The organism is Sinomonas halotolerans (assembly GCF_039615075.1).
GTDB lineage: Bacteria > Actinomycetota > Actinomycetes > Actinomycetales > Micrococcaceae > Sinomonas > Sinomonas halotolerans.
Genome location: NZ_JBDFRB010000021.1, coordinates 1 through 40,411, shown reverse-complemented (window position 1 = coordinate 40,411; position 40,411 = coordinate 1). Strand labels below are relative to the sequence as shown.

Annotated in this window: 28 protein-coding genes and 3 rRNA genes; 21 read left to right on the top strand and 10 right to left on the bottom strand. The window is 71.7% G+C overall.

Features of this window, described 5'->3' with window-relative positions; all coding sequences use genetic code 11:
* The 3 genes from ABCQ75_RS15610 to ABCQ75_RS15600 all read right to left on the bottom strand — a co-directional run.
* Window positions 1–815 (bottom strand): Rv2578c family radical SAM protein (locus tag ABCQ75_RS15610; protein ID WP_345886557.1); only part of this gene is annotated, 815 nt, incomplete at its 3' end.
* A 55-nt stretch (window positions 816–870) separates the two neighbouring features.
* Complete coding sequence (locus ABCQ75_RS15605) at window positions 871–1,536, bottom strand: SIMPL domain-containing protein (RefSeq protein ID WP_345882672.1); 666 nt, start codon at window positions 1,534–1,536, stop codon at window positions 871–873.
* Window positions 1,533–2,048, bottom strand: coding sequence for a hypothetical protein (locus ABCQ75_RS15600; protein WP_427916017.1), 516 nt, complete (start codon window positions 2,046–2,048; stop codon window positions 1,533–1,535). The genes ABCQ75_RS15605 and ABCQ75_RS15600 overlap by 4 nt, the downstream gene beginning before the upstream one ends.
* A 33-nt stretch (window positions 2,049–2,081) precedes the next feature.
* Between ABCQ75_RS15600 and pheS the strand changes: the two genes are divergently transcribed.
* From pheS to ABCQ75_RS15585, 3 genes are read left to right on the top strand one after another with little or no spacing between them, the layout of a single operon-like run.
* Window positions 2,082–3,173, top strand: coding sequence for a phenylalanine--tRNA ligase subunit alpha (pheS, locus tag ABCQ75_RS15595; protein ID WP_345882675.1), 1,092 nt, complete (start codon window positions 2,082–2,084; stop codon window positions 3,171–3,173).
* Between the two features lie 4 nt (window positions 3,174–3,177).
* Entirely contained in the window at window positions 3,178–5,724 is a 2,547-nt protein-coding gene (gene pheT, locus ABCQ75_RS15590; protein ID WP_345882677.1) for a phenylalanine--tRNA ligase subunit beta, read from the top strand.
* A 24-nt stretch (window positions 5,725–5,748) separates the two neighbouring features.
* Window positions 5,749–6,474: a 4'-phosphopantetheinyl transferase family protein gene (locus ABCQ75_RS15585; protein WP_345882679.1), complete on the top strand. Its 726-nt coding sequence runs from the start codon at window positions 5,749–5,751 to the stop codon at window positions 6,472–6,474.
* Here the strand turns inward: ABCQ75_RS15585 and ABCQ75_RS15580 are convergent.
* From ABCQ75_RS15580 to ABCQ75_RS15570, 3 genes are all read right to left on the bottom strand, one after another.
* On the bottom strand, window positions 6,471–7,871 hold the full coding sequence (locus ABCQ75_RS15580) for a M1 family metallopeptidase (protein WP_345882681.1): 1,401 nt from the start codon (window positions 7,869–7,871) through the stop codon (window positions 6,471–6,473). The genes ABCQ75_RS15585 and ABCQ75_RS15580 overlap by 4 nt on opposite strands.
* Window positions 7,868–11,770 (bottom strand): Pls/PosA family non-ribosomal peptide synthetase, encoded by a 3,903-nt coding sequence (locus tag ABCQ75_RS15575; protein WP_345882682.1) that lies wholly within the window; start codon window positions 11,768–11,770, stop codon window positions 7,868–7,870. Before ABCQ75_RS15575 ends, ABCQ75_RS15580 begins: the two co-directional genes overlap by 4 nt.
* Before the next feature lie 93 nt (window positions 11,771–11,863).
* Window positions 11,864–12,829 carry a quinone oxidoreductase family protein gene (locus ABCQ75_RS15570; protein ID WP_345882684.1) on the bottom strand — a complete coding sequence of 322 codons (966 nt, stop codon included), beginning with the start codon at window positions 12,827–12,829 and terminating at the stop codon, window positions 11,864–11,866.
* Between the two features lie 141 nt (window positions 12,830–12,970).
* On the opposite strand from ABCQ75_RS15570, the gene argC reads away from it, so the two are divergent.
* From argC to ABCQ75_RS15535, 7 genes are read left to right on the top strand one after another with little or no spacing between them, the layout of a single operon-like run.
* A complete protein-coding gene (gene argC, locus ABCQ75_RS15565) occupies window positions 12,971–14,017 on the top strand; it encodes an N-acetyl-gamma-glutamyl-phosphate reductase (protein WP_345882686.1) in 1,047 nt (348 codons plus the stop codon).
* Window positions 14,014–15,180 (top strand): bifunctional glutamate N-acetyltransferase/amino-acid acetyltransferase ArgJ, encoded by a 1,167-nt coding sequence (argJ, locus tag ABCQ75_RS15560; RefSeq protein WP_345882687.1) that lies wholly within the window; start codon window positions 14,014–14,016, stop codon window positions 15,178–15,180. Before argC ends, argJ begins: the two co-directional genes overlap by 4 nt.
* An 8-nt stretch (window positions 15,181–15,188) precedes the next feature.
* Window positions 15,189–16,151 carry an acetylglutamate kinase gene (argB, locus tag ABCQ75_RS15555; protein ID WP_345882688.1) on the top strand — a complete coding sequence of 321 codons (963 nt, stop codon included), beginning with the start codon at window positions 15,189–15,191 and terminating at the stop codon, window positions 16,149–16,151.
* Window positions 16,148–17,518: an acetylornithine transaminase gene (locus ABCQ75_RS15550; RefSeq protein WP_345882689.1), complete on the top strand. Its 1,371-nt coding sequence runs from the start codon at window positions 16,148–16,150 to the stop codon at window positions 17,516–17,518. The genes argB and ABCQ75_RS15550 overlap by 4 nt, the downstream gene beginning before the upstream one ends.
* A complete protein-coding gene (gene argF / locus ABCQ75_RS15545; protein ID WP_345882691.1) occupies window positions 17,515–18,495 on the top strand; it encodes an ornithine carbamoyltransferase in 981 nt (326 codons plus the stop codon). The genes ABCQ75_RS15550 and argF overlap by 4 nt, the downstream gene beginning before the upstream one ends.
* Before the next feature lie 9 nt (window positions 18,496–18,504).
* Window positions 18,505–19,023, top strand: a complete 519-nt coding sequence (locus ABCQ75_RS15540) for an arginine repressor (RefSeq protein WP_345882693.1) — start codon at window positions 18,505–18,507, stop codon at window positions 19,021–19,023.
* 42 nt (window positions 19,024–19,065) lie between these two features.
* Window positions 19,066–20,139 (top strand): DNA polymerase IV, encoded by a 1,074-nt coding sequence (locus ABCQ75_RS15535; protein ID WP_345882695.1) that lies wholly within the window; start codon window positions 19,066–19,068, stop codon window positions 20,137–20,139.
* 28 nt (window positions 20,140–20,167) lie between these two features.
* Here the strand turns inward: ABCQ75_RS15535 and ABCQ75_RS15530 are convergent, their stop codons facing one another.
* On the bottom strand, window positions 20,168–20,731 hold the full coding sequence (locus ABCQ75_RS15530) for a dihydrofolate reductase family protein (RefSeq protein ID WP_345882696.1): 564 nt from the start codon (window positions 20,729–20,731) through the stop codon (window positions 20,168–20,170).
* A 96-nt stretch (window positions 20,732–20,827) separates the two neighbouring features.
* Entirely contained in the window at window positions 20,828–21,397 is a 570-nt protein-coding gene (locus ABCQ75_RS15525) for a GNAT family N-acetyltransferase (RefSeq protein WP_345882698.1), read from the bottom strand.
* Between the two features lie 120 nt (window positions 21,398–21,517).
* Between ABCQ75_RS15525 and ABCQ75_RS15520 the strand changes: the two genes are divergently transcribed.
* The 3 genes from ABCQ75_RS15520 (at window position 21,518) to ABCQ75_RS15510 (ending at window position 25,061) form a co-directional block, all read left to right on the top strand.
* Entirely contained in the window at window positions 21,518–22,723 is a 1,206-nt protein-coding gene (locus ABCQ75_RS15520) for an argininosuccinate synthase (protein ID WP_345882699.1), read from the top strand.
* A gap of 21 nt (window positions 22,724–22,744) precedes the next feature.
* Entirely contained in the window at window positions 22,745–24,208 is a 1,464-nt protein-coding gene (gene argH / locus ABCQ75_RS15515) for an argininosuccinate lyase (RefSeq protein ID WP_345882934.1), read from the top strand.
* Window positions 24,209–24,272: 64 nt separating this feature from the next.
* Window positions 24,273–25,061 carry a PIG-L deacetylase family protein gene (locus ABCQ75_RS15510; protein WP_345886556.1) on the top strand — a complete coding sequence of 263 codons (789 nt, stop codon included), beginning with the start codon at window positions 24,273–24,275 and terminating at the stop codon, window positions 25,059–25,061.
* Here the strand turns inward: ABCQ75_RS15510 and ABCQ75_RS15505 are convergent.
* Window positions 25,058–27,874 carry a PEP/pyruvate-binding domain-containing protein gene (locus tag ABCQ75_RS15505; protein ID WP_345886555.1) on the bottom strand — a complete coding sequence of 939 codons (2,817 nt, stop codon included), beginning with the start codon at window positions 27,872–27,874 and terminating at the stop codon, window positions 25,058–25,060. The two genes, ABCQ75_RS15510 and ABCQ75_RS15505, sit on opposite strands and share 4 nt — an antisense overlap.
* Before the next feature lie 57 nt (window positions 27,875–27,931).
* On the opposite strand from ABCQ75_RS15505, the gene ABCQ75_RS15500 reads away from it, so the two are divergent.
* A complete protein-coding gene (locus ABCQ75_RS15500; protein WP_345886553.1) occupies window positions 27,932–28,672 on the top strand; it encodes a maleylpyruvate isomerase family mycothiol-dependent enzyme in 741 nt (246 codons plus the stop codon).
* A 4-nt stretch (window positions 28,673–28,676) separates the two neighbouring features.
* Window positions 28,677–29,309 (top strand): DNA-3-methyladenine glycosylase, encoded by a 633-nt coding sequence (locus tag ABCQ75_RS15495; RefSeq protein ID WP_345886552.1) that lies wholly within the window; start codon window positions 28,677–28,679, stop codon window positions 29,307–29,309.
* A 74-nt stretch (window positions 29,310–29,383) separates the two neighbouring features.
* Here ABCQ75_RS15495 and ABCQ75_RS15490 read toward each other — a convergent pair whose 3' ends face one another.
* Window positions 29,384–29,992, bottom strand: coding sequence for a GNAT family N-acetyltransferase (locus tag ABCQ75_RS15490; protein ID WP_345886550.1), 609 nt, complete (start codon window positions 29,990–29,992; stop codon window positions 29,384–29,386).
* A 179-nt stretch (window positions 29,993–30,171) separates the two neighbouring features.
* Here ABCQ75_RS15490 and ABCQ75_RS15485 point away from each other — a divergent pair, with 179 nt between their 5' ends.
* The 6 genes from ABCQ75_RS15485 (at window position 30,172) to rrf (ending at window position 40,358) form a co-directional block, all read left to right on the top strand.
* Window positions 30,172–30,684 (top strand): adenine phosphoribosyltransferase, encoded by a 513-nt coding sequence (locus ABCQ75_RS15485; RefSeq protein ID WP_345886558.1) that lies wholly within the window; start codon window positions 30,172–30,174, stop codon window positions 30,682–30,684.
* 154 nt (window positions 30,685–30,838) lie between these two features.
* Window positions 30,839–33,100: a HelD family protein gene (locus tag ABCQ75_RS15480; protein ID WP_345886548.1), complete on the top strand. Its 2,262-nt coding sequence runs from the start codon at window positions 30,839–30,841 to the stop codon at window positions 33,098–33,100.
* Between the two features lie 26 nt (window positions 33,101–33,126).
* The gene (gene tyrS / locus ABCQ75_RS15475; RefSeq protein WP_345886547.1) at window positions 33,127–34,434 is read left to right on the top strand and encodes a tyrosine--tRNA ligase; all 1,308 of its coding nucleotides are present in this window, start codon (window positions 33,127–33,129) and stop codon (window positions 34,432–34,434) included.
* A gap of 477 nt (window positions 34,435–34,911) precedes the next feature.
* Window positions 34,912–36,433: ribosomal RNA gene (locus ABCQ75_RS15470) — 16S ribosomal RNA — on the top strand.
* A gap of 496 nt (window positions 36,434–36,929) precedes the next feature.
* Window positions 36,930–40,074: ribosomal RNA gene (locus ABCQ75_RS15465) — 23S ribosomal RNA — on the top strand.
* 167 nt (window positions 40,075–40,241) lie between these two features.
* Window positions 40,242–40,358 (top strand): 5S ribosomal RNA (gene rrf, locus ABCQ75_RS15460).
* The 16S, 23S and 5S rRNA genes sit together here, the layout of an rRNA operon.
* Window positions 40,359–40,411: the final 53 nt, after the last annotated feature.

Sequence of the window (40,411 nt, the reverse complement as noted above, 5' to 3'; positions counted from 1 at the left end):
TCCCTCGTGCCGGGGCGCAGGTGCAGCGCCCCCGCCGTCACGCCGGTGGCACCGGCAGAGGCGAGGGACCCCATGAGCGCGTCGAGGTGCTCCTCGGAGTCGGTGAGCCAGGGGAGGATCGGCATCGCCATGACGCCGCACGTCAGCCCGGCCTCCCGCAGGCGCGAGATGAGCCGCAGCCTGGCGGCGGGGGACGGCGTGCCCGGTTCGAGGGCGCCCTGGAGCTCGGGATCGAGGACCGCGAGGGAGATGCTCGTCCCGATGGGCACTTCTGCGCCGGCCGCCTTGAGCAGGGGGACGTCCCGTGCGAGGAGCGTCCCTTTCGTGAGGATCGAGAACGGCGTGCCGGACCCCGCGAGCGCCTTGATGATCCCCGGCATGAGCGCGTAGCGGCCCTCGGCACGCTGGTACGGGTCTGTGTTCGTGCCCAGGGCCACGTGCTCGCGCTTCCACGACGGCCGCGAGACCTCGGCACTGAGGACCTCGCCGACGTTGACCTTCACCACGAGCTGCTGGTCGAAGTCCAGCCCGGCGTCCATGTCCAGGTACGTATGGGTATTGCGCGCGAAGCAGTACACGCACGCGTGGCTGCACCCGCGGTACGGGTTGACGGTCCACCGGAACGGCATGGAGGACGCCGGCGGCACCTTGTTGAGCGCCGATTTCGCGGCGACCTCGTGGAAGGTGATCCCGTGGAACTCCGGCGTCCTCACGGTCCGCAGTGCCCCCGCCAGGGGGAGGAGGGGCATCTGGGCCGGCGCGGCCAGGGCGTCATCATTCGGCGACTCCCGGACCGACTGCGTGTTCCATCGCATGCCAGCTATTCGAAGACATCTTCGAAGATGTGTCAACCCCCGCCCCGCCGCGGGCTCAGCCTTCGAGCTCCCACACTGCCGTGAGGGTTGCGGCGACCTCCGCCGTCCCGGCCTCCACGGGCATCGCCTCTCCCACCGCCGCGAAGGCCACGCGCCGGAGCGGGACTGGTTCGCCGGGCCCGCCCTGTGCGGTGCCGGCGTCGATGCTGACCACGCGTCCGAGGCGGCGCCCCGCGAGCCGGGCGAGCCGTTCGGCCGCCGCGAGCGCGTCCTTCCAGGCCGCCTCCTGCGCAGCGGCCTCCGCCGCCGCCGCGTCCGATGCCTCGAGGGCCAGCCCGTGGATCCGGAGCGCGTCGCCGCCTGCAGCGACGACCGCCTCGAGGAGCGCGCCGACGCGGTCGAGGTCCCGCACCGCGAGCGTGAGCGACGTGGTCGTGGCGTAGCCGGTCACATGCGGCCCGTGGCCCTCGCTCCAGGCCGTCTCGCTCGTCACGCCGAGGCCGCTCGTGGCGAGGTCCACTCGGTCGACGCCGGCCCCCGTCGCCGCGTCGACGACGGCCCGCGCGGCGCTCGCTGCGCGGGCGTACGCCTCGGAGAGGTGCACGGACCTGGTCTCGATCCCGAGCCGGACGAGTGCGCGGTCCGGGACGAGCCGGGCAGAGCCGGTGCCGACGACGGTGACGGTGTGTGCGCCGCGGGGCGCGGCTTCCTCGGGTGTCATGGCTTCCTCACTCCGTGTCTGTGGGACCCAGCGGGCGTGCTGGCCGGCGGGGGCAGGGGGCGCGTGCGACGGCGGGGGTAGCCTCCCGCTTCGAGCCCAGCGATCTGCTCGAACGGGTTGAGCGAGCCGGGGTTGCCCGTGCGCGCCGCCGAGTAGGCGGCGGCGACGGCGTAGAGGGGGAGGAATGGCAGCCCGAGGCATGCCGCGTACTGGGTTGCATGGCGCGCCTCGTGGCCGAACAGCGCAGGCCGCGCCAGCAGGTCCTCCGCGCGCCCGCGGGTGAAGACGACGTTGCCGACCACGAACGCGGCGGCAGCGGGCAGGCGGGGGCGGTAGTGCTCGGCGATGAACAGCCCGCCGGGCCCACGGCGCAGGGGCGTGCGCGCGGCCGCCGCGAGCGCCAGGCCCAGCGGCGTCGAGAGGTTCGCGGTGTTGAGCGCGGCGCGTGCTGCGCTGCCGATGCCCCGGATGTCCCGCATAGCGCGGATGCCCCGGATGTCCTCGAGTCGCACAGGGGCATCGTAGCCGTGGAATAGACTTGGCGGGTGCCCGAGACAACGCCACCTTCCGCCGAGACTGAGGTTCCCGTGACCGCCCCGAGTGTCCCCGATCCCGTCGACGAGGCCGCCGTCAGCGCGGCTGTCGAGGACGCACTGGCCGCCATCGCCGCCGCCGGCGACCTCGAGCAGCTCAAGAGCGCCCGCATCGCGCACACCGGGGAGAAGTCCCCGCTCGCGCTCGCGAACCGTGAGATCGGCTCGCTGCCCAAGGAGTCCAAGGCTGCGGCCGGCAAGATCGTCGGAGGCGCCCGCGGCCGGGTCAACAAGGCCGTCGCCGAGCGCCAGGCCGTCCTCGAGGCCGAGGACGACGCCCGCATCCTCATCGAGGAGACCGTGGACGTCACGGCTGCCCCCCGCCGTCGACGCGCGGGCGCACGCCACCCGCTCTCGACCCTGCAGGACCGCGTGAGCGACATCTTCGTCGGCATGGGCTGGGAGATCGCCGAGGGCCCTGAGCTCGAGTCGGAGTGGTTCAACTTCGACGCGCTCAACTTCAAGCCGGACCACCCCGCGCGCGAGATGCAGGACACGTTCTTCGTCGAGCCGCCCGAGGCGCACCTCCTCCTGCGCACGCACACGTCCCCGGTCCAGGTCCGCTCGATGCTCGAGCGCGAACTGCCGGTCTACGTCCTGTGCCCCGGGCGCGTGTTCCGCACGGACGAGCTGGATGCGACGCACACGCCCGTCTTCCACCAGTTCGAGGGCCTCGCGATCGACAAGGGCCTCTCGATGGCGGACCTGCGCGGAACCCTCGAGCACTTCGCGCGGCAGATGTTCGGCGAGGAGGCCCAGATCCGCCTGCGCCCCAACTACTTCCCGTTCACGGAGCCGAGCGCCGAGCTGGACATCTGGCACCCCGGCGCCAAGGGCGGCCCGCGCTGGATCGAGTGGGGCGGCTGCGGCATGGTCAACCCCAACGTGCTGCGCGCCGCGGGCATCGACCCCGAGGAGTACTCGGGCTTCGCGTTCGGCATGGGAATCGAGCGCACGCTCATGTTCCGCAACGAGGTCGCCGACATGCACGACATGATCGAGGGCGACGTCCGCTTCAGCGAGCACTTCGGGATGGAGATCTAGTCCAATGCGAATCCCCCTTTCGTGGCTGCGCGAGTACACGCAGCTCCCCGCCGGCGCGACCGCCGAGGACCTCATGGCCGACCTGGTGAAGGTCGGCCTCGAGGAGGAGGCCGTCCACCGCCCCTCGGACTCGATCCGCGGGCCGATCGTCGTCGGCCAGGTGCTCAGCGCCGAGAAGGAGCCGCAGAGCAACGGCAAGACCATCAACTGGTGCCAGGTCCGCGTGGTGCCCGAGGGCCAGGAGCAGACGCTCGTCGGCAAGGGCATCGACCCCTCCGGCGTCCAGGGGATCGTGTGCGGTGCCCACAACTTCGCCCCCGGCGACAAGGTCGTCGTGACGCTGCCGGGCGCAACGCTCCCCGGCGACTTCCACATCGCCGCGCGCAAGACCTATGGCCACGTCTCCGCGGGCATGATCGCCTCGGTCCGAGAACTCGGCATCGGCGACGACCATGACGGCATCCTCGTGCTGTCCCGCATCGGCCTCGACCCCGAAGTCGGCACGGACGCGCTCGAGCTCCTCGGCCTGACCGACGAGGCCGCCGAGATCAACGTGACCCCGGACCGCAGCTACTGCTTCTCGATCCGCGGCATCGCCCGCGAGTACTCGCACGCGACCGGCACCGAGTCCACCGACCCGGCCAGCCTCGTGGCCGCGCCCGAGGCGCTCGAGGGGGGCTACGGCGTCGTGCTCAGCGACGAGGCGCCCATCTACGGCGTGCCCGGCTGCGACCGGTTCGTGGCGCGCACGGTGCGCGGCATCGACCCCACGCGCGCCACCCCGCAGTGGATGGTCTCGCGCCTGCGCCTTGCCGGCGTGCGCTCCATCTCGCTGCCTGTGGACATCTCGAACTACGTCATGTTCGAGCTCGGCCAGCCCACCCACTGCTACGACCTCGGGAAGCTCAGCGGGGACATCGTGGTGCGCCGCGCGGCCGCCGGCGAGACCCTCGAGACCCTTGACGGCAAGGTGCGCACCCTCGACCCCGAGGACCTGCTCATCACCGACGGCTCGGGCCCGATCGGCATCGCGGGCGTCATGGGCGGCGCCTCGACCGAGTGCTCCGACACGACCGTGGACGTCCTCGTCGAGGCCGCGCACTTCGACCCGGTGAGCATCGCGCGCTCGCGCCGCCGCCACAGGCTGCCCTCCGAGGCGTCCAAGCGCTTCGAGCGCGGCGTGGACTGGCACGTGGCCCACGTGGCCGCGCAGCGCGTCGTGGACCTCCTCGTCGAGCTCGGCGGGGGAACGGCCGACGATGCCGGCACCGACGTGGGCACCGCGCCGGAGCCGGTGCGCATCAGCCTGCCCGAGGGCTTCGTCTCCTCCCGGATCGGGATGGAGTTCAGCGACGAGCTCATCACGCGCGCGCTGGGCGAGCTCGGGGCGACGGTCGAGCGCGACGGCAGCGGCTTCGCCGTCGTGCCCCCGAGCTGGCGCAATGACCTCGAGACCAAGGAGGACCTCTCCGAGGAGGTCGCCCGTCTTGTCGGCTACGACAAGATCCCCTCTCGCCTGCCTGTTGCACCGCCGGGACGCGGCTACTCCCGCACCCAGCAGCAGCGCCGCCGGCTCGTCCAGGCGCTCGCGGACGCGGGCCTGACCGAGGTGCTCGCATACCCGTTCGTCTCCAAGGGGCACAACGAGACGTTCGGCACGGCGAAGGAGGGCGCCCCGCTGCCCGCCGTCAAGCTCGCCAACCCGCTGAGCGAGGAGCACGGCTGGCTGCGGGCCTCGCTCCTGCCGGGGCTCGTCGAGATCGCCCGCCGCAACCACGGCCGCGGCTTCCGCGACCTCGCGCTCTTCGAGGCGGGCCTCGTCTTCCTGCCGGACGAGGGGCCGCTCGGCACCGAGTCCATCCCCCCGCTCGGGGCGAAGCCGTCCGAGGAGGTCCTCGACGCGCTCTACGACGGCCTCCCGGACCAGCCGCTGCACGTGGCCGGCCTGTTCACGGGCAAGGACTCGCCCGAGGCGCCCGGCCACACGCCGCGCGCCTGGGACTGGGCCGACGCCCTCGACTTCGCGCGCCTCGCCGCCGATGTCCTCGGGGTGGAGCTCGTGGTCGCCCAGGGCCAGCACCAGGCGTACCACCCCGGACGCGCCGCCGCGCTGAGCCTGCGCACCGGCGAGACGGTCGGGTACGCCGGCGAGCTGCACCCCAAGCTCCTTGCCGCGCTGGACCTCCCGGCCCGCACGGTCGCGTTCGAGCTCGATGCCGACGCGCTCTTCGAGGCGGCAGCCGACGTGGTGGTGGCCAAGCACCTCTCGACGTTCCCGGTCGCGACGCAGGACGTCGCTCTCATCGTGGACGCCGCGGTGCCGGCGGCCGAGGTGCTCGCCGTGCTCCGCGAGGGCGCCGGCACGCTCCTCGAGGAGGTGAGCCTGTTCGACGTGTACACGGGCAAGGGGATCGAGCCGGGCAGGAAGTCGCTCGCGTTCGGCCTGCGCTTCCGCGCCGACGACCGCACCCTCACCGCCGACGAGGCCTCGGAGGCGCGCGCCGCCGCCGTGGCGCTCGCGGCCGAGCGCTTCGGCGCCGTCCAGCGCTGACGCACCGGGCTCTCGGAGGCAGCCGTGCTCCTGCGGGCAGTGCCGCTCGGTTCCCCCGGGTCGGCGCTGCCCGCTGGCGTCCCCACGGCCGGTGAAGCCGAGCGCGCCCGCGCATTCGGCGATCCGGCCCGCGGGCACCGCTTCCTGTCGGGCCGCCTCGCCCTGCGCGCGCTCGTCGCCGAAGCGGCCGACGCCGACCCCGGGCTCGTGCGCCCGGCCTACCTGTGCCCGGACTGCGGCGTGGGGGAGCACGGGGCGCCCGGGTTCGTCCTCGGGCACGACGGCGGGGTGCTCCGCCCGCTGCCCGTTGCGGCGAGCATGTCGCGGGCAGGCGGCTGGGCCCTCCTCTCCGCCGAAATGGGGGTCTTGACCGCCGAAATGGGGGTCTTGACCGCCGAGGTGGGGGTCCTGACCGCCGAGGTGGGGGTGCGCGTCGGCGTCGACCTCGTGGCCGTCGCAGACCTGCGCCGTGCCATCCCGGATGAGGCCCTCTCGGCTGCCGAACGGCGTCGTGCGCACACCGCCGCGGATCCTGCCGAGGAGGCCGCCCGGCTCTGGGCGCGCAAGGAGGCCCTCGCAAAGGCACTCGGGACGGGGCTGCGCGACGATCCGGCCGAGCTGGAAACGCTCGACGACGGCCGCGTCGCCGACCTCGACACCGCGGCGCTCGGCCTTCCCCCAGGCTTCGCAGCGGCCCTCGCCCGAGTGCCCGGATGCGGGCGCTGCGCACCCGCAACGCCGGGCGCCTAGGACGGGAACGCCGGCAGCCGCTCCTCCCACAGCCACGGCCGCAGCACGCGAGCGGCACTGAACCCGCGCGCGCCCGCGCCGACGCGGTCGAAGAGCTCCACCACCTCGCCGGTCGAGGCGTTCGCATGCCGCTTCTCGGAGCACAGGGCGCGGAGGGCGCGGAAGAACCGGTCGTCGCCGACCGCCTCCCGCAGGGCGTGGAGGGCGAGGGCGCCGCGCTTGTAGACGCGGTCGTCGAACATGAGATCCGGGCCGGGGGCGCCGATCACGAGGTCCTGCCTGCGCGAGGCGAGGAGCTTCCACGCGGCTCCTGCCCGGGAACGGGTGGAACCCTGCCCGGCCTTCTCGCTCCAGAGCCACTCGGCGTAGCACGCGAAGCCCTCGTGGAGCCAGATGTCCTCCCATTGTCCGACCGTGACCGAGTTCCCGAACCACTGGTGTGCGAGCTCATGGGCGAGGAGCCGCTGGGACTCCCACGAGCGCGTGATGTGGTTGCGGCCCATGATGGAGAGCGTCTGCGCCTCGAGAGGGATCTCGAGCGCGTCCTCGGTGACCACCACGGTGTAGTCGCGGAACGGGTACGGGCCGAAGAGCCCGGAGAAGTGCGCGACCATGTCCCGCTGGTCCGCCAGGCCGGCCTCGGCGGCGGTGCGCAGCAGGGGCGGGACGGCGGCGTACACGCGCACCGGGGGAGCGCCGCCGGCGCGGACCCGGCCGAGGTCCAGCATGTGCCACCGGCCGATCAGCACGGTGGCGAGGTACGGGGCCATGGGCTCGTGCTGCTCGTACACCCACGTCTCCCGGCTGGCCTTGCGGCGGTGGCCCACGAGCAGCCCGTTGGCCACGACCCGGTAGCCTGCGTCCGCGGTGACGGTGGTGCGGAAGGCCGCCTTCTGCGACGGGTGGTCGTTGCACGGGAACCAGGTGGGCGCTCCGGTGGGCTGGCCCGCGACGAGGACGCCGTCGGCGAGTTCCTCCCAGCCCACCTCGCCCCAAGTGCCGGACGACGGCGAGGGGTTGCCTTCGTAGCGCACCTCGACGTGGAAGTCCCTTCCGGCTGCGAGGGGCGAGGACGGGACGATCCGGAGCTGGTCGCCGCGCTGTACCACCTTGGCGGGCTTCGCGCCGTCGACCTGGACCCTCACCGCGCGCAGGCCGACGAGGCTGAGAACGATGTCACCAAGGGTCTCCTCGGCCCTCGCCTGCAGGCGTGCGCGGCCGGCAAGCCGGTTGCTCGCCAGGCGCACGTCCAGATCGAGCGCGTAGTGGCGCACCGTGAAGGACGGGCTGCCGTGCCCTGGCGTGTAAGGGTCGGGGAGGAGGGGGCGCGCGAGAAGCCGGGCCCTCTGGTCTGAGGGGCGGCTGTCCGTCTGGGCGGCGGGGTTCGTGGGGCTCACCGGGTGGGGACCTCCGGCTCCTTCCATGGCACGACGGGGTTGCCGCGCCAGTAGGTGTTCGCGGGGACGTGCTCGCCGCCCATGACGAGGGAGGCGGGGCCGACAGTCCCGCCGGCTCCAATGGCTGCCCCGGGGAGGATCACGCCGTGGGGCCCGAGAGTGGCGCCGGCGCCGAGGGCCACGGGCCCGATCCGCATGATCCTGTCGTGGAAGAGATGGGTCTGGACGACGCAGCCGCGGTTCACGGTGGAGTTGGCGCCGAGCTGGACGAGATCGGCCTCCGGGAGCCAGTAGCTCTCGCACCAGGCGCCAGGGCCGATCCTCGCCCCGAGCGCCCTGAGCCACACGACGAGCGCGGGCGTTCCCGCGGCCGAGCGGGCGAACCAGGGCGCCGCGACCATCTCGATGAAGGCGTCCACGACCTCGTTGCGCCAGATGAACGGGCTCCACAGTGGGTGCTCCCCGGCCCGGATCCGGCCCACGAGGAGCCACTTGGCCGCCACCGCCGAGGCCGCGGCCACGCCGCCGGCCGCGAGGAGGACGGCGCCCCCGAGCAGGGCGGCAGCGGCGTACCCCCACTGCGCGGCGATCCAGTCCAGCGCGACGACCACGCCGACGGCGATCGCCACCGTGAGCACGACCGGCACCGCCCGGCACAGCTCCCACGCGGCGCGGGCCGCCTTGAGGCGGGCTGGGGGATGGAAGGTCCGCTCGAGGTCGGCCGCCGCCGGCGTGCGCCGCAGGCGCACGGGCGGGCTCCCGAGCCACGAGGACCCGGACTTGGCCTTCTTCGGGGTCGCGGAGAGCACGGCGACGAGCCCGTCCTTGGGCACCGCGCGTCCGGCCCCGGTCATGCCCGAGTTGCCGAGGAACGCCCGCTTGCCGACCTTGGCCGGGGCGACCTTCATCCAGCCGCCGCCCAGCTCGTACGAGGCCACCATGGTGTCGTCGGCGAGGAACGCACCGTCCCCGATGGTCGTCATCGAGGGCACGAGCAGTACGGTCGACGCCTCGACGCCGCGCCCCACCGTCGCGCCGAGCAGCCTCAGCCACGCCGGCGTGGCGAGGCTCGCGTAGAGCGGGAAGAGCAGGTCCCGGGCCATGTCCAGCACGCGCTCGGTGGCCCAGACCTGCCAGCCCTGCCGGCTCCGGATGCGCCAGTGGCCCTCCCGGAGGCCGAGCCCGAGGAGGCGTGTGGTCCCGGCGACGAGGAGGGCGTTGATACCGAACCACACGGCGGCCGCGAGCGGGGCCGCCGCCAGGAGGGGCCCGGCCGCGGCGTGCAGGGAGGCGTGGCCCGCCGCGGCCCAGGCGAGCACGAGGGCGGCGGCGGCCCCCGAGGCGTAGGGGATGAGGGCGATGAGCGAGGAGCCCGCGCCGAACGCGGCGAGCCACAGGAGCTCGGTGAGGCGCGTGCGCCGCGCGTGGTGCTCGGGCCAGTCCGGCTTGGCCTTGCCGACGCGCTCGGCCGGAGAGCCCGCGACGCGGACTCCGGACTTGACCTTCCCGGACACGCACGAGCCGGGCTCGACGATCGCGTCCGCGCCCACCCGCGCGCCCGGCAGGAGCGTGCTGCGCGCCCCTACCGTGGCGCCCGCGCCCACGGTGATGCCGCCGAGGTAGAGCCAGTCGCCGTCGATCCACCACCCGGACAGGTCCACCTCCGGTTCCACCGAGGCGCCCGGGCCCAGCGAGAGCATGCCCGTCACCGGCGGAACCGAGTGGAGGACGGCGTCGCGCCCTATCCTCGCCCCGAGGGCGCGCGCGTAGTACGGGACCCAGGGGGCACTCGCGAGGCTCACGGCCTGGGCCAGGTCCGCGATGTGCTCGGCGAGCCACAGGCGCAGGTGCACACTCCCCGAGCGCGGATACCGCCCGGGGCGGATCCCGCGCAGGAGCACCCGCGCGGCGCCCACCGAGACCGCCATCCGGCCCACGGGGCTCACGAACACGAGCCACGACGCGGCGACCCACCACCAGGAGACGGTGGGCGCAGCGGCGAACCCGGCCACGGCGGCGAGCACGTTGTCCGCGGCCATGAGGACGGTGAGCCAGCGCATGCCGACGAGGATGAACAGGGGCACGCCCATGAGCGTCTGGACGGCCTGCGTCCGCGCGGCGGTGGGCCGCACGGTCCGCTCCGGGGCGGCCTCGCCGCCGGGTGCGCGCCCGCTGAGCGCCTCGACGAGCGCGCCGAGCCGCGGATGCGCGTAGAGCTCGGCAACGGTCACGGTGGGGTAGCGGCGGCGCAGCGCGGTGACGAGCTGCGCGGCCGCAAGCGACCCTCCGCCCGCGGCGAAGAAGTCGGCGTCCAGGCCCGAGGGGCGGGTGCCCAGGACCGCCTCCCACTGCTCCGCGATCCAGCCGGCCTCGCCCTCGAGCGCAGGCGCGGCCTGCCCGGCCCCGGGGCCCTCCTCTGCGCCCGGGAGCGGCCACGGCAGCGCGGCGCGGTCCACCTTGCCGCTCGTCTTCGTGGGGAGGGAGGGGACGACGGCGAGCACGGGCACGAGCGCGGCCGGCAGCTCGCGCGTGAGGTGCTCGCGGGACGCCGCGAGGTCCGGCACCGCGCCGTCCGCCGCCGCGAGGTACCCGACGAGGATCTGGTTCCCCGCCGCCGTCGTGCGCACGGCAGCCGCGGCGCCGGCGACCCCGGGCAGGGACTGGAGTGCGGCGTCGACTTCGCCGAGCTCGATCCGGCGGCCGCCGAGCTTCACCTGCTCGTCGGCGCGCCCCACGAAAAGCAGGCCCGCCGGGTCCCATGTGACGAGGTCCCCCGAACGGTAGGCGCGCTCCCACCCGAGCGTGGGCAGCGGGGCGTACTTCTCCGCGTCCTTCTCCGGGTCGAGGTAGCGGGCCAGGCCGACGCCGCCGATGATGAGCTCGCCCGTGGCGCCCTCGGCCACCGGGACTCCCTCGGAGTCCACGACCGCGAGGTCCCAGCCGTCCAGCGGCAGGCCGATCCGGACCGGGCCCGTGCCGTCCAGAGGAGCTGCGCACGCGACCACGGTGGCCTCGGTGGGACCGTAGGTGTTCCACACTTCGCGGCCGTCCACGGCGAGGCGCGCAGCGAGCTCGGGAGGGCAGGCCTCTCCGCCGAAGATGAGCAGGCGGACGTTCTCGAGCGCCTCGGCGGGCCACAGGGCGGCCAGCGTCGGGACGGTGGAGACGACGGTGATGCCCCGCTGCACGAGCCACGGGCCCAGGTCCATCCCCGTGCGCACGAGCGCCCGCGGGGCCGGCACGAGGCAGGCACCGTACCGCCATGCGAGCCACATCTCCTCGCACGAGGCGTCGAACGCGACCGAGAGGCCGGCCAGTACCCGGTCGTCGGGCCCGAGCGGCTCGGCCTGCAGGAAGAGCCGAGCCTCGGCGTCGACGAACGCCGCCGCCGAGCGGTGCGAGACCGCGACACCCTTCGGGGTCCCCGTGGAGCCGGACGTGAAGATGACCCAGCAGTCGTCCTCCGGCCCGGGCGGCCGGGGAGCGGGGAAGGGCGTGGGGCGGCCGCGGTCCACGACGAGGGAGCCGCCGCCCCGGATGATCCCGGCGACGCGGGCCTCGCCGAAGACGAGCTTGGCCCGCTCGTCGGGATCGTCCGCGTCCACGGGCACGTATGCGGCCCCGATGAGCAGGACGGCGAGGATGGCGGTGTACAGCTCGGCAGTGCCGGAGGGGATGCGGATCCCGATCCGGTCCCCGGCGCCGAGGCCAGCCGCGTGGAGCGTGCGGCCCATGGCGCGCACCTCGTCGAGCAGCTCGGAGTACGTGAGCGACCGGGAGCCGTCATCGAGGGCAGGCGCCTCGGGGAACGCCGCCGCGCTCGCGGTGAGGATGTCGATGAGCGTGCGCGGCGCAGGGGTCCGGGCCGAGCCGGGCAGCTGCGGGGCGTGCTGCCGCACGGCTGCCCCTGGGGGTCCTGGGTTCTCGCTATCGGTCAATGCCGTGCCCTCGGCTCACTCGTGGCTGTCGTCCCGGTCATTGTCGCAGGGAGGTCAGGGAACCAGGAGGACCTTGCCCGTGGTCCCCCGGCCCTCGAGCGCGGCGTGCGCGGCGGCCGCGTCCCTCAGCGGGAACTGGGCACCGATCCGGACGCTGAGTGAGCCGTCCTCCACCGCGCCGAACACCTCGGCCGCCCGCCAGCGCCGCTCGTTGGCGTTGAGGAGGTGGTGCCGGAGTGTGGGGCGGGTGATGGACAGCGAGCCGCCCGTGTTCAGGCGCTGCAGGTCGAACGGGGGAACCGGGCCGGAGGCGGCGCCGAAGAGCACGAGGGTCCCGCGGATCCGCAGGCTCGCGAGCGAGCCGTCGAACGTGTCCTTCCCCACGCCGTCGTACACGACGTCGACCCCGGCGCCCCCGGTCAGCTCGCGGACGCGCTCGGGGAAGCCCTCGTAGCGGAGCACGTGGTCCGCCCCGGCACCCTCGGCGAGCTCGGCCTTCGCCCCGGTCGAGACCGTGGTGATGACCCTCGCCCCGCGAGACTTGAGCATCTGGATGAGCAGGAGCCCCACGCCGCCGGCGCCCGCGTGCACGAGCGCCGTCTGGCCAGACTCGATCCGGAAGCTCGAGGTCACGAGGAAATGCGCCGTCATGCCCTGGAGCGGCAGCGCGGCGGCGGTGAGGAGGTCCACCCCCTCCGGGATCGGCAGGGCCCTCTCGGCGTCCACGAGCGCGTACTCCGCGTAGGTGCGGATCCCCTCCGCCGTGGCGATCCGGTCCCCGTGGGCGAAGCCCTCCACGCCTTCGCCCACCGAGGCGACCACGCCCGAGGCCTCGGCGCCCGGCGTGAAGGGGAACGGCACGCCGTAGACGCCCTGGCGCTGGTACGTCTCGACGAAGTTCACGCCCGCGGCGGCGACCCGGATGAGGAGCTGGCCCGGACCGGGCACCGGCATCTCGGCCTCGGCCTGTGCTAGCACCTCCGGCCCTCCGGGGGCAGTGGCGACGATGGCGTGGATCATGGCTCTCCTCACGGTGCGGAAGTCGGCAGGCCGGGCAGCTGCTCGGGCGGCTGCCGGCCCGCCACCATCCTAGGAGGTGACGCCGTCGGAGCAATGTATAAATATTGACTAGGATGCATAAACTTTCCTAGAGTGGGCCGCGTGACTATTACCGCAGCAGTGTCCGGGGCCAGCGGCTACGCCGGGGGAGAGGTCCTCCGCCTGCTGGCCAACCACCCCGAGGTCGAGATCGGGGCCATCACGGCCCATTCGAGCGCGGGACGCCGCCTCGGCGAGCTCCAGCCCCACCTGCTCTCCCTCGCCGGCCGCGGGATCGTCGAGACGACCGCCGAGAACCTCGCGGGCCACGACGTCGTCTTCCTCGCCCTCCCGCACGGCGCCTCCGCCGAGGTCGCCGCGGCCCTGCCGGAAGGCACCCTCGTGATCGACGCCGGCGCCGACCACCGCCTCGAGGACCCCGAGGCCTGGTTCCGGTTCTACCAGTCCGAGCACGCCGGCACGTGGCCGTACGGCCTGCCCGAGCTGCCCCTCGCCGACGGCTCGAAGCAGCGCGGGCGGCTCGTCGGTGCCCGCCGCATCGCCGTCCCCGGCTGCTACCCGACCTCGGCGCTGCTCGCCCTCACCCCGGGCTTCACCGCCGGGCTGCTGGAGGCCGACGACGTCGTGATCGTCTCCGCGTCCGGCACCTCGGGCGCGGGCAAGGCCGCCAAGCCGCACCTGCTGGGCTCCGAGGTCATGGGCTCGATGAGCCCCTACGGGGTGGGCGGCGGGCACCGCCACACGCCCGAGATCGAGCAGGGCCTCTCCAACGCGGCCGGCGAGCGGGTCACGGTCTCGTTCACGCCCACGCTCGCGCCCATGAGCCGCGGGATCCTCACCACCGCCACGGCGCGGGTCCGCGAAGGCGTCACCGCGGCGCAGCTGCGCGAGGCCTGGGAGTCCGCGTACGCGGGGGAGGCGTTCGTGCACGTCCTGCCCACCGGCCAGTGGCCGGCCACCCAGATGGTGGTCGGCTCCAACAGCGCCGCGCTCCAGCTCGCGTTCGACCCGCACGCGGGCCGGGTGATCGTGAGCTCCGTGATCGACAACCTCACCAAGGGCACCGCAGGCGGAGCGGTGCAGTCCATGAACATCGCGCTGGGCCTGCCCGAGGGCACCGGCCTGAACCAGCTGGGAGTCGCACCGTGACCGTCACCGCACCCAAGGGCTTCCGGGCCGCCGGCATCACCGCAGGCATCAAGGCCTCCGGGAACCCGGACATGGCCCTCGTCGTCAACGACGGCCCGGACCACCACGCTGCCGCCGTCTTCACCTCCAACCGCGTCGCGGCCGCCCCCGTGCGCTGGTCGAAGCAGGTCGTGACCGACGGTCGCGTCGACGCCGTCGTGCTCAACTCCGGCGGCGCCAACGCCTGCACTGGGCCGGAGGGCTTCCAGAACACCCACACCACCGCCGAGAAGACGGCGGACGTGCTCGGCATCTCCGCCGCGGACGTCGTGGTGTGCTCCACGGGCCTCATCGGCGAGCAGCTGCCCATGGACAGGATCGTCCCGGGCGTCGATGCGCTCGCCGCGGCGCTCTCCGCAGACGGCGGGCACGCGGCCGCAGAGGCGATCATGACCACGGACACCGTGCCCAAGGAGGCCGTGTTCGCAGGGACCGACTCCACGGGGCGGCCGTACACGATCGGCGGGATCGCGAAGGGCGCGGGCATGCTCGCGCCGGGGCTGGCCACGATGCTCGTGGTCCTCACGACCGACGCCGAGGTTCAGCCCGAGATGCTCGACGCCGCGCTGCGGGACGCCACGCGCGTGACGTTCGACCGCGCCGACTCCGACGGCTGCATGTCCACCAACGACACGGTGGTGCTGCTCGCCTCCGGCGCGGCGGGCGCGTCCCCGGACCCGGGGTCGTTCACCGCAGGCCTGACGCAGGCGTGCGCCGAGCTCGCGCGCAAGCTCATCGGCGACGCCGAGGGCGCCTCGCACGACATCGCCATCCGCACGTACAACGCGGCGAGCGAGCGCGACGCCGAGGTGGTCTCCCGCGCTGTTGCCCGGTCCAACCTCTTCAAGACCGCGATCTTCGGCAAGGACCCGAACTGGGGCCGCGTGCTCTCCGCCGTCGGCACCACCGACGCGGTGTTCGACCCGGACGCCGTCAACGTCTCGATCAACGGCGTGCAGATCTGCCAGAACGGCGGGATCGGCCAGGACCGTTCGCTCGTCGACCTCGAGCCCCGCGATGTCCTCGTGGAGATCGACCTCGCCGCGGGCTCCGCCGAGGCCACGATCCTGACCAACGACCTCACGCACGCCTACGTGCACGAGAACTCCGCCTACTCGAGCTGAGGACTGCCATGACCGAGACCAGCACGGGCGCGCAGAGCCAGAACATCCGCCTCGCCATGGACAAGGCCGAGACGCTCGTCGAGGCCCTCCCCTGGATCCAGAAGTTCGCCGGCACCACCATGGTGGTCAAGTACGGCGGGAACGCGATGGTGAACGAGGAGCTGCGCCGGGCGTTCGCCGAGGACATCGTGTTCCTCCACCACGTGGGCATCCGCCCCGTGGTCGTGCACGGCGGGGGGCCGCAGATCAACGCGATGCTCGCCCGACTCGGGATCGAGAGCGAGTTCAAGGGCGGGCTCCGCGTCACGACCCCCGAGGCCATGGACGTGGTCCGCATGGTCCTCACCGGCCAGGTGGGCCGCGAGCTCGTGGGCCTCATCAACTCCCACGGCCCGTACGCCGTGGGCCTCTCGGGCGAGGACGGCGGGCTCCTGCGCGCGGTCCGCACGGGCGCCGTGGTCGACGGCGAGGAGGTGGACCTCGGCCTCGTCGGAGAGGTGGTCGGCGTCGACCCCGCTGCCGTCCACGACCTCCTCGAGGCCGGCCGCATCCCCGTGATCTCGACCGTCGCCCCGGAGGTTGAGACCGAGAGCGGGCCCGACGGCGTCGAACGCCACCAGCCCACCGGGCAGGTCCTCAACGTCAATGCGGACACCGCCGCGGCCGCCGTCGCGGTCGCGCTCCAGGCATCCCGCCTCGTCGTCCTGACCGACGTCGAGGGGCTGTACCGCAACTGGCCGGACAGGGATTCACTCGTCTCCCAGATCTCCGCGGGGGAGCTCGCCGAGATGTTGCCGAGCCTCGAGTCCGGCATGATCCCCAAGATGGGCGCATGCCTCAAGGCCGTCACCGAGGGCGTGGACCGCGCCGCGATCGTGGACGGCCGCAGCCCGCACACGATGCTCCTCGAAGTCTTCACGAACGCCGGTGTCGGCACGCAGGTCGTGCCGGACGGGGAAGGAACCGCATGAGCGACAGCAACGCTTCCACTTCGCCTTCGCTCGGCGAGGGGGCGGGCCTCCCGCCCAAGGATGCCAACCGAACCCCGGAGGCCCGCCCCCTCACCGAGCTTGTGGGAGGCTCGCCGTCCGGCGCTGCCTGGCTCTCGCGCTACTCGGATTCCCTCATGGGCGTCTTCGGCACGCCGCAGCGCGTGCTCGTGCGCGGCCAGGGCTGCTACGTGTGGGATGCCGACGGCAAGCAGTACCTCGACCTGCTCGGCGGGATCGCCGTGAACGCGCTCGGCCACGCGCACCCGTTCGTGACGAGCGTGATCTCGAGCCAGCTCTCCACCCTCGGCCATGTCTCGAACTTCTTCACGAGCCCCACGCAGGTGGCCCTCGCCGAGAAGCTCCTGGAGATCACTGGGGCGCCCGCGGGCTCCAAGGTGTTCTTCTCGAACTCCGGGACCGAGGCGAACGAGGCGGCGTTCAAGCTCGCCCGCCGCAACGCTGCCAACCCCTCCGGCGGCAGGCGCACCAAGGTCGTGGCGCTCGAGGGCGCGTTCCACGGCCGCACGATGGGCGCCCTCGCCCTCACTGCGAAGAAGGCGTACCGCGAGCCGTTCGAGCCGCTGCCCTCCGGCGTCGTGCACGTCCCCTTCGGGGACATCGAGGCCCTGCGCGCCGAGGTCGACGACACGACGCAGGCGGTGTTCCTCGAGCCGATCCAGGGAGAGGCCGGCGTCCTCCCGCTCCCCGAGGGGTACCTCGCCGAGGCGCGGAGGATCACGCACGACGCCGGCGCCCTCCTCATCGTGGACGAGGTCCAGACCGGGATCGGCCGCACGGGCTCGTGGCTCGCCATCGAGGGCACCGGTGTGGTGCCCGACGCGGTGACGCTCGCCAAGGGCCTCGGCGGGGGCTTCCCCATCGGCGCGCTCGTGACGTTCGGCCCCCAGACCAGCGCGCTGCTGTCCGCCGGCCAGCACGGCACCACCTTCGGCGGCAACCCGGTGGCCACTGCGGCGGCCCTCGCCACGGTCCACGCGATCGAGAGCCAGAAGGTGCTCGAGAACGTGCGAGCCGTCGGCGCCCACACGCGGGAGGCGCTCGCGGCGCTGCCGGAGGTCGGCGAGGTCCGCGGGCGGGGGCTGCTGATCGGCATGGACCTGACGGGCCCGGGAGGGGACCCAGCACAGGTGCCCGAAGACGCCAATCTGGCCGCCGCCGTCGTCAGTGCCGCGCTCGAGGCGGGCTTCATCGTCAACGCGCCGGGGCCGCGGACCATCCGCCTCGCCCCGCCGCTCATCCTCACGGCCGAGCAGGCCGACTCGTTCGTCGCGGCGCTGCCGGCGCTCATCGCAGCGGCCGCGGACACCCTCAAGGAGACCGCATGACAAGCCCGGGAACCGTCCGCCACTTCCTCAAGGACACCGACCTCACACCGTCCGAGCAGGCCGAGGTCCTGGACCTCGCCGTCCGCATGAAGGCCGCGCCCTACTCGGTGCAGCCCCTCGCGGCGGAGGGTTCCGCCCGGAAGACCGTGGCCGTGATCTTCGACAAGACCTCGACCCGCACGCGCGTCTCCTTCTCCGCAGGCGTGTCCGACATGGGCGGCACGCCGCTCATCATCAACCCGGGCGAGGCGCAGATCGGGCACAAGGAGTCGGTCGAGGACACCGCGAAGGTGCTCGAGCGCATGGTCGCCGCGATCGTGTGGCGCACGGGCGCGCACGAGGGCCTCGTGGACATGGCCCTGAACTCCCGCGTGCCCGTGGTCAATGCCCTGTGCGACGACTACCACCCGTGCCAGCTCCTCGCCGACCTCCTGACGGTCAGGGAGCACAAGGGCCGGCTCGCGGGACTGACCATGGCCTACCTCGGCGACGCGGCCAACAACATGGCCAACTCCTACCTCCTCGCCGGCGTCACCGCGGGCATGCACGTGCGCATCGCCGGTCCGGAGGGCTACCTGCCCGCGGCCGGGATCGTCGCGGAGGCCGAGGACGTCGCCGCGAGGACCGGCGGCTCGGTGCTCATCACAGTGGACCCCGTCGCGGCCCTCGAGGGCGCGGACGTCGTCGCGACGGACACGTGGGTGTCCATGGGCCAGGAGGACGAGAAGGCCGCGCGGATGCAGCTCTTCCGGGACTACTCCGTGGACGCCGCGGCGATGGCCAAGGCCGCGGCCGACGCCGTGTTCCTCCACTGCCTTCCGGCCTACCGCGGGTACGAGGTCGCCGCCGAGGTCATCGACGGCCCGCAGTCCATCGTGTGGGACGAGGCCGAGAACCGCCTCCACGCCCAGAAGGCCCTGCTCGCCTGGCTCCTGCACCGCTCGGGCCAGGCGGTAGTCGACGGCCTCCCGGTCTGAGGCCCCGCCGTGTCCTCCGCCCCGGGGTCCGTCCCGCAGACCAAGGCCGCGCGCCAGGCGCGCATCCGCGCGCTCCTCGCGGAGCAGTCGGTGCGCTCCCAGGCCGAGCTAGCGGCGCTCCTCGCGGACGACGGCGTGCAGGTCACCCAGGCGACCCTCTCGCGTGATCTCGTGGAGATCGGGGCGGTGCGGGTGCGCGGTGCCGCCGGCGGGCTCGTGTACGCGGTTCGGGGCGAGGGCGGAGACCGGAGCCCCCGGACCGGGCTGGACCAGGAGGTGCTCGACGCGCGGCTCGCGAAGCTGTGCGCCGAGCTCCTCGTCACCGCCGAGGCGAGCGCGAACATCGTGGTGCTGCGCACGCCGCCGGGTGCGGCGAACTTCCTCGCGCTCGCGATCGACCACTCCGTGATCCCCTCGATCCTCGGGACGATCGCCGGAGACGACACGGTCATGATCATCACGCGCGACCCGGCCGGGGGAGACGCCGTCGCTGCCCGCTTCCTCGAGCTGGCCTCGCAGGGGGCGTAGGGGCCCTCCCCGGAGCGCGCCGGTGTGGAGCACACTGGTGGCGTGGGCGGAATCCCGTGGGTCCTGCACGTCGACCTCGACCAGTTCATCGCCGCGGTCGAGGTGCTCCGGCGCCCGGAGCTCGCGGGCAGGCCGGTCATCGTCGGGGGCCGGGGCGACCCCACCGAACGGGCCGTGGTCTCGACGGCGTCGTACGAGGCCAGGGCCTTCGGCGTGGGCTCCGGGATGCCCCTGCGCATCGCGGCCCGCAAGGTCCCCCACGCTGTGATCCTCCCTGTCGACCATGAGGCCTACCTCGCGGCCTCGGAGACGGTGATGGCCACGCTGCGCGCGCAGCCCGGCGCCGTCGTGCAGGTGCTCGGCTGGGACGAGGCCTTCGTCGGCATCGGGACGGACGACCCGGAGGCCTACGCCCGGCAGATCCAGGCGGCCGTCCTCGAGCGGACGCGGCTGCACTGCAGCGTGGGCATCGGCGACACCCTGGTCCGGGCGAAGGTCGCCACCGGGTTCGGCAAGCCGGCCGGCGTCTTCCGCCTCACCTCGGAGAACTGGCTCGACGTCATGGGCGGCCACCCCACCCGAGACCTCTGGGGCGTCGGGGCGAGAGTCTCGGGCCGGCTGGCCAGGCTCGGCATCACCACCGTCGCCGAGCTCGCCGCGGCCGACCCCCAGGACCTGGTCCCGGAGTTCGGCCCCACGATGGGCCCCTGGTACGCCCAGCTCGGGCGCGGGGACGGATCCCGCGTGGTGGACGACACCCCTTGGGTCGCCCGCGGGCACAGCCGCGAGACGACCTTCCAGCGCGACCTGACGGAGCCCGCGCAGATGGACGACGCCGTGCGGGAGATCGCAGCGCGCGTCCTCGAGGACGTCGCGGCGGAGGGACGGCCAGTGGTCGGGCTGACCCTCAAGATCCGCTACGCGCCGTTCGACACCACGACGCACGCGAGGAAGATCCCGGCGACCTCCGATCGGGACGAAGTCCTCGCGGTGGCCCTGGACCTTGCCGCCGGCATCGAACCGGGCCGCCCAGTCCGGCTCCTGGGGCTGCGGGCCGAGATGGCCATGCCCCAGGACGCCCGGACGGGGCACACGCCAACGCGCGGGGGCTGGTGACGGCGCCGCCGCGCCGGTCCGGACCGGCCTAGCGCGCCACGCGGTAGCGCAGGAAGACGACCTTGGAGGGGAAGACGCGGGTCTCGACGAGGTCGAGGTCCACCTTCTGCCCGTGGCGTGGGAAGAAGGGGATGCCGCCGCCCACGAGCACGGGGTACACCATGGGGCGGTACTCGTCGATGAGGCCCAGCGCTGCGGCCTCGGCGGCGAGGGTCGCCCCGCCGATGGCGATCTCGCCGTCACCCGGCTCGGCCCGCAGCCGCTGGATCTCCTCGGCCACGCCGCCGGTGGCCAGACGGGCGCTGCCCTGCACGCCCGAGAGCGTGCGCGAGAAGACGATCTTGGGGAGCGGATTCCACAGTGCGATCCATTCCCGGTCCGCGTCGCTGACGGCCGGGTCCTCGCCGGCGGTCTCCCAGTAGAGCATCGTCTCGTAGAGCCGGCGCCCCAGCAGGTGCACGTCCACGCGGCGGATCCCGTCGATCCAGAAGCGGAAGACCTCCTCGTCCGGCGCGGTCCAGTCGAAGCTGCCGTCCGGCCCGACGATGTAGCCGTCGAGCGAGACGCCCATGGAATAGGTCACGGTGCGCATCTCAGGTCCTCCTCGCCTCCGACGCTACCGATACGCGGTTCCTGCTTCGTGGTCAAGGGCGAGTGCTGACGGGCTTCGTCCAGCGCGGCCGGCCGCCTACCCGAACCGCGCGAAGGGCGCGGCGTAGCGGAAGGTGCCCGCCGCGCCGTCGTGCGCTGTCCCATGTGCTGCGAGCAGCCGCACCTGGAAGAAGCCGCCCCATGCCGGATCCGGCGACGCGATTCCGTGCCGCGCCGCGGGCTCCCAGCCGTGGCGCCCGTAGAACGCGGGGTCCCCCACGAGCGCGATGAGGCGCTCGCCGCGCGCCTGGGCCGCGGAGACGGTCGCCTCCAGGAGGGCGGCCCCGATGCCGCGGCCCTGACGGTCGGGCCGCACCGAGATCGGTCCGAGCCCCAGCGCCGGCAGGGGATCCACGCCGGCGGCATCGATCCAGCCGCGCGTCGTGATGGCATGGCCCACGACGGCGCCGCCCTCCTCCGCGACCAGGGCCAGGTCCGGGAGGTACCCGGCATCGGCGCGGAGCCACTCCACGAGTGCTGCCTCGCCCGGGTCTCCCGTGCCGTCGAGGGGCGGCGCGGAGACGGCCGCCTGCCTGAAGGCCGCGGCAGTCACGGCGCGGACGGCGGGGTAGTCCTCGGCGCGCTCGGGGCGGATGATGGCAGGCATGGCGCCACGGTGCCACGGGCCGCCGAGCCCGGGCAACCGCGCGGCTTCGCGGATTGCCAGCACTGTATATCTATGTAGACTGATGCATAACAATTCGTTCTGACCCCCAAGGAGCACACCGTGAAGGATCGCATCGTCCTCGCCTATTCGGGCGGCCTGGACACGTCCGTGGCCATCGGCTGGATCGCCGACGCAACCGGCGCAGAGGTCGTCGCCGTCGCCGTCGACGTCGGGCAGGGCGGCGAGGACATGGAGACCATCCGTCAGCGCGCGCTCGGCTGCGGGGCCGTCGAGGCCTACGTGGCGGACGCCCGCGACGAGTTCGCGAACGAGTACTGCATGCCCACCCTCAAGGCCAACGGGCTCTACCAGGGCCACTACCCGCTCGTCTCGGCCATCTCGCGCCCGGTGATCGTCAAGCACCTCGTCAAGGCCGCGCGCGAGTTCGGCGCCACGACCGTGGCCCACGGCTGCACGGGCAAGGGCAACGACCAGGTCCGCTTCGAGGTCGGCATCCAGACCCTCGGCCCGGACCTGAAGTGCATCGCCCCGGTCCGCGACCTCGCCCTCACGCGTGACAAGGCCATCGCGTACGCCGAGGAGAAGCAGCTCCCGATCGTCACGACGAAGAAGAACCCCTACTCGATCGACCAGAACGTGTGGGGCCGCGCCGTCGAGACCGGCTACCTCGAGGACATCTGGAACGCCCCGACCAAGGACATCTACGACTACACCCAGACCCCGGAGTTCCCGCCGGCCCCGGACGAGGTCACCATCACGTTCGTCCAGGGCGTGCCGACGGCGCTCGACGGCGTCGAGCTCACCCCGCTCCAGGTCATCCAGGAGCTGAACCGCCGCGCCGGGGCCCAGGGCGTGGGCCGCATCGACGTCGTCGAGGACCGCCTCGTGGGCATCAAGTCCCGCGAGATCTACGAGGCCCCGGGCGCGATGGCGCTCATCACGGCGCACAAGCACCTCGAGGACATCACGATCGAGCGCGAGCACGCCCGCTTCAAGGCCACGGTCGGCCAGCGCTGGAGCGAGCTCGTGTACGACGGCCAGTGGTTCTCCCCGCTCAAGCGCGCCCTGGACACGTTCATCGAGGACTCGCAGCAGTATGTCTCCGGCGACATCCGCATGGTCCTCCACGGCGGCACTGCCGTGGTCAACGGCCGCCGCTCGGACACGTCGCTGTACGACTTCAGCCTCGCGACCTACGACACGGGCGACACGTTCGACCAGTCCAGCGCGAAGGGATTCATCGACCTCTGGGGCATGTCCTCCAAGGTCGCCTCGAGCCGCGACCAGCGCGTCGCGGGGGAGTGAACCCGGGTGGCTGAGCAGAACATGGGCCCACGGGCGCAGGGGTCCCCGGCCGAGCGCAGCGAGGCCGGAGGGCGCTCGGGGACCAACGAGGGCGCACTCTGGGGCGGGCGCTTCGCCGGGGGACCGGCGGACGCGCTCGCCGCGCTGAGCAAGTCCACGCACTTCGACTGGCGCCTGGCCCGGTACGACATCGCCGGCTCCAAGGCCCACGCGCGCGTCCTGCACCGCGCGGGCCTGCTCGACGACGGCGAGCTCGCCGGCATGCTCGACGCGCTGGACCGCCTCGACGCAGACGTCGCCTCGGGCGCGTACACCGCGGCGGAGTCCGACGAGGACGTGCACGGCTCGCTCGAGCGCGGCCTCATCGAGCGCGCGGGGACGCACCTGGGCGGCAAGCTGCGCGCCGGCCGTTCTCGCAACGACCAGGTCGCGACCCTCGGGCGCATGTTCCTGCGCGACCACGCGCGGGTCATCGCCCGCGGCGTCCTCGACACGGTCGACGCGCTCGTGGCCCAGGCCGAGGCGCACCCGGACGCGGCGATGCCGGGCCGGACACACCTCCAGCACGCCCAGCCCGTCCTGCTCAGCCACCACCTGCTCGCCCACGCGTGGGCCCTGCTGCGGGACGTCCAGCGCCTCGCGGACTGGGACAGGCGTGCGGCCGTGTCGCCCTACGGCTCGGGGGCGCTCGCGGGCTCGTCCCTCGGACTCGACCCCGAGGCCGTCGCGGCGGACCTGGGCTTCGACTCGGCCGTGCACAACTCGATCGACGGCACCGCCTCGCGGGACGTCTTCGCCGAGTTCGCGTGGGTCGCGGCGATGATCGGCGTGGACCTCTCGCGCATCTCGGAGGAGGTCATCCTCTGGGCCACGAAGGAGTTCTCCTTCGTCACCCTCGACGACGCGTACTCCACCGGGTCCTCGATCATGCCGCAGAAGAAGAACCCGGACGTCGCGGAGCTCGCGCGCGGCAAGGCGGGGCGCCTCATCGGCGACCTCACGGGCCTCCTCGCGACCCTCAAAGGCCTGCCGCTCGCGTACAACCGCGATCTGCAGGAGGACAAGGAGCCCGTCTTCGACGCGGCCGACACCCTCGAGCTCCTGCTCCCCGCGGTCTCGGGCATGATCGCGACCCTCGCGTTCAACACCGAGCGCATGGCCGCCCTCGCCCCGCAGGGCTTCGCCCTCGCGACCGACATCGCCGAGTGGCTCGTCCGCCAGGGCGTGCCGTTCCGCGAGGCCCACGAGCTCTCCGGCGCCGCGGTGAAGCAGGCCGAATCGCGCGGCGTCGAGCTCTGGGACCTGGACGACGAGGAGTACGCGGCGATCAGCCCAGCGCTCACGCCCGAGGTCCGCTCCGTGCTGAGCACCGAGGGCTCGCTCGCGAGCCGCAGCGCGCAGGGCGGCACCGCTCCGGAGGCGGTCGCGCGCCAGCTCGCCGCGCTCCAGGAGCAGCTCGCCCAGGCCCGCGGGTTCGCGGGCTGACCCGGGCTCGCTCCTCGGCGGCCGTCCCCTTCCGGGGACGGCCGCCGCGGCGCATCATGGGTGCGTGCATCCGCGCACGCTCATGCTCGTCGTCGCGCACCCCGACGACGACGCGTACGGGATCGCCGGCTCCGTGGCGCTCCACGCGCACGAGCCGGCGTTCCGCTTCGTGCTGGTCCACGCGACGGACGGCGCCGCCGGCCTCATCGCGCCGGAGGTCGACGCGACGCCAGCGACGCTCGGGCAGGTGCGGCGCGGCGAGGACGACCTGGCGTGGCGCGCCCACGGGCGCGGACCGGACCGGCACGAGTGGCTCGGGTACGACGACGGCTTCCTCGCCGAGGCGGACCCGGCCGCGCTCGCCGGGTGCGTGCGGGAGATCATGGACGAGGAGAGGCCCGACGTCGTGTGCACGTTCGGGCCGGACGGCGTCACGGGCCACCCTGACCACCTCGCGATCGGCCGCGCGACGGACGCGGCGTTCGCCTCCCTGACTGAGGACGGCGGCCCGGGCCTGAGACGGCTGCTGCACTGGGCCCTGACCCAGTCGACCTGGCTCCAGATCAACCGGGCGCGCCAGGCGGCGGGCATGCCGCCGTGGGACCCCACGCGGCTCTACCACTTCCGGGGGATCCCGGACGAGGACATCCACGTCCAGGTGGACACCAGCGCGGTGGCCGAACGGGTCGTCGCGGGCCTCGCGGAGCACCGCAGCCAGCGGCTGTCCCTCTTCGACCACCCCGCGAGCCGGGAGGCGTGGATCAAGGCCGCGGCGCACGAGCACTTCGTCCAGGCCTGGCCGCCGCGGGCGCGCGGGCTGCCCCTCCTGACGGACGTCTTCGAGGGCCTCTAGCTGCTTCCCTCCGTGCCGCCGGCGGGGGCGACGATCCGCACCGTCCCCGCGGCGCCGTCGACCTCGATGCGGTCGCCGCTGCGGATCCGCTCGGTGGCCCGCGGAACGCCCACGACCGCGGGGATCCCGTACTCGCGCGCCACGACGGCACCGTGCGAGTTGGCCCCGCCCATCTCCATGACGAGGGCGCCCGCCGTGACGAACAGGGGTGTCCAGCCCGGATCGGTCGAGGGCGCGACGAGCACCTCGCCGGGGGCGAGCGAGGCCGCGCTCGGGTCCAGGACGACGCGCGCCGCTGCCGTCACGGTGCCGGCCGAGGCCGGGACGCCGGCAAGGGCGGTGCCAGCGGGCACGCCAGCCTCCCCGGGGGTCGTCGCGGAGGCCACGGCCTCCGGCTCGCTGCCGTCGGAGAGCAGGACGCGCGGGACGTGGCGCCGGCGCAGCTCGCGCGCGTAGTCCGCCCGCCGGGCGGCGACGGTGCCGCGCAGCCGCGCGCCGCCGTCGTCCTCCGCCCTTCCCGGACCGTGACCCGCCGAGGCCGCCGCGAGTGCCGCGCGTGCCTCGGCGAAGTCCAGGAAGAAGACGTCTCCGGCGTCGTCGAGGACGCCTGCCTCGGCGAGGTGCCGGCCGACGGCGTGCAGCTCGGTGCGCGCTGCATCGAAGACCCGCACGAGGTAGAACTTGGGCTGCTCCCTGAGGCCGGCGAGGGCCCGCGCCCGCGCGAGGAGCGCGGCGACGGCTGCGCCGCGGAGCCGCCCCCGGTCCCGTGCCCGCGAGGCGAGCGAACGCGCGGCGTCCTCGCCGGCGCGGGCGGCCGAGGCGAAGGAGTCCTTGGCAGGGTCGCCGAGGAGCATGCTCGAGACCATCGACAGGACCGGCCCGGGTTCCTCGCGCCACCGCGGCATCCCGACGTCGATCTCGGCCACGGCCCGGTGCCCGTACCGCCCGAGGAACGCCGCGATGCCGTCGGCGAGGACCTCGGGGAGCGTGCCGGCCGCGTGGCGGGCAGCGAGCTCGCCGCCATCGTGGCCTGCAAGCTCGTCCGCTTCCGCGGGCGCCTCGCGCCGTACCCGTTCGGCGAGGGAGCGGAGTTCCTCGTCCATCTCGGTCGTGGGGTTGTTCGGCAGGCCGCGCAGCACGTCCTGGAGCTCGCCCGGCCGCGCGGTCCCCCGCAGGAGGAGGGATGCGAGGCCGGCGCAGACGAATCCGGCCGCCGCGACGGGGAGCGTGGCCGGGACGATCGGGAACGCCTCGCGGGCGAGCAGGTCCCGCGCGCGGTCCAGGCGCGCGGCGGGCCCGCCCGTGCCCGGGGCGAGGCGCTCCTCGAGCACCGCGCCGAACCGCTGCACCCGGGCGAGCCCCGCGGCCGGCCGGACGAGCGCTCGCACGAGCGTCTCGGGGACGTGGTGGCGCACGGCGAGGGACACGACCCGCCGCGCCAGGGGCAGGGGAGTGCGGATCTCGAGCGGGAAGCGCGGGTCTGCGGAGAGGCGCCGCAGGATCCCGGCGGAGCGGGCCTCCATGACGTCGAGGACGCGCGGGGCGAGCCGGCGGCCCACGCGGCTGCGCAGCACCGTGGTCACGTCGACGAACAGCCTCCCGCCGGCTGCCTGGACGACCGACGGGCCGGCGTCTGCGTCCGACGGCGCGAGGCCGGCCTGGGCGGCGATGCTCCCGGCTGCGGCCTTGAGCGATGCGATGCCCATCGGCGTCAGGGGCCGGGTGAGCCCCTGGGCGAGGGAGAAGCAGAACCATGCGCGCACGCCGCCCGCTGGTGAGCCAGACGGACGGACGGGGATCGGGTGCAGGGTCGTGATGGGCCGCGTCTGCGTGAGCCAGAGCGTGCCGTCCGCGGCGAGCGCCCACTCGGCGTCCTGCGGGGAGCCGAAGTGCGCCTCGAGCTGCCGCCCGAGCGCGGCGAGCTCCGCGACCTCGCCGGGGCCCAGGCACAGCGGGCCGGCGTCCCCGGCAGGGGCCACGCGCTCGGTTCCCCCGCCGGCGGCCGGCCGCACTGCGAGTCCCTTGGAACCCGCCCGGCTCTCGAGGAGCTGCCCCGTGGCCGCCTCGGCGACGAACCGGTCCGGGTCCACGGCGCCCGAGACGACCGCTTCGCCGAGACCCGGGCTCGCCTCGACCACCATGCGGGTCCGGCTGCCGGAGACGGGGTCGGCGGTGAACAGGATGCCGGCCACCGCGGCGTCCACGAGCGGCTGGACGACGACGGCGAGCGCCGCCTCCGCGCCCTGGAAGCCCGCCGCCCGGCGGTAGGCCACTGCCCGGTCGGTCCACAGGGACGCCCAGCAGCGCCGCACCGCGTCGAGGACCGCGTCGGCGCCGACCACGTTGAGGAAGGTCTCCTGCAGTCCCGCGAAGCTCGCCCCGGGGAGGTCCTCGGCCGTCGCGGACGAGCGCACGGCCACCGGAATTCCGTCACCGCCGTGGATGGCGTCGCTTCCGCGAACGCCGGGGGCGGGGGCCTGCGAGAGCCTTTCGTAGGCGGCGCGGACCGCGGCCTCCGTCGCCGGCGCCAGGCCCGCGCTGGCGAGCAGCTCCCGGAGGCGGGCCGCGAGCCCGGGCCGCCGTGCGTCGTCGTCCTCGCTGTCCACCGCCTCGGCGAGGCTGCGGGCGTCCGCCCGTTCGAGCGCGTCGCGGTACGCCGGCGTCATGACGCAGAAGCCGCCCGGGACAGCGAAGCCGGCGGCGAGCATCTCTCCGAGGTTCGCGGCCTTGCCGCCCGCCTCGGCCACCATGCCGGCCCGCAGCGCCTCAAGGGGGACCACCACCGCGGGCATGGGAGCCTCGCCGCCGTGCACGGCCTCAGGATAGACCCGCCGCCCGCGGGTGTCGCGGGGCGGCGGTACGCTGGCCCCATGGCTGCCCAGAACCCAGACAACGCCCGTCTCCTCGCCGGGATCGAGCGCGCGGCAGAGGGCTTCCGCGCTGAACTCGACCGCCTCGCCGAAGAGTCCGTGCCGAAGGACTCGGTCCTGCCCGGCTGGACCCGCGGACACGTCCTGGCCCACGTGGCGGGCGTGTGCAACGGCATGGCCCGCCAGCTCGAGTACGCCGCGCGCGGCGAGCTCATCCCGCTCTACGACGGGGGAGCGGAAGGCCGCAACCGTGAGATCGAGGAGGGCGCGCCGTCGTCGGCCGACGAGCACCGCGAGCGGACCTCCGCGGCGCTGGACCGCGCGCTGGCGGCCTTCCGCACGCTGGAGGGACGTGACTGGGAGCGGCCCATCTCCTACCGCGACGGCGCGGTGCGGGACGGCGGGCTCGCGCTGTGGCGCGAGCTGGTGATCCACCGCACCGACCTCGGCACGGGCGAGTCCCACCACGGCTGGGAGCCTGAGTTCTGCGAGCACCTCGCCCAGTTCCTCGCCCCGCGCGTTCCGGCCGGCATGCGGTTCGTCCTGCACCCCGAGGGCGGCGCGCCGCAGCTCCTCGGGGACGGTGACGACGCCGTGGACCTCCACGGGCGCCTCACCGACCTCGTCGCGTGGCTCGCGGGGCGGCCGGTCGAGCACGCCGCGGTCCGCGCCGAGCGGGCCGGCCAGGCCGTGCCCCTCCCGGAGATCGGGCCCTGGCCGGCGGCCCAGCTGGCCAAGTAGTCCCATGCCCCAGCCCGACCTCGTCCGCTGGCTCCTCCGCGACCCCGTCGCGGTGGCCCCCGACCTGCTCGGGGCGGTCCTGACGCACACGACCCCCGAGGGAGGGGTGGCCGTGCGCATCACCGAGGTCGAGGCGTACCGCGGTCACCGCGACTCCGAGCACCCGGACCCGGGTTCGCACTCCTACAACGGCCGCACCCCGCGTAACGAGGTGATGTGGGGCCCGCCGGGCCACCTCTACGTCTACTTCACGTACGGCATGCACTACTGCGCGAACGTGGTGTGCGGGCCGGCGGGCAGCTCCTCCGGCTGCCTCCTGCGGGCGGGCGAGATCGTGGAGGGGCTCGGCCTCGCGCGGTCCCGGCGCACCTCGGCCAAGCGTGATTCCGAGCTCGCCCGCGGTCCCGCCCGGCTCACGCAGGCACTCGCGATCGGCCGTGGGCACAATGGCGCGGCGCTCGACGGCGGGGAGTTCCGCCTCGATCCGCCGGCCCACCGCGCCGCCGGGGTCCTCTCCGGCCCGCGGGTCGGGGTCGCCGGCCCCGGCGGGAGCGCGGACTATCCGTGGCGGTTCTGGCTGCCCGGCGAGCCCAGCGTCTCCCCGTACCGGCCGGCGAAGGCGAGGCCGCGCCCCTAGCCCCACCCGTTTGCGGCTGTCATGCCCCTGTGCTGCGGGAAGACCAGAGCTGCAGGGCGACCGGGGCTGCGGGTTCAGGCGGCCCCGAAGGGTGCGGCCGGCGCCTCGTGGGGCGCCAGCCGCGCGAGGAGGCGTGCCCGCACGAGCGGCCACTCGGCGTCGAGCACCGAGTACACCGCGGCATCCACGCGGCCCAGGCCGCCGTGGTCGGGCCGGTGCGAGCGCAGGGTTCCCTCGTAGACCGCCCCGAGGCGCAGGAGCGCCCGCGCGCTGCGCCCATTGCGCGTGTCCACCCGGAACGCCACGCGGTGGAGGCCCAGCGTTTCGAAGGCATGGCCGAGGAGGAGCAGCTTCGAGGCGGCGTTCGCACCGGAGCCCCAGTACGGGCGGGCGAGGAAGGTCCCGCCGACCTCCGCGCGCCCGAGGCGCTCGTCGACGTCGTAGAGCCCCGTGGTGCCGGCGAGCGCGCCCGTCGGCTCCGCAGCGACGGCGAACGGCAGCGCGGACGGATCGGCGAGCCGGGCAGCGAAGAGCTCCGCGAGCTCCTGGACCGACTCGGGGCGGCGCGCGGCCATGCCGGACCACGCCTCGGCGTCGACCGCCGCGAAGAGCTGCTCTGCGTGCAGGGGCGAGAGGGGCAGCAGACGGACGCCGTGCGCGGCGAACGTGAGCGTGTGGTGCATGGGAGAAAGTGAAGCACCGCGGGGCCCCACACGGGAGGCCGATCCCGGCTATGTGGACATGAACTTTCGGTAACGTGGAGCGGGTGAATGAGCAGACCCCTGACCCCGCGCGCCCCCCAGCTACCGCAGTCTCCCCGGGGCGGCCCGCGCCGGGGCCTTCCCAGACGACTGTCGAGGCCATCCTGGACAGGCTGTGCGCGACCGTCCCCGACTACCCGCAGCCGGGGGTCAGCTTCAAGGACCTCACTCCCGTCTTCGCCGACGCGGGCGCGCTGCGCGCAGTGGTCGACGCCGTCATCGAGCCCTTCGCGGGCACGTTCGACCTCGTCGCGGGGGTGGAGGCGCGCGGCTTCCTCCTCGCCGGCGCCGCCGCCTACGCCACCGGCACCGGCATGCTCACTGTCCGCAAGGCCGGCAAGCTCCCGCGCACCGTGTACGCCGAGGACTACGCCCTCGAGTACGGCACGGCCACCCTCGAAGTCCACACGACCGACATCCCCGCGGGCGCCCGGGTCCTCATCCTCGACGACGTCCTCGCCACGGGGGGCACGGTCGGGGCCGCTGCCCGGCTCGTCGAGCGGTGCGGGGCGCGCGTGGCCGGGGTCGGCGTCGTCCTCGAGCTCGAGGGCCTGGGCGGGCGGGGTGCCCTCGCCGGGCGCCACGTGCACTCCCTCCAGCGCATCCCCTCCTGAGCGGCCGGGCCCTCCTCGGCCCGACGGCGCCGGGCAGCTCCCGCGGGACGGCGTGACGGCGCCCGGGGGAGGCGTGACAGCGCGGTTTCGCGTGAGTTCATCGGGATCGCTGTAGAATGGACGGTCCAGCTTTTCATCAAAGGGGAACGCACCGATGCTCGACGCCGATCTGGTCCACGAACGGGACTACGTCAAGGGCCTTTACACGCGCCTCGACGAGCTGCGCGCCGAGAAGCGGCGCCAGCTGGACGCCGTCCGGAAGGCCGGCGCGATCGGCTCGATGCAGAACGTCTCAGAGCGTGACGCCTTCGCGGCCATGTACGAGGACCGCCTCGCCCAGCTCGACGCCGTCGAGGACCGCCTCGTGTTCGGCCGCCTGGACCTGGATGACGGGCAGGAGCAGTACATCGGCCGCATCGGCCTGAGCACCGAGGACCTCCGCCGGCTCATGGTGGACTGGCGCGCCCCCGAGGCGAGCCACTTCTACCAGGCAACCGCGTTCGACCGGCAGGGCGTGCGCCGCCGCCGCCACCTCATCCTCCAGGGCCGCGAGGTCAAGGCGATCGAGGACGACGTGCTGGATGCCGGGATGCTCGACGGCGCGACGTCCCACCAGGGCGAGGGCGCGCTCCTCGCGGCGCTCAACTCCAAGCGCACGGGCCACATGGCGGACATCGTCAGCACCATCCAGGCCGAGCAGGACCGCATCATCCGCGCCCCTCTCGCGGGCGCCCTCGTGGTCCAGGGCGGCCCGGGAACGGGCAAGACCGCCGTCGCGCTGCACCGCGCGGCCTACCTGCTCTACTCGCACCGGGAGCGGCTCAAGAGCGCGGGCGTGCTGCTTGTGGGGCCGTCGTCGTCCTTCATGAAGTACATCGAGCGCGTGCTGCCCTCCCTGGGCGAGACCGGCGTCGTGATGTCCAGCGTGGGCAGGCTCATGCCCGGCATCTCCGCCGTCCCGGAGGCCGATCCGCGCGTCGCCGCGCTCAAGGGCTCGTCGCGGATGGTCGGGCTCATCGCGGCCGCTGTCGCCAACCGCCAGCGCGTCCCGGCAGGGGACCGGATCCTGGACGTGGAGGGCTACAGGCTCCTCCTGACCCCGCGTCAGGTCCGCCGGGCGCGGGACAAGGCCCGCAGCACCGGGAAGCCGTACAACGAGGCGCGCAACACGTTCGTCAAGATCCTCCTGCGCGAGCTCACGGAGCAGCTCCAGTCCAAGGTCGAGGCCAGCAGCGTGGGCAACAACGCGGACCGCTCCTACCTTGCCGAGGACGTGCGCCAGTCCCGGGACGTGCGGATCGCCGTCAACCTGTGCTGGATGCCGATGACGCCGGAGAAGCTCGTCTCGGAGCTGTTCGGCAAGCGCAGCATCCTCGACGCGGTCGCGGCCGGCTTCACGCCTGAGGAGCGGGACCTGCTCCGCCGGCCCGCGGACGCTGCGTGGACCGAGGCGGACGTCGCGCTGCTCGACGAGGCCGCCGAGCTCCTCGGCGAGCTCGACGCGACGGCGGGCCATGAGGCCGCCCGCCGCGAGGCAGAGCGCCGACGCGACCTCGAGAACGCCCAGCAGACGCTCAACAACGTCAACCAGGCGCTGCGGGAGCAGGGGCTCGACGGCGTCGTCGAGGCGGAGGAGCTCGTCGCCTACCAGCAGGGCGGGGAGGCGCGCCTCACCGCGGCCGAGCGCGCCGTGAGCGACCGCACGTGGGCGTACGGCCACATCATCGTGGACGAGGCCCAGGAGCTCTCGCACATGCAGTGGCGCATGCTCGTGCGCCGCTGCCCGCTCAAGTCCTTCACGATCGTCGGCGACATCGCCCAGACCTCCGCTGCGGCGGGGGCGTCCTCGTGGAGCCGCGCCCTCGACCCCTTCTTCGGCGACCGCTGGGCCCTCGAGGAGCTCACGGTGAACTACCGCACCCCGCGCCAGATCGCGGAGGCGGCCGCGCGCATGGCGGCAGCCGCGGGCCTTGTCGTGTCCGCGCCGAAGGCCGTGCGGGAGGGCCGCTGGGCCCCGGTCGTGGACCGGGTGGCGGCAGGCCGGGACCCCGATGGCGCGGCAGTGGCCCGCCTCGTCGAGGTCTTCGGCGAGGAGCTTGCGGCGGCCGACGGCGGTCTGGTCGCCGTGATCGCGGCGGGCGCCCTTGCGGAGCGGGCCCGGGAGGCGCTGCGCGGCGTCTACGGTCGCCGCGTCGGCGGGGGAGCGGGCAGCTTCGAGCAGGACATCGTGGTGCTCGACCCCCGCGAGGCAAAGGGCCTCGAGTTCGACTCGGTGGTCGTGCTCGAACCCGAGGAGATGCTCGACGACGTGCACGGCCGGGTGGGCGACCTGTACGTCGCGATGACGCGTCCCACGCAGCGGCTCCGCCTCATTGCGACGGGGGAGGTCCCGGAGGGGATCGAACGGGAGCCGTGAGCCCCTTCGCTGATACGGTAGAAGCCGTGCCGCAGACAGTACTCGACTCGCAGAAGAACGACCCGAGCTTCCCGAACGTCTTCCAGGAGCTCAAATGGCGTGGCCTCGTGCACGTCTCGACCGATGAGTCGGAGCTCGAGAAGCTCCTCGCGGGAGAGCCGATCACGTATTACTGCGGATTCGATCCCACGGCGCCGAGCCTGCATCTGGGGAATCTCGTCCAGCTCCTCCTCCTCCGCCGCCTCCAGCTTGCCGGCCACCGTCCGCTCGGGCTTGTCGGCGGCTCGACGGGGCTCATCGGTGATCCGCGGCCCACGGCCGAGCGGACGCTGAACACCAAGGACACGGTCTCCGAGTGGGTCGGCTACCTGCAGGCCCAGGTCCGGCGCTTCCTCTCCTTCGAGGGGGACAATGCGGCCCGCATGGTCAACAACCTCGACTGGACCGCGCCGCTGAGCGCCATCGACTTCCTGCGCGAGGTCGGCAAGCACTACCGCGTCGGGACCATGCTCCGCAAGGACGCCGTGGCCTCGCGGCTGGCATCGGAAGAGGGCATCTCCTACACCGAGTTCAGCTACCAGATCCTGCAGGGCATGGACTACCTCGAGCTGTTCAGGCAGTACGGATGCATGCTCCAGACGGGCGGCTCGGACCAGTGGGGGAACCTCACGAGCGGAACCGAGCTCATCCGCAAGGTCGAGGGCAAGGCCGTGCACGCGCTCGGGACGCCCCTCATCACGAACTCGGACGGGACGAAGTTCGGCAAGAGCGAGGGCAACGCCATCTGGCTTGACGCCTCGATGTGCTCGCCGTACACGTTCTACCAGTTCTGGCTCAACACGGCCGACGCCGATGTCGTGGACCGGCTCAAGGTCTTCACCTTCCTCACACGCTCGGAGATCGAAGCGCTCGAGGCGGCGGTCGCAGAGCGGCCCTTCGCCCGTGAGGCGCAGCGGCGGCTCGCCTTCGAGGTGACGTCGCTCGTACACGGCGTGGAGGCAACCGAGAAGGTCATCGCGGCCTCGGCCGCGCTCTTCGGCAACGGGGATCTGGGAGTCCTGGACGAGGTCACGCTCGCGGCGGCGACCGCTGAGCTCGCCACCGCCGCAGTCACGTCCGACCAGCTCGGGATCATCGAGCTCCTCGTCGCGACCGGTCTCGCGGAGAGCAGGTCGGCGGCCCGCCGGACCGTCTCGGAGGGCGGCGCCTACGTGAACAACGCGAAGGTGACCGACCCGGAGGCCGTCGTCCCTGCCGAGGAAGCCCTCCACGGTCGGTACTTCCTCGTGCGGCGAGGAAAGAAGAGTCTCGCCACCGCGGTCCTCGAGGGCTGAGCGAAGCCCTGCGCTGGACCAGCGGGGCGCCATGCGCGCTCCGCTGGAAGCGCGACACGCCCGGGCGTCGCGGCCGTTTGCGCCGAGGCGGTGGGAGGAGTAAAGTAATCCGAGCCGCCGGGGCGAAGGCCCGGGCGGGAACCCTTGAATCATGGTCCGGGAGAACCTCGGAAGCGTCGGCTTGCCCGACGTTCCTGAGCCGGAACGGCAGGGGAGTCCGATTTGATTCGGGAAGATCGGTCCGATAAAGTAGGGGACCGAAGCGCGGGGAAATAACCGGTGAACACCGGGGAAACACCCGAAGCGGTCTGTTGTTTGAGAACTCAATAGTGTGCCAAGTTCGTTGATGCCATTTTTTTGGTTGATACATTGGGCGGCCTGCCCACCCCCGTGGGTGTGGTCGTCTTGTTTTTGCCAGTTTTGGATTTGCTGGCCGGGGTGGGCGTTTTCCCGTCTGTCCGGCTGGTTTCTGTTTTTTTGACGGAGAGTTTGATCCTGGCTCAGGATGAACGCTGGCGGCGTGCTTAACACATGCAAGTCGAACGATGAAGCCCTTTCGGGGGTGGATTAGTGGCGAACGGGTGAGTAACACGTGAGCAACCTGCCCTTGACTCTGGGATAAGCCTGGGAAACTGGGTCTAATACCGGATAGTACTCCTCATCGCATGGTGGGGGGTGGAAAGCCTTGTGCGGTCTTGGATGGGCTCGCGGCCTATCAGCTTGTTGGTGGGGTGATGGCCTACCAAGGCGACGACGGGTAGCCGGCCTGAGAGGGTGACCGGCCACACTGGGACTGAGACACGGCCCAGACTCCTACGGGAGGCAGCAGTGGGGAATATTGCACAATGGGCGGAAGCCTGATGCAGCGACGCCGCGTGGGGGATGACGGCCTTCGGGTTGTAAACCCCTTTCAGTAGGGAAGAAGCGCAAGTGACGGTACCTGCAGAAGAAGCGCCGGCTAACTACGTGCCAGCAGCCGCGGTAATACGTAGGGCGCGAGCGTTATCCGGAATTATTGGGCGTAAAGAGCTCGTAGGCGGCTTGTCGCGTCTGCTGTGAAAGCCCGGGGCTCAACCCCGGGTCTGCAGTGGGTACGGGCAGGCTGGAGTGCAGTAGGGGAGACTGGAATTCCTGGTGTAGCGGTGAAATGCGCAGATATCAGGAGGAACACCGATGGCGAAGGCAGGTCTCTGGGCTGTAACTGACGCTGAGGAGCGAAAGCATGGGGAGCGAACAGGATTAGATACCCTGGTAGTCCATGCCGTAAACGTTGGGCACTAGGTGTGGGGGCCATTCCACGGTTTCTGCGCCGCAGCTAACGCATTAAGTGCCCCGCCTGGGGAGTACGGCCGCAAGGCTAAAACTCAAAGGAATTGACGGGGGCCCGCACAAGCGGCGGAGCATGCGGATTAATTCGATGCAACGCGAAGAACCTTACCAAGGCTTGACATGTGCCGGACCGTCCCAGAGATGGGGCTTCCCTTCGGGGCCGGTTCACAGGTGGTGCATGGTTGTCGTCAGCTCGTGTCGTGAGATGTTGGGTTAAGTCCCGCAACGAGCGCAACCCTCGTTCCATGTTGCCAGCACTTCGGGTGGGGACTCATGGGAGACTGCCGGGGTCAACTCGGAGGAAGGTGGGGACGACGTCAAATCATCATGCCCCTTATGTCTTGGGCTTCACGCATGCTACAATGGCCGGTACAAAGGGTTGCGATACTGTGAGGTGGAGCCAATCCCAGAAAGCCGGTCTCAGTTCGGATTGGGGTCTGCAACTCGACCCCATGAAGTCGGAGTCGCTAGTAATCGCAGATCAGCAACGCTGCGGTGAATACGTTCCCGGGCCTTGTACACACCGCCCGTCAAGTCACGAAAGTCGGTAACACCCGAAGCCGGTGGCCCAACCCCTTGTGGGAGGGAGCCGTCGAAGGTGGGACTGGCGATTGGGACTAAGTCGTAACAAGGTAGCCGTACCGGAAGGTGCGGCTGGATCACCTCCTTTCTAAGGAGCCCCTCGCATCTGGGGTGCCGGCCTGCACAGGCCGGTGCGTCCGGTGCCAGGTGAATGCCCGCTGCGGGAGCGCATGTCTTCCGGTGGGTGCTCATGGGTGGAACGTCAACGGATTCGTGGCCCGTGCCCTGCACGGTGTGCCCTGTGCGCCAGTACGCCCTCCCCGGCCTTGTCGGGGTGGGCTGGAGAGCGCGGGGGTGCCCGGGTGGGGGTGGGGTCCTTGGCACGCTGTTGGGTCCTGGGGCAACAGCCCTGGTGGCTGCCTTCCTGGGCTGCGGTGCGCTGTGCGCGCGCCGTGGTGCGGGTCGAGTGGTTTGTTGTTTGAGAACTGTATAGTGGACGCGAGCATCTAGCAATTTCTTCTGCCGCGTCGCCGTTTGTCCCTGTTCCCGGGCGTGTCCCGGGGCCGGGGCGGGGTGGCGCGGTGTTGTTTTGCCGAATTGAATTTGTAGGGCGCCCCGTGTGGGTGTCCTTGGTTTTCTTCTGTGTTGAAGTTTCCAAGGGCGCACGGTGGATGCCTTGGCATCGGGAGCCGATGAAGGACGTGGGAATCTGCGATAAGCCTGGGGGAGTCGATAACCGGACTGTGATCCCAGGGTGTCCGAATGGGGAAACCCCGCCATGCGCCGAGAGGTGGTGTGGTGACCTGCCGTTGAACGCATAGACGGTGTGGGGGGAACGCGGGGAAGTGAAACATCTCAGTACCCGCAGGAAGAGAAAACAACAGTGATTCCGTCAGTAGTGGCGAGCGAACGCGGATGGGGCCAAACCCGGCGTGCGTGATACCCGGCAGGGGTTGCGCGTCGGGGGTTGTGGGGCTCTGCTTCGGTCATCTGCCGGTGGCCGGGGGTGTGGTGCAGGAGTGTAGGCGAACGGTCTTGAACGGCCGGCCGGAGAGGGTGTGAGTCCCGTAGCCGTAACGCTTGTCTGCCGCCCTTGCGGATGTCCCCAAGTAGCACGGGGCCCGAGGAATCCCGTGCGAATCTGTCAGGACCACCTGATAAGCCTGAATACTACCCGATGACCGATAGCGGACCAGTACCGTGAGGGAAAGGTGAAAAGTACCCCGGGAGGGGAGTGAAACAGTACCTGAAACCGTGCGCCTACAAACCGTCAGAGCCGGCTGCGCCCTTGGGCGCTGTACCGGTGATGGCGTGCCTTTTGAAGAATGAGCCTGCGAGTTAGTGCCATGTCGCGAGGTTAACCCGTGTGGGGGAGCCGTAGCGAAAGCGAGTCTGAACAGGGCGTTCAGTGGCGTGGTCTAGACCCGAAGCGGAGTGATCTACCCATGGCCAGGTTGAAGCGACGGTAAGACGTCGTGGAGGACCGAACCCACTTCAGTTGAAAATGGAGGGGATGAGCTGTGGGTAGGGGTGAAAGGCCAATCAAACTCCGTGATAGCTGGTTCTCCCCGAAATGCATTTAGGTGCAGCGTTGCGTGTTTCTTGCCGGAGGTAGAGCTACTGGATGGCCGATGGGCCCCACAAGGTTACTGACGTCAGCCAAACTCCGAATGCCGGCAAGTGAGAGCGCAGCAGTGAGACTGCGGGGGATAAGCTTCGTAGTCGAGAGGGAAACAGCCCAGACCACCGGCTAAGGCCCCCAAGCGTGTGCTAAGTGGGAAAGGATGTGGAGTTGCCCAGACAACCAGGAGGTTGGCTTAGAAGCAGCCACCCTTGAAAGAGTGCGTAATAGCTCACTGGTCAAGTGATTCCGCGCCGACAATGTAGCGGGGCTCAAGCACACCGCCGAAGCCGTGGCAGTCCCACGTGAACCCTAGCCTTCGTGGTTCAGGGGTGGGGCTGGGTAGGGGAGCGTCGTGCGGGCAGCGAAGCCGCCGGGTGACCGAGTGGTGGAGGCCGCACGAGTGAGAATGCAGGCATGAGTAGCGAAAGACGGGTGGGAAACCCGTCCGCCGGATGATCAAGGGTTCCAGGGTCAAGCTAATCTGCCCTGGGTAAGTCGGGACCTAAGGCGAGGCCGACAGGCGTAGTCGATGGACAACGGGTTGATATTCCCGTACCGGCGAAGGACCGCCCATGCCGGACAGCCGATGCTGACCGCCCAATCCCCCCCACCGCGGGTCCTTCGGGACCTGCACCGGGGGGTGCGCGCGGGACCCAGAGCTGCGAGGCAAGCGTATTAACAGGTGTGACGCAGGAAGGCAGCCCGGCCAGGCGATGGTAGACCTGGTCCAAGGATGTAGGGCGCGCGGCAGGCAAATCCGCCGCGCACGAAGCCTGAGATCTGACGGGACCCCCTCACGGGGGGATCGGGTGATCCTATGCTGCCGAGAAAAGCATCGACGCGAGGTCCCAGCCGCCCGTACCCCAAACCGACACAGGTGATCAGGTAGAGAATACCAAGGCGATCGAGAGAATCACGGTCAAGGAACTCGGCAAAATGCCCCCGTAACTTCGGGAGAAGGGGGACCCCAACCGTGAACCGCACGCGCTGCGGGGAGCGGGTAGGGGTCGCAGAGACCAGGGGGAAGCGACTGTTTACTAAAAACACAGGTCCGTGCGAAGTCGCAAGACGATGTATACGGACTGACTCCTGCCCGGTGCTGGAAGGTTAAGAGGACCCGTCAGCTCTTCGGAGCGAAGCGGAGAATTCAAGCCCCAGTAAACGGCGGTGGTAACTATAACCATCCTAAGGTAGCGAAATTCCTTGTCGGGTAAGTTCCGACCTGCACGAATGGAGTAACGACTTCCCCGCTGTCTCGACCGTGAACTCGGCGAAATTGCACTACGAGTAAAGATGCTCGTTACGCGCAGCAGGACGGAAAGACCCCGAGACCTTCACTATAGTTTGGTATTGGTGTTCGGAGCGGCTTGTGTAGGATAGGTGGGAGACTGTGAAGCCCGGACGCCAGTCCGGGTGGAGTCATCGTTGAAATACCACTCTGGTCGCTTTGGACATCTAACCTCGGCCCGTGATCCGGGTCAGGGACAGTGCCTGATGGGTAGTTTAACTGGGGCGGTTGCCTCCCAAAGGGTAACGGAGGCGCCCAAAGGTCCCCTCAGCCTGGTCGGCAACCAGGTGTCGAGTGCAAGTGCACAAGGGGGCTTGACTGTGAGAGAGGCATCTCGAGCAGGGACGAAAGTCGGGACTAGTGATCCGGCGGCACCTCGTGGAAGGGCCGTCGCTCAACGGATAAAAGGTACCTCGGGGATAACAGGCTGATCTTGCCCAAGAGTCCATATCGACGGCATGGTTTGGCACCTCGATGTCGGCTCGTCGCATCCTGGGGCTGGAGTAGGTCCCAAGGGTTGGGCTGTTCGCCCATTAAAGCGGTACGCGAGCTGGGTTTAGAACGTCGTGAGACAGTTCGGTCCCTATCCGCTGCGCGCGCAGGAAATCTGAGAAGGGCTGTCCTCAGTACGAGAGGACCGGGACGGACGAACCTCTGGTGTGCCAGTTGTACCGCCAGGTGCACGGCTGGTTGGCTACGTTCGGATGGGATAACCGCTGAAAGCATCTAAGCGGGAAGCCCGCTTCAAGATGAGATTTCCATGGACCTCTGGTCCGAGAGGCCCCCAGCAGACCACTGGGTTGATAGGCCGGACGTGGAAGCAAGGACTGAAGACTTGCGAAGCCGACCGGTACTAATAGGCCGACAACCTCAACACACCACCCCCACACCCGGGGGTGCGGAGAGAACACTGCCACGCGTCCACTCTACGGTCCCCAGACAACAAACCCCCCGCCCCCCGGGGGAGCCGCCACAACCGAATACAGTCCGACCACGGACCCACACGCTTCCCACCCCGCCACCGGCGGGGACGGGACACAGGGTTACGGCGGTCATAGCGTGGGGGAAACGCCCGGTCCCATTCCGAACCCGGAAGCTAAGACCCACAGCGCCGATGGTACTGCACCCGAGAGAGTGTGGGAGAGTAGGACACCGCCGGACAACCATTCACGAGGACCCCCACCACACGGTGGGGGTCCTCACCACTTAACCAA

Bases quoted from the DNA above. Each gene is read 5' to 3' on its own strand.
- ABCQ75_RS15570 (WP_345882684.1), bottom strand. From the start codon at position 12,829: ATGATCCACGCCATCGTCGCCACTGCCCCCGGAGGGCCGGAGGTGCTA.
- ABCQ75_RS15525 (WP_345882698.1), bottom strand. From the start codon at position 21,397: ATGCCTGCCATCATCCGCCCCGAGCGCGCCGAGGACTACCCCGCCGTC.
- pheT (WP_345882677.1), top strand. From the start codon at position 3,178: ATGCGAATCCCCCTTTCGTGGCTGCGCGAGTACACGCAGCTCCCCGCC.
- ABCQ75_RS15605 (WP_345882672.1), bottom strand. From the start codon at position 1,536: ATGACACCCGAGGAAGCCGCGCCCCGCGGCGCACACACCGTCACCGTC.
- ABCQ75_RS15490 (WP_345886550.1), bottom strand. From the start codon at position 29,992: ATGCACCACACGCTCACGTTCGCCGCGCACGGCGTCCGTCTGCTGCCC.
- ABCQ75_RS15480 (WP_345886548.1), top strand. From the start codon at position 30,839: ATGCTCGACGCCGATCTGGTCCACGAACGGGACTACGTCAAGGGCCTT.
- ABCQ75_RS15495 (WP_345886552.1), top strand. From the start codon at position 28,677: ATGCCCCAGCCCGACCTCGTCCGCTGGCTCCTCCGCGACCCCGTCGCG.
- ABCQ75_RS15500 (WP_345886553.1), top strand. From the start codon at position 27,932: ATGGCTGCCCAGAACCCAGACAACGCCCGTCTCCTCGCCGGGATCGAG.
- ABCQ75_RS15530 (WP_345882696.1), bottom strand. From the start codon at position 20,731: ATGCGCACCGTGACCTATTCCATGGGCGTCTCGCTCGACGGCTACATC.
- ABCQ75_RS15550 (WP_345882689.1), top strand. From the start codon at position 16,148: ATGAGCGACAGCAACGCTTCCACTTCGCCTTCGCTCGGCGAGGGGGCG.
- argB (WP_345882688.1), top strand. From the start codon at position 15,189: ATGACCGAGACCAGCACGGGCGCGCAGAGCCAGAACATCCGCCTCGCC.
- argF (WP_345882691.1), top strand. From the start codon at position 17,515: ATGACAAGCCCGGGAACCGTCCGCCACTTCCTCAAGGACACCGACCTC.
- argH (WP_345882934.1), top strand. From the start codon at position 22,745: ATGGGCCCACGGGCGCAGGGGTCCCCGGCCGAGCGCAGCGAGGCCGGA.